The organism is Pseudomonas sp. NPDC078700, from assembly GCF_044542375.1.
Classification (GTDB): Bacteria; Pseudomonadota; Gammaproteobacteria; order Pseudomonadales; family Pseudomonadaceae; genus Aquipseudomonas.
In genome coordinates this window covers 1-57,671 of record NZ_JBITUI010000009.1, presented here as the reverse complement: position 1 = coordinate 57,671, position 57,671 = coordinate 1, and the positions used below count along the sequence as shown (strand labels likewise).

Below are 57,671 nucleotides of genomic sequence, written 5' to 3'. Positions count from 1 at the left end.
CCTCTACCAGCAATTGCAACAAGGTGCCGACTTCGCCCAGCTAGCAATCGCCCGCTCGTCTAGCGAAACCGCGCTGGAAGGCGGCGAAATGGGCTGGCGCAAAGCCGGCCAATTGCCCCCCCCATTCGACAGCATGCTTAGCACCATGAAAGCAGGTGAAGTGACTGAACCTGTGCGTACACCTGGCGGTTTTATCATCATCAAGCTGCAAGAAAAACGCGGCGGCGGTGCTCAGGTACGTGACGAAGTCAGTGTTCGCCATATCCTGATCAAGCCAAATGCAATCCGTAGCGATGCTGAGAGCCAACGCTTAGCCGAACGCCTTTATGAGCGAATCAAAGCCGGTGAAGACTTTGCCGAACTGGCAAAAAACTATTCCGAAGATCCGGGTTCAGCACTTAATGGCGGCAAACTTGACTGGATTGATCCAAGTGCCTTGGTGCCTGAGTTCCGTGAAGTCATGGATTCAACCCCAAGCGGGGAAGTCTCCAAGCCATTCAAGTCGCGTTACGGCTGGCACGTTCTTGAAGTCATGGGCCGCCGCGCCACAGACAGCAGCGAGCAGATGCGCAAACAGCAAGCTCAAACGATTCTTCGTAACCGTAAGTACGACGAAGAACTGCAAGCTTGGCTGCGGCAGATCCGCGACGAGGCTTACGTAGAAATCAAACAGTGACAGCGCAACGCTTCGCACTGACGCCTGGTGAGCCAGCAGGCATAGGTCCCGACCTATGCCTGCTGCTTGCCCAGCACGCCCATCCCCATCCGCTAATTGCGATTGCCAGCCACGCGCTGCTTACCGAGCGCGCTGCAATACTTGGCCTGAATATCCAGCTCATCTGCATTAGCCCTGATGCTTGGCCAGCCCAAGCCGCAGCCGCTGGCAGTCTGTATGTTTGGGATACCCCTTTAGCTGCGCCAGTAACTGCAGGCCAACTGAATCCAGCCAATGCTGGCTATGTACTCGAAACCCTGACCCGCGCAGGCCAAGGCTGTCTTGACGGCCACTTCGCCGGAATGATCACCGCCCCCGTGCATAAGGGCGTGATCAACGAATCCGGCATTGCCTTCTCTGGTCACACCGAGTTTCTGGCTGAACTCACGCAAACAGCGCAAGTGGTGATGATGCTCGCGACTCATGGGTTGCGTGTAGCCTTAGTCACTACTCACCTGCCGCTTAAAGATGTAGCCGCAGCCATTACCGACGAACGCCTGACCCGAGTCACGCGCATCCTGCACAGCGACCTGCGCACTAAGTTCGGCCTGGAAAATCCACGCATTCTGGTTTGCGGCCTGAATCCGCATGCAGGAGAAGATGGCCACTTGGGCCGTGAAGAGATCGAGATAATCGAGCCTGCTCTAGAGCGCCTGCGCACACAAGGCATGCAACTGATCGGCCCTCTGCCTGCCGATACACTATTCACCCCCAAACACCTCGACCATTGCGATGCGGTGTTGGCGATGTATCACGACCAAGGCCTGCCGGTACTTAAATTCAAGGGTTTTGGTGCCGCAGTGAATATCACCCTGGGCCTACCTATTATCCGCACCTCGGTGGATCACGGCACCGCCCTGGATCTTGCCGGTAGTGGCAAGATCGACAGTGGCAGCATGAATGTTGCACTGCAAACCGCCTATGCCATGGCTGCCAGTCAGTTACGCGCTTAATAGCTGACGCCCTGTTAAACTAGGCCACAATCAATATTCTTTATATCTGCTTTAAGCTTAGCTTGACGCTTGGAGCTGCTTTAATGCCTGAGAGCGACTAATGTCCGAGAGCTACCAACACCGCGCGCGCAAGCGCTTTGGCCAGAACTTTCTGCACGATGCAGGGGTTATCCACCGCATCCTGCGCGCCATTCACGCTAAAGAAGGCGAGCACCTGCTGGAAATTGGTCCGGGCCAAGGTGCACTAACCGAAGGCCTGCTAAACAGCGGTGCACAGCTGGACGTGATTGAGCTCGATAAAGACCTTATCCCGATACTGCAAGGCAAGTTTGGCAGCGAGCCGCGCTTTCGCCTGAATCAAGGCGATGCCCTGAAGTTTGACTTCAACCGGCTTGAGGCACAGCCCCATAGCCTTCGAGTCGTCGGCAACTTGCCGTACAACATCTCAACCCCACTGATATTCCACTTGCTGAACAATGCCGCGCTGATACGCGATATGCACTTCATGCTGCAAAAGGAAGTGGTTGAGCGTCTGGCCGCAGGCCCAGGCGGTGGCGATTGGGGCCGCCTATCAATCATGGTCCAATACCATTGCCGGGTTGAACACTTATTCAATGTGGGGCCTGGCGCGTTCAATCCCCCTCCTAAAGTTGACTCTGCAATTGTTCGCTTGGTCCCGCACGAAGTGCTGCCGCATCCGGCCAAAGACCATAAGCTGCTAGAGCGGGTTGTGCGCGAGGCCTTTAACCAGCGCCGCAAAACGCTGCGCAATACCCTTAAGGCTTTATTGCCTGCCAGTGCAATTGAAGCCGCTGGAGTTGACGGCAGTCTGCGACCTGAACAGCTCGATCTCGCGGCATTTGTACGCCTTGCCGACCAACTGGCCGAGCAGGTTACAGAGACTGCAACCGGTCAAAGCTGAACAATTCACCATTAGGCACACGGCTTGATGCTTTAACCCATCGTTGATCCAGCCCACAGGTTTGTAGCATGTCAGATTCGCCTTATCAGATAGACGTCAGCGTAGTGACTCACTACCTGCCGGAACAATCTCAGATCGAGCAGAGCCGTTTTGCATTCGCTTACACCGTGACCATCACCAATAACGGTCAATTGGCCGCGAAACTGATATCGCGACACTGGCTGATTACTGATGGCGAGGGGCGCGTGCAAGAAGTACGAGGCGCTGGAGTCGTCGGCGAACAACCGCTGATTGCCCCCGGGCAAAGTCACACCTATACCAGCGGTACAGTTATGACGACGCGCGTGGGCACCATGCAAGGCAGCTATCAGATGATTGCTGAAGACAGCACACCCTTTGATGCCAATATCTTGCCATTTCGGCTCGCAGTCCCGGGTTCTTTGCACTAATGACAACTTATGCCGTTGGCGACCTGCAAGGCTGCCTGAAACCGCTTAAATGCTTACTCGAACGAGTCGCCTTCGATCCTGCTAAAGATCAGCTATGGCTGGCGGGAGACTTGGTTAACCGTGGTCCGGAATCCTTAGCCACGTTGCGCTTTCTGTATAGCATGCGCGATTCAATCATCAGCGTCTTGGGCAACCATGATCTACACCTTCTGGCGGTGGCGCAGAACATCGAGCGCCTGAAGAAGTCCGACACCCTGCAAGAGATCCTTGATGCGCCGGACCGAGACACCCTGCTCGACTGGCTGCGCCAACAAAAACTCATGCACTACGACGCCTCGCGCAATATGGCAATGGTTCATGCCGGTATTGCACCGCAGTGGAGCATCGAAAAAGCCCTCAAGCTCGCCGCCGAAGTAGAAGAGGTATTACGCGACGACAGCCGCCTCAAAGAGTTTCTCGATGGCATGTATGGCAATGAGCCGAGCCTGTGGGATAACCAACTCGGTGGTGTTGCGCGCCTACGGGTGATCACCAATTACTTCACCCGCATGCGTTTTTGCAAAGCGGACGGCACCCTCGATCTTAAAAGCAAGGAAGGCCTGGACACGGCACCAGCAGACTATCAGCCGTGGTTCAGTCATAAACAACGCAAAAGCATCGGGACCAAAATTATCTTTGGCCACTGGGCCGCACTGGAAGGTAATTGTCCAGAGCCCGGCCTGTACGCACTGGATACCGGCTGCGTATGGGGTGGCGCTTTGACAATGATGAATATTGATAATGCTAAACTACACCGCTGTGAGTGCAGCGAGGAAAAGTAATGAGTGAATTCAAGCGAATCTCCCCAGAGCAAGCCCATGCACTGCGCCAGCAAGGTGCTGTGGTAGTCGATATTCGCGACCCAGACAGTTTTGCGGCTGGGCATATCAGCGGCTCGCAACATCTTGATAACCACTCGCTGGTCGACTTCATAGCCCAAGCAGACCTCGACCACCCACTGATCGTCTCCTGCTACCATGGCAACTCCAGCCAAGGCGCTGCGGCCTACCTGATTGGCCAAGGTTTCACGGATGTGCACAGCCTAGATGGTGGCTTTGAGTTGTGGCTTGCCCGCTTCCCGGATGAAACCAGCACGTCAGCTCAGGAATAATTTTTTACATCACCCTAAGCCCCATCAGATAAGGCTTAGCGCCCTGATTGGTCGTTTCCATCACAAGGATATGGCCACTTGGCACTTGATCTCCGTGATTACCAACTATCATTTATCTTAGGCCATCTAAATACCAAGTAGAGCCTGCCAACCGGCATCCGGGCCATCGGTATGATTAGGGACCTTATGAAAACTGTAGCAAGCGGAGGCGATGCCAAACATTAGGGTACGAGAACACGCACTTTACTGAGGTTTCTTAAGCCAACCCCGGTAAATACGTGTTGAGCACTTTGATAACGGCACACCTCTAGTGCAACAACTTTCTGAGGTTCAGTAGGTGTTCTGGGGGGATATCTGTGGCTGGTAACTCAGCCAACCGCCAGCGCCTGCACGACCGATCCCGAGCCGTCTCTGAACATCGAGCGAGGTGAAGTCATGAGCATTTTCAGTCACTTCCAACAACGTTTCGAATCGACACGCCAGGAAGAGCTGTCTCTGCAGGAGTATCTCGAGCTATGTAAGCAGGATCGCAGCGCTTACGCCTCGGCAGCAGAGCGCTTATTACTGGCGATTGGCGAACCAGAACTTCTCGATACATCCAGCAATTCGCGATTATCGAGAATATTCTCGAACAAGGTGATCCGGCGCTACCCGGCCTTCGCCGACTTCCACGGCATGGAAGAATGCATCGATCAGATCGTGTCCTATTTCCGCCACGCCGCTCAGGGCCTCGAGGAAAAGAAACAGATTCTCTACCTGCTCGGACCGGTAGGCGGTGGTAAGTCTTCGCTGGCCGAAAAACTCAAACACTTGATGGAAAAGGTGCCCTTCTATGCCATCAAAGACTCGCCAGTGTTTGAGTCACCGCTCGGCCTATTCAGCGATGCCGAAGACGGTGCGATCCTCGAAGAAGAATATGGGATTCCCCGACGCTACCTGAACAGCATCATGTCGCCCTGGGCCACCAAGCGCCTCGCTGAGTTCGGCGGCGATATCAGCCAGTTCCGCGTAGTCAAACTCTACCCATCGATTCTCAAGCAAATTGCCGTTGCCAAAACTGAGCCGGGCGATGAGAACAACCAAGATATTTCAGCACTGGTCGGCAAGGTCGATATCCGCAAGCTCGAAGAGTTTCCACAAAATGATGCCGACGCCTACAGCTACTCAGGCGCTCTGTGCCGGGCCAACCAGGGCATGATGGAGTTTGTCGAGATGTTCAAGGCACCGATCAAGGTGCTCCACCCATTGCTCACCGCCACCCAAGAAGGCAACTACAACAGCACCGAGGGTCTCGGAGCTATTCCGTATAACGGCATCCTGCTGGCCCACTCGAACGAGTCGGAATGGCATAGCTTCCGTAACAATAAGAATAACGAAGCGTTTATCGACCGGATTTACATCGTCAAGGTGCCCTATTGCTTACGTGTCAGCGATGAAATCAAGATCTACGACAAACTGCTGGTTAACAGTTCCTTGGCCAATGCCCACTGTGCGCCTGACACCCTGAAGATGCTGGCCCAGTTCTCGGTGTTATCGCGCCTCAAAGAGCCTGAGAACTCGAATATCTATTCGAAAATGCGTGTCTACGACGGTGAAAACCTCAAAGACACCGACCCCAAAGCCAAGTCGATCCAGGAATACCGCGACAGTGCAGGCGTCGATGAAGGCATGAACGGCCTCTCAACTCGTTTCGCCTTCAAGATTCTGTCAAAGGTATTCAACTTCGACGCTAATGAAGTCGCTGCGAACCCGGTGCACTTGCTCTACGTCCTCGAACAACAGATTGAACAAGAGCAATTCCCCGCAGAAGTACGCGAGCGCTACCTGCGCTTCATCAAGGAATACCTGGCACCGCGCTATATCGAGTTTATTGGTAAGGAAATCCAAACCGCCTACCTCGAGTCCTACAGCGAGTATGGTCAGAATATCTTCGACCGCTACGTGCTATACGCTGACTTCTGGATCCAGGACCAGGAATACCGCGACCCGGAAACCGGTGAGATCCTCAACCGGGTAGCCCTCAACGAAGAACTTGAAAAAATTGAGAAGCCAGCAGGCATCAGCAATCCAAAGGATTTCCGCAACGAGATCGTCAACTTTGTACTGCGTGCCCGGGCAAACAACAATGGCAAAAACCCGACGTGGCTCAGCTATGAAAAGCTGCGCGTGGTCATCGAGAAGAAAATGTTCTCCAACACCGAGGATTTGCTACCGGTAATCAGCTTCAACGCCAAGGCCAGCAAAGAGGATCAACAAAAGCACAACGACTTCGTTACGCGCATGGTTGAACGTGGCTACACCGATAAGCAAGTTCGCCTGCTGTCCGAGTGGTATCTACGGGTACGTAAATCGCAGTAACCGAGGCCCGCAAGCCAGACGGTTAGCGGGTTGCTGCAGGCACTTATACGCCTGCCAGCCATAGAGGTGCCTGAGGCTAATATCCCCCAGGCGCTCTCTAAGGAGAAGTCATGAGCTATGTGATCGACCGACGCCTAAATGGCAAGAACAAGAGCACGGTAAACCGTCAGCGGTTTTTGCGACGTTACCGCGAGCACATAAAAAAAGCGGTTGAAGAAGCCGTCAGCCATCGCTCTATTACCGATATGGAGCACGGTGAGCAAATCAGCATCCCTGGCCGCGATATCGATGAACCGGTGTTGCACCATGGTCGCGGCGGCAAACAAACCACCGTACACCCCGGCAATAAGGAGTTTTCAACCGGTGACCGCATACCCCGCCCCCAAGGGGGCGGTGGTGGTCAGGGCAGCGGCAAAGCCAGCAACTCTGGTGAGGGCATGGATGAGTTTGTCTTCCAGATCACTCAGGAAGAGTTTCTCGATTTTATGTTCGAAGACCTCGAACTGCCCAATCTGGTAAAACGCCATCTAACCGGCACCGATACCTTCAAAACGGTACGCGCAGGTATCAGCAGCGAAGGAAATCCATCACGCATCAACATCGTGCGCACCCTGCGCTCAGCCCATGCCCGACGCATTGCCTTATCGGGCAGCAGTCGGGCTAAACTCAAAGTTGCTCAAGCTGAACTTGAACGTCTAAAGCGCGAAGAACCTGACAATTTCGGCGATATTCAAGCCATTGAAGAAGAAATCAGCAAGCTGCATGCGCGCATCAATCGCGTGCCGTTTCTCGATACCTTTGACCTTAAGTACAACCTGCTGGTCAAGCACCCCAACCCCAGTTCAAAAGCCGTGATGTTTTGTTTGATGGATGTTTCCGGCTCAATGACTCAAGCCACCAAAGACATTGCCAAGCGCTTCTTCATCCTGCTTTACCTGTTTCTTAAACGTAATTACGACAAAATTGAGGTGGTGTTTATTCGCCATCACACCAGCGCACGGGAAGTGGATGAAGAAGAATTCTTCTACTCCCGTGAAACTGGCGGGACCATTGTGTCCAGCGCCTTAAAACTGATGCAAGAGGTCATGGCCGAGCGCTACCCGGTTAATGAATGGAACATCTACGCCGCACAGGCCTCGGACGGCGACAACTGGAATGACGACTCGCCCGTGTGCAGGGACATTCTCATAAACCAGATCATGCCGTTCGTGCAGTACTTCACTTACGTCGAGATCACCCCGCGCGAGCATCAGGCGCTGTGGTACGAATACCAGCAAGTGAGTGAAGCCTTTGCTGACACATTTGCTCAGCAGCAGTTGGTGACTGCCGGTGATATTTATCCGGTTTTCCGCGAACTTTTTCAGCGCAGGCTAACAGCATGACAACTCATGAGCAGGCCGCCCCCGAAAGAAAGCGTCAGCCCATCTCAACTGGCTCAGAGTGGACCTTTGAGCTGATTCGCACCTACGACCGTGAAATCAGCAGGTTGGCCGAACGCTATGCCCTGGATACCTACCCCAACCAGATCGAGGTCATCACCGCCGAACAAATGATGGATGCTTACGCGTCCGTCGGCATGCCGCTGGGCTATCACCACTGGTCCTACGGCAAACAGTTTCTTTCCACCGAGAAGAACTACAGCCGTGGGCAAATGGGGCTCGCCTACGAAATTGTTATTAACTCCGACCCCTGTATCGCCTACCTCATGGAAGAAAACACCATGTGCATGCAGGCTCTGGTCATCGCCCATGCCTGCTACGGCCACAACAGTTTTTTCAAGGGCAATTACCTGTTCCGCACCTGGACCGATGCCAGCTCGATTATCGATTACCTAGTATTCGCCAAGCAGTACATCACGCAATGCGAGGAACGCCACGGCATTGATGCGGTTGAAGACCTGATCGACTCCTGCCATGCCCTGATGAATTACGGGGTAGACCGTTACAAACGCCCGTACCCAATCTCCGCCGAAGAAGAGCGTCGCCGCCAGAAAGAACGCGAAGAGCACCTGCAAAAGCAGATCAACGACCTCTGGCGCACGATTCCCAAAGGCGCGAGCAAAGACAGCGACAAAGACGACAATCGCTTCCCCTCCGAGCCCCAGGAAAACATTCTCTACTTCTTAGAAAAACATGCGCCATTGCTTGAACCCTGGCAGCGCGAAGTGATTCGTATCGTGCGTAAAATCGCCCAATACTTTTATCCACAGCGCCAGACTCAGGTCATGAATGAAGGCTGGGCGACCTTCTGGCATTACACACTTATGAACGACCTCTATGACGAAGGCCTGGTCACTGAAGGTTTCATGATGGAGTTTCTGCAATCGCACACCAGCGTGGTCTACCAGCCCGCCTTCGACAGCCCTTATTACAGCGGTATTAACCCGTACACCTTAGGCTTCGCGATGTATTGCGATATCCGCCGGATCTGTGAAAAGCCAACAGAGGAAGACCAACGCTGGTTCCCGGAAATAGCCGGCAGTGACTGGCTTAGCACCCTCAAATTTGCCATGCACAGCTTCAAGGATGAAAGCTTTATCCTGCAGTACTTGTCGCCAAAAGTGATCCGCGACTTAAAGTTATTCAGCGTGCTTGATGACGACCAAAAGGATGAATTGCTGGTACCGGCCATTCACGATGACAACGGCTACCAAATCATTCGAGAAACACTTGCCGCGCAATACAATCTGGGCAACCGAGAACCCAACGTGCAGATATGGAGCATTGATCGCCGCGGTGATCGCTCGCTGACTTTGCGTCATCAACAACACGACCGCAAACCACTGGGCGACTCGACCGAAGAAGTCCTCAAGCACCTGCATCGCCTATGGGGATTCGACATCCACCTTGAAGTGATGCAAGCCGACAAACTGGTCAATAGCCAGCACGTGCCGCCTAAGAAAGACACTGAGCGCGAAGGCGATTACCCACGGCTCGACCTGGTAATCCCACCCATTTGACCGGTTGTGCCTTATTCACACGCTAAAGATCATCAGGGCCTACCTTCAAAGGTGACCCTGATGCGTTTATTTCTGATTCTCTTGGCTTGCATGGCGCTCACCGACTGTGCAACCCCTCCTACTCCTCAAACCGAGGTCACCTGCACCAACCCGCAGGCACTGTCTTCACTTAAGCGCTTCAAACTTATTGCCCCTGAACCGGCACTAAAGACCCAGCCGGCACTTCCCGCGCTCTACCCAAAACTGGCCTCACTATTAGGCGAGCAGCTGCATCAACAAGGTTATCAACAGGTTGAGCCTGCGCAAATCAACGTCTATTACTGGCTGGCGGTGCAAGACAACCCAATTGAGTTCAAAGTTGATCTACCGCCCCCCAGCCAGTTGGGGGCCTATCAAGCCATCCATAGGTTGCAAGATGAAACGGGCACTCTGCGGGTGCGCTTAACCGACCCAGCCAACAACTTACTGTGGCAAGGCACCAGCAAAACCGGCCTCAGCCCTGCGACCTACAGCATCGAGTTGGTCGAACGAGCCGTCAGCGCACTCACCGCACAGATACCAGCCTGCGTTGCGCCTTAATCTCCCCGACAACGCTTACAACCGCTATCCTCTGCAACATATGGAGGCATGCATGCAAATTTATAAGGTTGGCGGCGCGGTACGCGACCGCTTGTTGGGCCGCGAGGTCACAGAAAATGACTGGGTGGTGGTTGGCGCAACGGCAGAACAAATGCTCGAGTTGGGTTTCCGCCCGGTCGGTGCTGACTTCCCCGTTTTTCTGCACCCACAGACAAAAGACGAATACGCGCTTGCACGCACGGAGCGCAAAAGTGGCCAAGGCTATGGCGGCTTCACCTTCTTTGCCAGCCCCGAGGTCACGCTTGAGCAAGACCTGATCCGCCGCGACCTGACCATTAATGCGATTGCCGAGGACGAAAATGGCAAGCTGTATGACCCTTACGGCGGCCAACGTGACCTGGACGACAAAATACTGCGTCATGTCTCCCCCGCTTTTAGCGAAGATCCGCTGCGGGTGCTACGTGTCGCCAGATTTGCAGCGCGCTATGCACCGTTAGGGTTTAGCGTTGCAGCAGAAACCCTACAGCTAATGCGGCAACTAAGTGAGTCAGGTGAACTGCGCGCCTTGACGCCAGAACGCAGTTGGAAAGAGATCTCACGCGCACTGATGGAGCCAAGACCCGACGTATTCGTGGCGGTGCTGCGTGACTGCGGCGCACTGAGTGTCTTATTGCCAGAAGTCGATGCATTATTTGGCGTACCGCAACCTGCGGCTCATCATCCGGAGATAGACACCGGTGCTCACGTCCTCAGCGTGCTGCGCCAATGTGCGAAATATAACCAGCCACTAAGCGTTCGCTGGGCCAGTTTGCTGCACGATGTGGGCAAGGGTTTGACGCCGCAGGATCAGTGGCCAAGGCATATTGCCCATGAACAGCGTGGCCTTAAGCTGATCAAGACTATCAACACGCGCTGCAAAGCACCTAAAGACTGCCAGGAATTGGCCCTACTGGTCGGCGAGTATCACACCCACGGCCATCGCGCCCTTGAGCTCAAGCCTTCAACATTGCTGGAGCTGCTGCAGCGTTTTGACGTGTACCGCCGACCGCAGCGCTTCGAAGAGTTTATTGCCGCCTGCGAGATGGATGCACGGGGTCGCGCTGGCCTTGAAGCGCGTGACTATCCCCAAGCCAGCTACTTGCGCCGCGTGATGCAAGCAGCTTGCGGGGTTGCAGTGCAACCGTTACTGGCTCAGGGTTTCAAAGGCCCTGAATTGGGCGAGGCGTTGCAGCGTGAACGCCTACTAGCCATCACTCAATTCAAAAAAACCTATCAGGTTCAATCTGGCTGATTGCCCCAGCCAACTCAGTTGGAGGTGGCACTCAGCAACTCAACTGGCGTCAGTTGCTGCTGCCCCCAACTAAAGCTCGCAGGCTGCAGCACCTGATCAATCTGCGCACTCGACCAGAGCGCTGCAAAACTGCGGCGCTCGCCAGGGTGCAACACCTCTGGAGCGAGCAACGACAGCGGCCAAAGCACAAAGGCATTTTTGAGGATTTCTGCACGGGGCAATATCAAACCATCAAAGTTGCCGACCAGATCGCCATAAAGCAAAACATCAATATCCAAGGGCAAACCGACACGATCTGGGGCGTATCGACCATTATCGGCTTCGATAAATTTCAATTTGCGGTCAAAATCGTGCAGTGGCATATCGGTCAAGCCGACCACTACCAAATTAAAAAACGGCCCGCTTTTAATGCCGACCGCTGCGCTCTCAAACACTGCGGAGCAACGCATGTTCTTGAGCAAACCTGCAAGCGCATCAAGCCCAGCACAAAGATGCTTCTCGCGGTCAATGTTACTGCCAAGACCAAGATAAACCGGGGTTAGCGACATCCGCGCTCAATCTCCACACCGACACCGCCCAGTGCTGCTGGTACGGCGCCCGGCTTAGTCAACTTAAGGCGTAGCCATGGAATTTGAAACTCACGCATAAGCATCTCAGCCAAACGCTCAGCAAAAGTTTCAACCAAAATAAAGGTCGCATCACTGGCAAACGCCTGCACTCGCGCAGAGAGCTTGGCGTAATCAAGCGCCTTTTCCAGGTCATCATTCACGGCTGCGGGCTTATTATCCCAGCCCAACTGCAAGTCCAAACGCAGGCACTGGCGAATCGTACGCTCCCAATCGTATGCGCCGATCACTGTGTCGACCTCAAGACCTTCAATAAAGACCGTGTCCAAACCCTTCTCCACTTATCAAACCAGCCAGCGACTGGCTGGCATTGCCCTAATCAAAACATGCCCCGGCACTATAAAGATTCCCGGGCAGATATAAATGCTCAATTGCGACCTAGGCAGTAGATGCCACACCATTGCCGTTAGCTTAGGAACTATGAACATTTTTACAATGCAACAATGTCGAGCCAAGTCGTTTTTCAGAGTATTCCTAGGGCTTCCTCAGCCCTGCTAGAATCATCTCACTCCTTGGGGCGGATTAACTCCATGTTTGCGTTACTGGTTACGCTTGCTTATTTGCTCGGTTCAGTATCCTTTGCCATCTTGCTCAGTCAGCTAGCCGGCAGGCCAGATCCGCGCGCATACGGTTCAGGCAATCCCGGCGCAACTAACATGGTACGCACTGCGGGTAAGCGCCTGGCAGTTCTCACCCTACTTGGCGACTTACTCAAAGGCCTCCTGCCTATATTTGTTGCCAAAATGCTTGGCTTCAGCCTTCAACAGCAAGGGTGGGTTGGGCTGGCAGCAGTCATCGGCCATATGTACCCGCTGTACTTCCGCTTTCGCGGTGGTAAGGGTGTGGCAACCGCTGCGGGTGTATTTCTCGGCCTATACCTGCCCGCTGCGTTATTGGCTACAGCGCTCTGGCTCCTGACATTCGCAACCACGCGCACCAGCTCACTTGCTGCACTCATTGCGACCCCGCTGACGCTACCGCTACTGGCGTGGCTGCAACCAAGCCTGCTTTTGCCCGTCAGTGTGTTGAGCGCGCTTATCGTGTGGCGTCACCGCGGCAATTTACGCGATCTTTTTGCTGGCCGTGAGCGACAATTCTGAATTCGCAGCATGAATCACGCTCACCCAGCGCTGCCCAGACTTAAAGTGGCGCAAGCTGTTCCATCGGCCAACGAGCCCGCACAGCAATGCTCAAGTCCTCATGCTGCCCGGCCAGCAAGCGCTGGCAGCCTGCGTAGGCGATCATCGCACCATTGTCGGTACAGAACTCAGGACGCGCATAAAAAACCTGCCCATTGAATTCGCCGAGCATCTTTTCCAGCGATTGACGCAAAGCTGTATTAGCACTGACGCCACCAGCAATTACTAAGCTGTTCAGACCTGTCAATTTCAAAGCGCGACGGCACTTGATCGTCAGCGTCTCAACCACGGCCTGCTGAAATGCCAAGGCAATATCACTGCGTGTCTGCTCGCCATCATCCCCGTCAGCCACACATTGCTGCCACGTATTCAAGGTGAAGGTCTTCAGGCCGCTAAAGCTCATATCCAAGCCCGGACGGTCCGTCATCGGTCGCGGAAACACAAATCGCCCGGCAACGCCTTGATTGGCTAACCGCGCAATCTCTGGCCCACCGGGATAACGTAAGCCCATTAACTTGGCAGTTTTATCAAATGCCTCGCCCGCTGCGTCGTCCAGCGACTCACCAAGCAGCTGGTATTGGCCGATGCCATCAACCCGAACCAACTGGGTATGACCGCCCGAGACCAACAAAGCGACGAACGGAAATTTCGGCGGGTTTTGCTCAAGCATGGGTGCGAGCAAGTGGCCTTCCATGTGGTGCACACCGAGCGCAGGAATGTCCCAAGCAAAGGCCAAAGACTGTGCACAAGAAGCTCCAACCAAGAGCGCACCGACCAAGCCTGGGCCGGCGGTGTAGGCAATAGCATCAATGTCTTCAGTGCTGCACTGCGCCTGCTCCAGCACTTGTCGGATAAGCGGTAGCATGCGCTTTACGTGATCACGCGAGGCCAGTTCAGGCACCACGCCTCCATAGATGCGGTGCAAATCGATCTGACTGAATAGCGCATCGGCCAATAGCCCGCGCTCACTGTCGTAGAGCGCGACACCGGTTTCATCACATGAAGTTTCTAAACCCAATACCAGCATTGGCTAAAGCCTTGATTTAAAGAGAGACTTGAACAAGAAGTCAGGCATAATAATGGCCGTACGGGTATGCCGACCAGCGCTTTTCGATCAGAGGCTTTGCATTCTTCGCGATGAGGCGTTAACATCCGCAACCCTTAAAAACCTACGTACTCCAGCGCCATCTGCCAGGAGCACGTTAACCACCGAATTAAAGTGAAGGTACGCCCTGGATGCCAGCCGTCAAAGTTAAAGAGAACGAACCCTTCGACGTAGCTCTGCGTCGCTTCAAGCGCTCTTGCGAAAAAGCCGGTGTACTGGCTGAAGTTCGTAGCCGCGAATTCTACGAGAAGCCTACGTCTGAGCGTAAGCGCAAAGCAGCAGCTGCTGTTAAGCGTCACGCAAAGAAAGTACAGCGCGAACAGCGCCGTAGCGTGCGCCTGTACTAATACGTACAGACCGCTAGCTGCAGTCTGCATTGCCCGGCTCCGGCCGGGCTTTGCCGTTTCTGTCAGATAACATCTGACTCAGCTCAGCTTATCGACTGGGCACAGACTCCGTTTCGCCCCCGCGAATAGTCGGAGTTTTTTCGTTGAGGGCTTAAATACGCCTTCACGGATACAAACTAAATGACAGTCAAATGCATCTGATCACTGCCTTAGGCCCTTTGGACCTACCTGCAACCCACGATGTAATGAACTGCGCAGCACAATAGACTATATATTTACCTTTCCTGATGTCCGCCTGCGTAATTTCAGGCAAAGCTACTGAGCGCCTATGGCCGGTTTGATTCCACAGTCTTTTATTGATGACATGCTCAACCGCACCGACATTGTCGACGTGGTGAGCTCGCGCATCCAATTAAAGAAGGCCGGCAAAAATTACACCGCCTGCTGCCCCTTCCATAAAGAGAAGACCCCTTCTTTTAGTGTCAGCCCTGACAAACAGTTTTATTACTGTTTCGGCTGCGGTGCTGGCGGCAACGCACTTGGCTTCGTGATGGATCACGACCAGCTTGACTTCCCCCAGGCAGTCGAGGACCTAGCCAAACGTGCTGGCATGGAAGTGCCACGCGAAGAAGGCGGGCGTAATAACAAGCCGCGCCAGCCGACCGACTCACCGCTGTACCCGCTACTGAGCGCAGCTGCAGAGTTTTACCGCCAGGCACTCAAGAGCCACCCACAACGCAAAGCTGCCGTCGAATACCTTAAAGGTCGCGGCCTGACTGGCGAAATCGCCCGCGATTTTGGCCTGGGCTTTGCTCCACCCGGCTGGGACAACCTGCACAAATACCTTGCCAGCGACAGCCTCCAGCAAAAAGCCATGATTGATGCCGGCTTACTGGTTGAAAACGCAGAGAGCGGGAAGCGCTACGACCGCTTTCGCGACCGGGTCATTTTCCCGATTCGCGACAGCCGCGGCCGAGTCATTGCTTTTGGCGGACGCGTCCTTGGTGACGACAAACCGAAATACCTGAACTCACCAGAAACGCCAGTCTTCCATAAAGGCCAGGAGCTTTACGGCCTATTTGAAGCACGCAAAAGCAACCGTGACCTTGACGAAATCATGGTCGTCGAAGGCTACATGGACGTTATTGCTCTCGCCCAACAAGGCCTGCGCAATGCCGTTGCCACACTCGGCACAGCAACCAGTGAAGAACACCTAAAACGCCTGTTTCGCATTGTACCGAGCGTCCTATTTTGTTTTGACGGCGACCAAGCGGGTCGTAACGCAGCATGGAGAGCCCTAGAGGCCACCCTGCCCAATCTGCAGGACGGCAAACGGGCGCGTTTTTTATTTTTACCGGACGGCGAAGACCCAGACACCCTGGTTCGCAGCGAAGGCACAGAGGCATTTCGCGCACGCATCAATCAGCAAGCACAGCCGCTTGCCGACTATTTTTTCGAACATTTGAGCGAAGAAGCCGACCCACGCTCGCTAGAGGGCAAGGCCCATTTGGTCACCCTAGCAGCACCGATGATCGAAAAAGTACCAGGCAATAACCTGCGCATATTAATGCGTCAGCGCCTGAGTCAGATCACCGGCCTTAGCGGCGAAACGGTCAACCAGATGGCCCCGGCACCCAGCCAGCAAAATACAGCAGCGCCCAGCGATTTCGCAGACATCCCGGACAGCGCTTATTTTGATGGCCAACCGAGTTACGACGACTACCCACATGCTGAACCAGAGCTAAACTTTGAGTTCAGCAGCAAGGAAAAGAGCAAAGGCAACTGGAAGAAACAGGACGGCAAGTGGAGCAAGAAAGGTCGAGACGATTTCCAACCTCGAAAACCACGCACGGTTATCAGCGTTGAATCGCCCAACATCAGTGCATTACGCACACTCCTCCACCACCCCGAACTTGCGCAGCAGGTCGAAAATGTCAGCCATTTCGCGGCAGAAGACGACACTTACGCGCAACTTCTTGTGGCCTTAGTTGGCGCGCTACAGAAGAACCCGAGCTTACGCTCACTGCAATTGATTGCGCGCTGGCACGGCACCGAACAAGGACGTTTATTACAGGCACTTGCAGAAAAGGAATGGTTAATTGATCACGACAACCTTGAACAACAGTTTATCGACACCATAACTAGGCTTGCACAGAACCAATCGCAAAGACGGCGTGAACAGGCGTTGCGCAGTGTCATGCAAAAAAGTCCGAGCGAACTGACCGAAGAGGAAAAAGCACTGCTGAGAGAACACTACAGCAGCCCTTCCTCTCAGAGCGAGAAGAGCTCAACTGGCGCTTGAGCCCAATTCCGAGGTATAATCCTCGGCTTGTTTTTAGCCCGCCAAGACCTTCAATGGATAGGGTGTTATGTCCGTAAAAGCTCAACAGCAATCTCGTTTGAAAGAATTGATCAGCCGCGGTCGTGAGCAGGGTTACCTGACTTACGCGGAGGTCAATGACCACCTGCCTGAAGATATTTCCGATCCGGAACAGGTGGAAGACATCATCCGCATGATTAACGACATGGGGATCAACGTATTCGAGAGTGCTCCCGATGCGGACGCTCTGTTGTTGGCTGAAGCCGACACCGACGAAGCTGCCGCTGAAGAAGCCGCAGCAGCACTCGCAGCCGTTGAAACCGATATCGGCCGCACCACTGATCCGGTGCGGATGTACATGCGTGAAATGGGCACCGTGGAATTGCTTACCCGCGAAGGCGAGATCGAAATCGCTAAACGCATTGAGGAAGGTATCCGCGAAGTTATGGGCGCTATTGCCCATTTCCCAGGAACAGTCGACAGCATTCTTGCCGAATACAACCGCGTAACCACCGAAGGTGGTCGTTTGGTTGAAGTCCTCAGTGGTTATATTGACCCGGACGACGGCACTGTGCCTGCCGAAGCTGCAGCGCCTACTCCTGCAAAGGACGGTAGCGCAGATGACAAAGATGACGACGACGATGACAGCGATGACAGCGACGACGAGGAAGAAGAAGGCGACGGCGGTCCGGATCCGGAAGAAGCCCTGCGCCGCTTCACCGCAGTAGCTGAACAGCTCGAAATCGCCAACAAGGCACTTAAAAAGCATGGTCGTGGCAGCAAACAGGCTAACGCTGAGCTGAAAGCTCTGGCTGAACTGTTTATGCCGATCAAGCTGGTGCCTAAGCAGTATGAAGCACTGGTTGTTCGTCTGCGTGAAGCGCTTGCGCGTCTTCGCGGCCAAGAACGCGCCATTATGCAAATCTGTGTTCGCGATGCACGCATGCCGCGTGCCGATTTCCTACGCCAGTTCCCGGGTAACGAAATCGACGAAAGCTGGGCTGAAAATCTGGCCAAGGGCAAGGCGAAGTATGCCGAAGCCATTGGCACCCGCGTTGCCGATATTCAGCGTTGCCAGCAGAAGCTGGTGGCTTTGCAGACAGAGTGCGACCTGACTCTGGCTGAAATCAAAGACATCAACCGTCGCATGTCGATCGGTGAAGCCAAAGCACGTCGCGCCAAGAAAGAAATGGTTGAGGCTAACCTGCGTCTGGTTATCTCCATCGCCAAGAAGTACACCAACCGTGGCTTGCAATTCCTCGACCTGATCCAGGAAGGCAACATCGGCTTGATGAAGGCAGTGGACAAGTTCGAATACCGTCGTGGTTACAAGTTCTCGACCTATGCAACCTGGTGGATTCGCCAGGCGATCACTCGTTCTATTGCTGACCAGGCGCGGACCATCCGTATTCCTGTGCACATGATCGAGACGATCAACAAGCTCAACCGCATCTCTCGCCAAATGCTGCAAGAGATGGGACGCGAGCCGACGCCGGAAGAACTGGGCGAACGCATGGAAATGCCTGAGGACAAAATCCGCAAGGTATTGAAGATCGCTAAAGAGCCGATCTCCATGGAAACCCCGATCGGCGACGACGAAGATTCGCATCTGGGTGACTTCATTGAAGACTCCACCATGCAATCGCCAATTGATGTGGCGACCGTGGAAAGTCTCAAAGAAGCCACCCGCGAAGTACTCTCTGGCCTCACTGCACGTGAAGCCAAAGTACTGCGCATGCGTTTCGGCATCGACATGAATACCGACCACACCCTTGAAGAGGTGGGTAAGCAGTTCGATGTAACGCGTGAACGTATTCGTCAGATCGAGGCCAAGGCGCTACGCAAGTTGCGCCACCCGACGCGAAGCGAGCATCTACGCTCCTTCCTCGACGAGTAACACCATTAACCCCGGCAGAAATGCCGGGGTTTTTACTTTATAGTTCCCAGCCAACTAAGACCCAGACTACACTCGCAATAACGACCTACTCGGCATGGACTGCACATGTGATGCGGCAATTGTCAGCCATTATTTTGTTCAGCTTGGTGCTGTGGACTTCAACCGCAGCCGCACTGACATTAACGCCAACCGAAAAACGTTGGCTGCAGCAGCACCCAACACTGCGCCTCGGCATCGATGCATCTTGGCCGCCATTTGAGTTTCGTGATGAGCAAGGCCAGTACCGTGGCCTAGCCGCCGACTACGTTACTCACATTGAGCAAGCCCTCAAGGTAAAGGTCAAACCCATTGAACCGCGCAACTGGAGCGCTGTTCTCACGCTCGCCAAAGCCGGTGATCTAGACTTACTACCGGGCATTATGTCGACACCCGAGCGACAGACCTACCTGGCCTTCACCCGCCCCTATCTTGATTTCCCCATTGTTATTTTGGCGCGCAATAACGGGCCGCAACCCCGCGATCTCAAAGGGCTGTACGGTTTAAAGGTAGCAGTCGTCAAAGACTATGCTCCGCACGAACTGCTGCGCATAAACAACCCTGACCTAAACCTACTGCCCCTGCCTACAGTTGATGCAGCCCTCCAAGCCCTGAGTACAGGCCGAGCAGATGCACTTATTGGCGACCTGGCTTCAAGTGTGTGGCGTTTACGTCAACTCAAACTGGACGGCGTATCCATTAGCGGTGAAACCCCCTATCGCTACCAGTTAGCGATGGCAACACCGGCGAACAACCAGGTACTGATCGGCATACTCGACAAAGTTTTTGACGAGATGAGCGCAAAGCAAATCGATGAACTGCAGGAACCGTGGGTTGGCGGCGTCGTCGATAGCCGCAATCACTGGCGCGAACTGCTGATTTACGGCCTGCCATGCTTATTAGCTCTGATCGCCATTCTATCCATCCTCGTCGTCAGCAACCGCCGTCTCAGCGCCGAGGCCAGCCGGCGACGCCTGGTCGAGCAAGAGTTACGCACCAGCGAACATCACTATCGCGGGCTGGTTGAAAACCTCTCGGCAATCACCTGGGAATCAACGGCGGACTCGTTCTGCTACACCTATGTGTCCTCCCATGCAGAAAAGCTCTTGGGCTACCCGCTCGAAAGCTGGAAGCAGCCGGGCTTTTGGCAAAGTATTCTGCACCCAGAGGATGCCGCTAGCACCTTAAGGTTCACCACTGCCGAGACAGCTGCAGGCAGAGACCACAACCTCGACTACCGTATGTTGGCGCAAGATGGTCATATCGTTTGGGTGCGCGACATCGTCACCCTGAGCCAGCAAAACGAAACGCTCACCTTGCGCGGCCTGATGATCGATATCAGCGAGGCCAAGCAAACCGAGCAAGCACTGCGGCTATCAAAGCAGATGTTTATTTCGGTGTTCCAACAGTGCCCAGACATCATGGTCATTGCTGATCGCAAGTCTGGGAAACTGCTGGAAGTAAACCAAGCATTCGAACAGCAATCTGGAATCCGCATTGAACAGGCCATTGGTAAAACACCAGATGAACTCAATATATGGGGCACGCCAGATGCCGATCATCAGTTTCAGGAAAAAATGGCAAATGGCTCACTGCGTGATCTTGAACTGCCATTTCGCCGCAGCAATGGCGAACTATTTACCGGCCTGATCTCGGCTGAAGCACTCAGTCATGCAGATAAGAGCACGCTGGTCATCGTTATTCGCGACATCAGCAAGATACGCAGCACCCAGCAGTTACTTGAACTGTCCGAAGAAAAGTTCGCTAAAGCCTTCCACGCCTCCCCTGACGGCATGCTGATTACCCGCCTGGAAGATGGCGTGCTGCTTGATGCCAACGAAGGTTTCGCTCGTATAACCGGGCTCAGCGCGAAACAAGCGCTAAACCACTCAACAATGGAGCTTGGGCTGTGGAGCGAACCGGAACAGCGTAGCTACGTACTTCGACAGATCCAGAAGCACGGCAGCGTTCGCGACTTCACAGCTGCGATTGCAACCGTCGATGGCAGCGTGCGCATGTGTGAGCTTTCAGCCCAACCCATGACCATTGGTGATCAAGCCTGCCTGCTGACCATTGCCCGTGACGTCACAGACAGGCATCTCATGCAGGAAAAACTCTTGCAAGCCGCCACCGTATTCGAGAACACCGCTGAAGGCGTGATGATCACAGACATCGATCAGCGCATCACGGCGATTAACCGCGCCTTTACCGAGATCACCGGATTCACCGAATCTGAAATATTGGGTAATCGCGCCAGCATGCTGTCGTCCGGCCGACACGATCGCAACTTCTACGCACAAATGTGGCAGCAACTCACCCGCAATGGCCACTGGCAGGGCGAAATCTGGAACAAGCGTAAAAACGGCGAACTGTTCCCAGAGTGGCTGACCATCAGCGCAGTGCGCAACAGTCTTGACCAGATAACCCATTACGTCGGGGTATTTGCTGACATCACACCGCTGAAACAGGCCCAAGCAAAACTAGACTACCAAGCCCATCATGACTCCCTAACAGGCCTACCCAATAGGCTGCTGTTCGAAACCCGACTGCAAAACGAGCTTGATCGCGACCAAGACAGCGAACGGCACGGTGCCGTGTTGTTTATGGACCTGGATCGCTTTAAGCACATCAACGACAGTCTCGGCCATCCGGTTGGCGACCAACTGCTTAAAAGCATTGCCGAGCGACTAAAATATCAACTAACCGAACAAGACACTGTGGCTCGCCTTGGAGGCGATGAATTCATCATCCTTTTACCTGGGCTGAAAACCCGCGACCAAGCTTCGCAAACGGCCGAAAAGCTTCTGGCCTGTTTCAGCGAAGCATTCAGCGTCGAACAACATCAATTTTTCATAAGTGCCAGCATCGGCCTAAGCCTCTACCCTGAAGATGCTCAAGACGTCGCCTCGCTAATCAAAAACGCCGACACGGCCATGTATCAATCCAAAGCCAAAGGCCGCAACCGCTTAGAGCTCTATACACCTGAGCTCACCTCCATCGCCACCGAACGCATGAACCTCGAAACAGGCCTGCGCCACGCGCTTGAGCACAATCAGCTGCATGTGGCTTACCAGCCAAAGTTCAGCCTCGGCACCAATCAATTGATTGGGGCCGAAGCGCTAATTCGCTGGACCCACCCCGAACTAGGCGAGATCCAACCCGACCGTTTTATTCCGATAGCAGAAGAGTGCGGCCTGATTCTCCCCTTGGGCAGTTGGGTGTTGGAGCAAACCTGCAAGCAGATGGCCGACTGGCAAACTACCCACGCCCCTTTCGGCGCTGTCGCGGTCAACCTCGCAGGCGTACAACTGCGCCAACCCGACTTGATAGAAATGATCGCAGCATTGCTCAATCGCCATAAACTGGCACCTGACTTACTGCAGCTGGAGATCACCGAAAGTTTCATCATGAATCAGACTGAAGATGCCCTCGACACACTGCACCGACTCAAAGACCTCGGCCTGCAACTGGCGATTGATGACTTCGGCACCGGTTATTCATCGCTTAGCTACTTAAAACGCTTGCCCTTGGACACCCTGAAAATCGACCAATCATTTGTACGCGGCCTACCAGGCAACCCCCACGACGCTGCAATCGCCCGCGCCATCATCGCCCTGGGCCGCAGCCTACAACTGAGCGTCATTGCCGAAGGCGTCGAAACCAAAGCCCAAGCACAATTCCTGGCCGACGCCGGCTGCGAACAAATACAGGGGTTCTTCATAAATAGGCCACTACCGGCCAAACTTTTTGCAGATAAATTCCTACAACCAAAGCGAGCGGTTGGCATGACACAGAAGGCACCGGTATAATCCGCCAGCTTCTGAGGGCCCATAGCTCAGTTGGTTAGAGCAGAGGACTCATAATCCTTTGGTCCACGGTTCGAGTCCGTGTGGGCCCACCAACTTCAAAGCCGCGCACTGCGCGGCTTTTTCATGTCTGCAATAAAAAAGCTGGACCCGTCCTTTACTGGTATAGCCCGGGTCTCGGCTAGACCTGGAATCCCAAGGCAATCATCTCGCGCAAGGCCGTAGCACTTGACCTGTTTTTTTCCGAGGACAGGGGCGTTGATTGGAAGGTAAAATTGCCGGCTTTGTTAAAAAGCTGGAGATGTAACCTTGGCAATTCACTACTCGCCCTCCCCTGATGCTGTTGCTTGTGGCCGTACTGGCGCGAACCTGAGCAGCTCTGCAGATCAAGCACAGGTTTCGTGCAAGCTTTGCCTGCGTTCAATTGAGAAGGAAGCGGCGCCTACCGTCAGCAATCGCTCGCCAAGCCTTGCCGAGTTGCGCGCTGCGGCTAAAGCAGCGAAGGCCGCACCGGTCGCAGCGACAACCACAGCTAAAGCGACCCACAGCGTTCGCAATGCATGGCGTCAGAAGTTAGAGCAGATGCCAGGCCGCAATCGCCTACCGCGCAGCGCTGCCAAACAGGCATTCGTCTAAACAGCAGGCTCAGGGCAGGTTTATCAAGATGCTGCAAACTGCACTCAGCTGATAAATCTGCCTGCTTTCTTCACGCAGGCTTACGCCTCAAGCGTTTCCCCATTCCCCCGCGCATAGCCACAGCACAGCCGCATCATGCACCTCGAAACTTTCGACTACACGCCCTTGGCACCAAGGGGATTAGACCCTGATGCAAATAGCAGCCACAATCAGTTCACTAAATGAGCCGAATAGGCTTGTTAATCGGCTCACGGATAAACAGTCGCTATGGGTGAATCCTTCCGAGACTGACAGCAACTCGACAGGCCGTGCTTCAACTGACAAGCCGAACAAACAACCGCTTACTCGATGGCGGCGAACGGAGCATAGGCAGGACGATACCTGGATCAGGTTGACCGACCAGAGGGCAGTAGATGAGTAACAACATCACGATCCGGCCTGCAAAGCCTGCGGATGCGCAAGCCATCCAGGCAATCTACGCACCGATGGTTGAGCGTACTGCCATTTCATTCGAACTCACGCCACCATCGGTTGTTGAAATAGCCCGGCGCATCGAATCTACACTGCCAACTTATCCCTACCTTGTAGCGGAGCAGGATGGACGCGTTATCGGATATGCCTACGCAGGTCAATATCGTGCCCGAGAGGCGTATCAATGGTCCGTCGAGGTGACCGTGTATGTCGCCCCAGAGGCGTACCGCAAAGGTGTTGGCCGTGCACTTTATGAGGCTTTGCTAACCACTTTGAAGAGGCAAGGCTTTCACGCTGCCTATGCAGGTATCGCATTGCCGAATGAGGGTAGCGTGGGGCTCCATGAAGCCTTGGGATTCACTCATATAGGCACCTTTCCAGAGGTAGGATTCAAGCATGGGAGCTGGCACGATGTGGGCTACTGGCGCATTGAGCTTGATGTGTCTTGCCCACCGCTCCCGATTAGAGTGTTCAGCAGGCTTAATCCAATAGCCAAATAAATTGAGAGCTAGCACGCCAAACAATCTACAACCTGATGCACTTCAGGATGCTCAACGCCTTGGCGCCGACACGTTCAGCACTACCTGTGCGCACCATATCGACGCACAAAATAACCTGCTGCACGATTTTGCACGGTAAATTTCAACAAAAACAATCATGCTTTCAGCGAATTATCTCGCCTACAGCCTAGTAGTTAGCATGCTTACGAATTGGCTCAGTATTTGCTTTTCCCTTGTCAGTTGAATGCCAAGGTTGGAGCGGTGAATGCCTTTATCAAGTAGTTCTATGCAATTGTCCCCGAGCGAGAAGCGCTGGTTACCTTGGTTTGGAAAAACTGGAAAGATTGCGATGAGTTGGTCCTGTCGGCTCAATCAGTCGGCCTACCCGGTGATCGAGCAAACCTTTGAAGCCATCGCACAAACGCGGGTGCAGCTGCTGCACAACTGGACGCGTGAGCAATGGGAGCACTTGGCGGAATTAAGCGAAAGCCTGGGTCGTGGACTCCCGCAAGTCGACCCCGCGTCGCTCACAGACAAGCTCACTCAGGCGGAAGATTTCTCTGAGTTGTTTGTCGTTGACAGCAAGGGCAGCATCATCGCTTCGACCTGGAGTGGACGTGAAGTCGGCTCGATCCATAATCAACGTGCACTGACAGAGGGCTTGAAGGCACCGTTTCTTCATGGCCCCTACAGCGACCCGCTAACCCTTCAAATTGGGCCTTCAACTTCAAGTTTCCATGATGAAGTGACCCTAATGTTCTATCAGCCACTCGAGCTTGACGGAGCCGTTTGGGGTTGCCTTTGCGCACGCGTACCAAACGATGTACTCGGCGACCTTATTCAGCGTGAGGCCGGCCACATTTATGCCGAGTCGGGCGATAACTACCTGTTTATGGCCCAATCAAATTTTGACCGTGCAATTGCGCCAGGTACTGCACTGTCGCGTTCACGTTTTGAAGACAACACCTTTTCTCATGGTGACAATCTTAAAAGTGGCGTGCGCACTCCATGGAAAACGGTACAAATCCAAAAGCACACCGAACTGGAGTTACGCTTCACTGATCCCGCCACCCAGCAACTGCACCCTGGCGTGCGCGAAACGATCCGCAATGGTGCCAATCTGTTCGTGACCTACCCCGGCTACTCAGACTACCGGCACATTCCAGTGGTCGGCAAAGGGGTCACGTTCCAGCTGCCCGGCTCGCCAGACCGCTGGGGCATGATGTGCGAAGCCGACTTGGAAGAAGTGTACCGTCGTCGCTCTCTGAGTTATGGCTTGATGAAGCCCTACCTCGCGACAATGACTGCACTTTTTGCCAGCAATTTTCTGGTCCAGCATTACAGTGGGCTGAGCCAAGGCCTGATTGATGCCGTCGAAGTGCTGAGCATGCTGTTTGCGACTATGTTGTTCAGCCTGCTCGGGCCAAAACGTCTCGCCGCAAGATTAAGTGAAATGACCAGCGTGATCAGAGCGATTGCAGAGGGTGAAGGCAATCTTCGTCAGCGTTTGGACACCACACGCATGGCCAATGATGAAACGGGCGACATGAGCCGCTGGATCAATAGCTTCATCGATAATCTGGACTCGGTTGTCGGCCAGGTTGTGAAGGCAAGTCGCAATGTCGGCACCACTAACCAGATGATGCTGGGCAGAAGCCAGGAAGCGAACCTGACTTCGGCAGAGGTTGCTGAAGCGGTAACCAGCATGATGATTATTGTCGAAGATCAGTTAGGCGAGATCCAGCAAGCTTCCGTCAGCGCCGAACAAATGAAGCAAGCGATGGATGAGGTTGTCACCCGCGCCCGAGAGCAATTTCTGGTTGTACAAACAGGCACACAATCTATCCGCGACGTAGTTGAGCGATCATCTTCAAGCGTGCAGTTGCTTGATAGCAAGATGACTCAGATCGGAAACATCACCGGTCTTATCAGTGACATTACCAACCAGACCAACTTACTGGCGTTGAACGCCGCCATTGAGGCCGCACGTGCGGGCGAACATGGCCGAGGCTTTGCGGTAGTGGCTGACGAAGTTCGTAGCTTGGCCTCACGGACCTCGCGGGCTGCCGAGGATATTCGCAACATGGTCGATGGCCTGCAAAGTGAAACGCAAAAGGCTGTGAGCTTCATGGAGGAAGGCGTCAAAGACGTCGATAACAGCCTGCGCCTCGCTGAAGATGCATCGTCGGAAAACGTACAGCTGCATCAAGCGGTGGACAGCATGTTTACGATTATTCAGCAGCTCAACAGGCGCAGCCTCGACTACGGCCAAACGATTAAGCAGGTCGATCAATCCTCAACAGAAATGCGCCAGACTGCAGTCGTACTGCAAAGCAGTGCGGAAACGGTAAGGCTCAATGCCAACAAACTGCAAAAACTGGTCGGCCAGTTTGAAGTGAGTGGTAATCATGGTCATGGCGTGGCGGCGCAAACCTCTAGAAATCGGCAGGCTGCGCTGTGTTAGGCCGCTTTAACCTCGTTCAGAAAATACTGCCGTGCCACAGGCTCTAGGCCACTGCACAGCAGCGCCTCTTGAGGTGTGCGGCTAAAGCCTGCGCATGCTGCGCAAGCAGACAGTTTGCGCAGCAAATGGACAGATCGCGCAACCATTTTGAGTAGAACTATCTCTGTAACATGAGTGAACAACTGAGTGCTGATAGTAGCCGGACACGCCAATGCCCGAGGAGGCAACGCAGTGTTTCACCGTATTCTGTTTTCCCTGTCCGCTCTTAGTTTGTCCATTTGCACAGCACAAGCTGCCAGCGCAGAGACACTCAACACCCCACGGCTGGCAAGCGCGGATAATTTCCGCGATGTCGCGGGCAATACCACTGCGTACACCACGGCCAACAATGGGGTCATGCGTGGTTGAACATGATCTTGCCCGCAATGGGCATCACAAAGGTGATCTCATCATTGACCGGCGGCAGTTCAATGGTGAAGTTTCCCGCGGTAGATCATGTGCCGAAAGCTACCCCCTTCGTAGCGACCATACACCCCTGCGATGTTAATGCGTTTATCCAAACGAGGCAGGTTGGCATAGACATTACCAACCATCTTTGCGGACAGCTGCATGAAATCATCCGCACTCATGTCATCAGACCTGATTATCACTTTGCTGCGGGTGCTAGCGGCCATCATCGTAATTTCCAACCTGTTCATTGGCGGCGACAAAGAAAACAAAACGTGACGCGCCCACCATCGCATAAGCGGTCCACTCACCAGTTTATGGCGGCTAAATGACATGCAGATGACGAGGTCAGAAATTTAAAACCCTGCCCAAGCGCCCTGAGCGTAACGGGAAAAACTGCCCATCAGGAGGGGCAGGAAATAGCAGCTCATCGCAGCGTCGCACTTGCCCCCTCAATCTTTTGGCTAGTCGACCGATAAAGAGACACAAGCGCTACTTACCTGCCTTTGCGCTGTACGAGGACCTGCCCAATGCTGTTAAAACTGAAAACAAAAGTAGTGCTGCTCGCACTCATACCCGTGCTGCTGTTTGCCTTGGTTATTAGCGGCGCTGCTGCGTGGGTGCTGCAGAGCCTGGCGACTCAGGAGCTCAAGGAAACGCGTGAGCGTCTGCTTCAGGAAAGCCGTAACGAATTGCAGCATTACGCACAAATCGCACTGGGGTCCGTGCAATCGCTGTATGACAATGCCGCACAAGGTGATATGGCCAGCCGTGAGCAAGCCATCGCCATTCTGTCGAAGATCAAGTATGGCAAAGACGGCTACTTCTTCGGCCATGACTCCAACGTGGTTCGCCTGTTTAGGGGAGACAGCTCGGTGGATGTCGGCAAGGATTTAAGCGACCGTCGTGATGCCAATGGCGTGTACATCAACCGTGAGTTGGTGAGGGTCGCCAAAGACAATACCTACTACATCAATTACAGCTCGCCACTGCCAACCGATGACTCGGTGATGGTGCCAAAAATGGCTTACAGTTATTACTTGCCAAAGTGGGACATGGCGCTGGGCACTGCTATCAATCTGGATGGTGTCGAGGCGCAGATCGCCAAGGTGCAAGTCGCCATTGACCAGCGCATCAGCACCATTATCAGCAGCATTGTGGTGGTTGCGATCGTGCTACTGGTGGTGTTCGGTATTGCCGGTGTGGTGCTGAGCAATACCTTCCTGCGGCCCCTGCAACAGATCAAAGACAACCTCGATGATATTGCCGCCGGTGAAGGCGACTTAACCCGTCGCCTGCCCATCAATGGCAACGATGAGCTTGGCCAATTAGCGGGCTCGTTCAACCGCTTTATTGAAAAAATTCACGGCATGGTTCGCCAGATGGTCGATGTGACAGGCCAACTCACCGAGTTGGTCGGCCAAGTATCGGCGCAGGCCCAGCGTTCCGAAGATGCCATGGAACGTCAGCGTCATGAGACCGATCAGGTCGCGACCGCAATCAATGAAATGTCTGCAGCGGCACAAGAAGTGGCCCAAAGCGCACAAGGTGCGGCGGAAGCTGCGCAAAAGACCGATACAGAAGGTCAAGCCGCGAAGAAGGTCGTCGATGGCAGTATCGAGCGCATCCACACCTTGGTGCAGGATATTCGTGACAGCGGTGTATCCCTTGATACCCTGCAAAAAGACGTCACCTCAATTGTCAGCGTACTGGATGTGATTCGCTCAATCGCTGAACAGACCAACCTGCTCGCCCTGAACGCCGCTATCGAAGCTGCGCGGGCCGGTGAAGCCGGTCGTGGTTTTGCGGTAGTCGCTGATGAAGTTCGCGCATTGGCCAGCCGCACCCAGCAGAGCACTCAAGAAATTCAAGGCATGATTGATCGCTTGCAGAAAGGCACTCAGGCTGCTGTTTCTTCGATGCAGCGCTCAAGCGATGCCGGTGATGTGACCAGCGAGCAAGCCAACCATGCCGGTACTTCACTGGATGCAATTGCGCAGTTAATCGCCACCATCAATGCAATGAATGCGCAAATAGCCAGCGCCGCCGAAGAGCAAACAGCGGTGGCCGAGGAGATTAATCGCAGCGTGCACAAGATTGCTGTGGCGGTAGACAGTGTGGCGGATGAAACCCAACAAGGCGCACACACCGCACGGAACCTGGCAGGGTTGGGCGATCGCTTAGGCTCACTGGTGAGCCAGTTCCGTATCTGACACGTCTGTCTCTGAACGCAAAATGGGGACAAATTTGTCCCCATTTTTACGCTCCACAATTGAGTCACTCGTAGAGTGGATGACGCTTGTTCATCCACTGTTACTGATTGAACTGAACACCTTGAACCATGGCGGACAAGTTTCGCGTTATCAGCGCCTACGCACCATCACCCGCCATTGACTCAGCCGCTGAATACCGCAGTCCCGCGTCAAGCCGTTACGCAGGCTTCCCACTGCCGTCATCGCGCGTTTTTATCAATGCCGCACCAGGGTCTTGAGCAGGAGCTGCATACCAGTTTTCCCGCGGCACCAGCTTGGCGTCTTGCGGGTCGCCAAGGTAATGCGGCGACATAATGGCGACCCCATACTCGTTAAATACGTCCTGAATATGGGCATGCAGCACACTGAGCAATTGCGCCCGTGGCCGTGGCTCACTGGGTATGGCTTTGGCGACGAGACGGTACTCAGGATAGAAGTCTGAAAGTGCAGTCTGGAACACCACAGGTGAGGGATCATGGACTATCCCGTCTGTGCGCTTAGCGGCCTCAAGCAGCATGGCTTCGACTTGTCGCCACGGCGTGTCATAACCGATGGTGACCACGGTATCGACAATGTAACCACTGCCATCAACCGTACGCGAGTAGTTCTTGGTCACGCCACTGGTGATCATCGCATTGGGGATCGTCAGCACCTCACCCAATCCCGTACGGATGGTGGTGGTAAACATGCCAAGCTCGGTGACCGTGCCTTCGTGCCCCCCTACACTGACGAACTCCCCGGGACGCAATGTACGCGAATAAGTGAGAATCAGCCCTGCTGCCGCTTGCCCAACGACGCTAGATGCGCCGAGAGAAATCATCAAACCGACCAAGACGGATAAGCCTTTAAATGCATCCGTCCCTGCGCCTGGCAAGTATGGATAGGCCATAGCCAATGCAAATAACCAAATGGCTATAGACGTCAGGCGCATGGTTGGCTGCAACGTTTCTCCGCTCAGCCAACTGATGGTGCCGGGACGCGCCATGCGCATCAGCAAGCTACGGGTAAAACTGATGATGCCGCGCGCCATAAAGAAAATAGCAACCGCGATAGCCAGCCCAGGAAGTGCATTAATCACGCCCTCAAGCAGGTACCTGGCTAAGTTGAACAAATAAACATTTAGGCTCTCGCCCCAGGGCCGCGTGTAGGGGAAGCGCGAGAGCACAAAGCTCAGCCACTGATAGCTAAACAACAGCACCAGCGCCCAATACAACAACCACACTAAACGGTCGACCAAATAATAGATGTTCTTGATATCGATTAGCGGCGTGTGCCCGACCTTAAGCGCGCTGGTATGACGCTGCATCAGGCGTGGCAGTTGGCTGGCAAGTTTGCGCCGGACCCAGCTCACGCCACGCAACAAGCCAACATAAATCAAGGTCGCAACCAAGCTGAAGCCTGCTGCGACGAGCATGAAATGCACATTGCGTGTTTGCTGTGTTTCAGCAATCACAATGCGCAGTTTCTCAGCAGCAATCTCAGCTGTTTCATTGGCTGAGCTATCAGCGGTGTCGATATCCCCGGGAGAAACAATAAAAGCCCGCCGATGACCAATCAGCACCACAAAGCTCTTCAGAATCGGATCAATCCTGACCTCTAGCGCTTCATTGCTATCGAGCGCTTCATTTATCACCGAGCGCGCTCGGGCAACCCGCTGCTCAGGGGTTTCGCTGAGCAGCGTTGCACGAAGCACAATAATGTTTCGATTAGCGATGCTCAGTTCGGCGGGATTGTCCTCTACAACAATTAACGGCCCGTCAGCCGCAGACGCGACATTTAACCAACTCGCCCCCAGTACACAGCAAAACACAGCGACCCAAAAGTTGACTGCAACGCGCATTACTTAAACTCCATCATGCCGACTACCACAGTTCTGTGGCCCACTGTAATTGAAGCGTTAACGACCCTGTGAACAAGCACGCGAGTTAGGCACTGGCGCTAAAAATAGCGAGCGAAACAAGCAAATTCAGAACTAACCCGATTGGACTCGCAGGACAAACGCCTGCGAGGCGCATCTGCTAAACAGTTGAGATAAAACCTCTGAGCATGTATCAATCGCGACTAAAGCGGCCCCACTCAGTGCTTAGCTCTGTGACAAAGCGTAGACCACCTAAAAGTTAGGTGCAGACTCATAATGCACTTAATTACGGCGCATCTTATATCGCCGAGTGCCCTATCCAACACGCCTTTACACCGAAAGTTGATGATTCATAGCATCACCCTAGACCGACTCTTCGGGCGTGGCGCAATTTGTCAAGCTGATGACAGCATATGCCAATAATTAAAACCCATTAAGTTCCAGAATCATGGCTGATCAAATGATGATGCAGGAAGCTGTGAGCATTTCAGCGCAACTGGCTCAATACCGCGGCCCTACGTTCTCACTACAAGATAGACACAGCTCAAGCTGTTGATCAGTCACTATAATAACGAGGAACCTGATATGGCACTGCCTGAAAGCTACACCCATCAAGATGAACTGCTGACCATCTCCAGCGACGCACAACCTTTTCTGGACGGTCTATTGCACCCCGGAATTAGCGTAGCGCCATTGTTTCTCGATACGCACAACGGTGTGTGGTGCCTGCGTGTAAAATTCAAGCCGGGCGTGACCCTGCCAATCCACTATCACACTGGCGTTGTGCACCTCTACACCATGTCCGGTTGCTGGTACTACACCGAATACCCAGATCAAAAACAAACAGCAGGCAGCTATTTGTTCGAGCCCGGTGGATCGATCCATCAGTTCAATGTTCCAGCCGACAACACCGAAGACACTGACACCTTCATGATTGTGTTCGGTGCCAACGTAAACTTCACCGAAACTGGTGAATACATGAACATGATGGATGCCAGCCTGATCAAAACTTGGGTCGATCAAGCGATCAAAGATCAGCCAGGCGCCGAGAAGGTTCGTTACGTTAACAGCCCAGTGCCGAGCTTCACCAAGTCCTAATCTGGCTGCGCGCCGCCGCACTTAGTGCGCTATCAACGTCTGCCCAATGCTCGAGTTTGCACTCGGTATCAGGCAGGCGTTTTTTATTGCTTCAGCAAAAAATTAACGCCTGCACGGTTTGCCGTTTAATCGTTCAGGCCACAAAAAATATTCACCTTATCTATTTCCCGCCTCATACCCGGCAAGCGGGCTATGCTTGAATCCGTACGATTAAAAACAACACGAACGGGCCTGATGGCATACAGGGAAGGAAGTGAATGAGTAAACATCGCGCACCCGCACGCCTGCTGGCAGTGACATCTTTAATGACGCTTACCGGCAATGCGATTGCAGCAGAAAAAAGCAGTGCAGAACTGGCCAAGCAATTGGCCAACCCTGTGGCGGCGTTAATCAGCGTGCCCTTCCAATATAACTACGATGAAAATATTGGCCCGGACGACAAAGGCACCCGCCACACGCTAAATATTCAACCGGTTATACCTGTGGATATCAGCGAAGACTGGAACATGATTTCGCGCACTATCCTGCCCGTCATCGACCAGACCGACATCGCCCCCGGTTCAGGTAACCAGACCGGCACCGGTGACGTATTGCAGAGCCTGTTTTTTTCCCCTAAGGCACCGACGCAGAACGGTTGGATTCTAGGCGCTGGCCCTGCATTTCTTTTACCCACAGGCTCTGATGATTTGCTCACCGCAGATAAATGGGGCATTGGCCCAACGGCTGTTGCACTCAAGCAGTCCGGGCCCTGGACCTACGGCGCATTGGTCAATCACATCGCCAGCGTTGCCGGCAAAGATGACCGCGACGATATCAGCTCCACCTTTGTGCAACCCTTTCTCACCTATGGAACCCCGAACGGGGTTACTTTTGGCATCAACTCCGAATCCACATATGACTGGAAAGGCGATGAAGGCGCTGTGCCAGTGAACTTCCAGATCAACAAAGTCAGCAAATTCGGCAAGCAGATGGTGCAATACGGAGCAGGCCTGCGCTATTGGGCGCAAAGCACCGAAGCGGGTCCCGAAGGTTGGGCCTTTCGGCTCAACTTCGTGCTGCTTTACCCCAAATAACTCAGCGTGATGACGGCTGAGGGCAACGCCAGCTAACCATCAGGCAAAAAAAAGGCGGTAACCAGTTAGGTTACCGCCTTGCTCAATAAACAGGTCAGTGTTTTTTGTGAGCAGTCGGCTTGAGTAACCAAGCCGCCAGAGCAGGCAGAAGCAAAATCGCTCCGAACATATTTACCAAGAACATAAACGCCAGCAGGATGCCCATGTCGGCCTGGAACTTCAGGGTTGAGAAGGTCCAGGTTGCAATCGACAAGGTCATGGTCACAGCGGTGAATACCGACGCCGTACCGCGCTGCTTAAGCGACTCAACAAATGCATCACGCAGATCCATGTTGCGTTCATGCATTTCGTGTTTGATTCGCTCAAACAAGTAGATGCCATAGTCCACACCCACGCCCACGCCCAAGGCAACAACCGGCAAGGTATTAACCTTGACGCCAATACCGAGGAACGCCATCAGCGCGTTACACAACACCGTTACCAGTGCCAGCGGGATGATCACGCACAGGGTGATGCGCAGGGAGCGGAACATGATCAGACAAAGAATGCTCACCGAAGCGAACAGCGCAATGTTCACCAGTTTGTCACCGGCATGCACAACTTCATTGGTCGCAGCCATTACACCGACGTTGCCGGATGCCAGCTGAAACTCAATATCGTCGCTGTCATAAGCCGCTTTGAAGGCTTTGATCTTGTCCATCAGCTTGTTGATGGTGTCAGCCTGGTGATCCTTGGTGTAGATGGACACCGGAATCGCATTACAAGCCGAGTTCATGTACTCAGTACCAACGCGCGTAGCAAAGCCAACACCCTGAGCGATTTGCGGAGTTGACTCAGGTAGCACACGCCACTTCAAGTCAGTCTCGGCGTAAGCTTGAGTCACGTTGTTAACAAAGCCAGACAAGCTACGCACCGACGACACGCCATCATCTTGGCGCAGATAGAGCTCAAACTCATTGATCGGGTCGAGCACCTCACGCTTAACGCAAGGGGTTTCATCCCCCTGGGCCTTGACGATGATCTGTAGCAAATCCACACCAATAGCAAATTCGCTGGTGATCATGGCCACATCTTGGTTGTAGCGCGAATCAGCCCGCAACTCAGGCACACCCGCGCCCAGATCACCGACATGCAACTTGCGCGCTTCAATCAAGCCAAAGGCCAGCATGCAGGCGGCAATTAACAGCGCAACAGTGGCCCCGCGACGCGTTGCCAAAACCCCAAGTTTTTCCCACAGGCCAGCACCCATGGTCTCCTTGCCGCGCAGACGCTGAGCATCCCCAGCCGACAAACGCATGAACGAGAGCAGGATTGGCAGCAGCATCTTGTTGGTGATGATCATCACTGAAACGCCGAGGGTGGCAGTGATTGCCAACTCGCGAACCATTTCAATATCAACTACCGCGATCACCACGAAACCCAAGGCGTTCGCCAGCAAGGCAACCGCGCCCGGAATAAACAACTTCTGGAAGCAATTACGTGACGCCGTTACACCATCCGCGCCATGCAGTGTTTCAAGCTTCCAAGCGTTAGTCATCTGTACCGCATGGGAAACCCCGATCGAGAAAATCAGGAACGGCACCAGAATCGACATCGGGTCCAGCGTCAGCCCTACCAACGGCAACAGACCGAGCAGCCAAACGACCGGCACCACCGCACAGATAAGCGCCCAACTGGTCAGCATCAACGAGCCGGAATACCAGAACAGCAACACGGCCGTGATCAGGAATGCCACGACGAAGAACACCATAACGCCGGAGGCACCTTCAGCGATGTCACCGATCGACTTGGCAAAGCCAATGATATGGATGCTGACATCGTCGGTTTGATTTTCCTGACGTACCGCTTCCAGCTTCTTGGCCACGGTTTGCAGGTCAAGCCGCTCGCCCGTTTCCGGGTCTTTCTCTTGCAGGTTGGCAACCACCATCGCCGAGCTCAGGTCATTGGAAACAATGCGCCCTACCCAGTCAGACTTCAGCGTGCGTTCACGTACCTGAGCGATTTGTTCCGGACGACCCGCGTAATCAGACTCAACCAGATTACCGCCGGTAAAACCATCCTCAACCACTTCGGTGTAGCGCACATTAGAGGTGAACAGCGAGGTTACCGAACTGCGTTCAACGCCGTTGATGAAAAACACTTCATCAGAGACTTTGCGCAGAATGCTCATGGCCTCAGGGGTGAAAACCTCACCTTTTTTATTCTTCACCGCAACCAGGACTTTGTTCGCACCACCGAAGTCTTTTTGATACTCCAAAAAGGTCTTCATGTAATCGTGATGCAGCGGGATCATTTTGAAAAAACCCGCTTCAACCTTGAGGTTGCTTGCGCTGAAACCTAAGCCAATGGTGATTAAAATGAACAGCGCCAGCAGTGGCTTGCGCTGATGGAAAATCCAGTACGAAAGCTTACCAACGATGCCGCGAGAGAAATCCTTGCGGTCGAGGTGGTCGGCGTTTGTTGGGTTGTCTTGATTACTTTTCACGTGCTTACTCCTGACGCCCGGCATCAATAGTCATGACACCACGGTCGCCAACGGCTATAACCTCACCGGTTTTAAGCTGTATGGCCTTGGCCAGGCTTGCCTGGGTCGTTGGAAGGCGCTGGAAGTGCTGGCCTTGGTCATCACTGGCCATAATCAAGCCACTGTTACCGAAAACCAGAATGCGACCAGACTTCAGCTTAAGCGCGCCATTGAAGGCAATGGTGGTTCCGGTCTCACCTTTACTCCAAGTGTTACCTGCATCACTGGAACGCCAAATATTGCCGCGCATCCCGAACGCAATAAGATCACCAGAGGCGATTTGCACTGCGCCAAAAAAGCTTCCTTCATAGGGGCTTTCAAGACGCTGCCAGGTGACGCCTCGGTCAGCAGAAACTGCCAGGGTTCCGCTTTCGCCAACGAGTAACCAGCGGCCATCTTTGAGGCCAATGATCTGTGAAATATGGCGATCGAAATCCTCATCGATGACGCTCATACGCTCCCAGCTTGCGCCGGCATCATTGGATACAAGGTAAAGGCCGAACGCCCCCCAGGTCACCATTCGCCCCTGGCCCATCGACACAACGCCCAAGAGCGCATCGCCATTGGTATCGGCTTCAACAGAGGTCCAGGATTGGCCGCCATCTTCAGTGCGTAAAACTGCGCCGCCGTGGCCCACAGCAACACCGACTTCAGGGCTATCGAAGGCGACGCCTGTCAGGGTTCGGTTGCTTGAGGTACGGATGCTTTTCCAGGTGCTGGCCTGATCAGCAGAGAGCATGACAACACCACGCTCACCCACTGCAACCAGTTGCTTACCGCTATCCATAATGTTCAGCAGCAATACACGGCTAGGATTTATGGGGTACTCAAGTGAGGGCTTCTCTGCCCAGCACAGGCCGCTGGCCAAGGCCAGACAGAGCCCCGCCAGACATGACAAGTGGCGTAATAACAACATAAGCATAAACCTGTATAGCTAACGCACAGGCTTCCTCGAGGGAAGCCTGTGCTGTGCCGGAAAACGTCGGAAGAGTTACTTGCCCAAGCGGCGCAGTGCGTCCGGCTGGAAGTCAACGTAGCGACCCTTGGTTCCGAATTTCCACGGAGTGGATTCTTCGTTAGCCAGACCCGCCATGTAGTAACCACCGTTGCTCAGGTCATGCCAGATGTTGGCGCGATACCAAGGCACTTGGGCATCGTAGAACTGGATCATTGGGTGTACACCGATGCGCCACAGAGTACCGCGAGTATCGTATGCATCCGAGGCAACAACGGTCCAGGAATCCTCGTCGAGGTACATGGTCCGCTTGCCATAGACGTGCTTGGCATCTTTACGCAACGTGCCTTCAACGATCCAAACGCGGTGCAGTTCATAACGCATGTAGTCTGGGTTCGGTGTATTTGGAGTCAGGATGTCTTTGTACTTCACATCCTTGGAACCCAGCTTGTAATCGTTGTACGGAATGTACATTTCTTTCTTGCCGATCAGCTTCCAGTCAAAGCGATCTGGCGCACCGTTGTAACCGTCGAAGTCGTCAGTTACACGCAAGCCTTCAGTGCCGTCGTTGACGTTATCGTATGCAAGGTCCGGGGCGCGGCGAACGCGACGCTGCCCCGTGTTGTAGATCCATGCGTTACGAACTTCTTTAACCTGATCGATTGGCTCATGCACCAACTGCACGGTACCGGCCAAGGTGGCTGGCGACAGGAAACGCGCGGTGTAGTTGAGCAAGCGGTTATCAGACTGCTTGTCCATGTTGGCGTCGAATACACGCTTTTCGTTGATGCGCAGGTTGTAGTAGTCACCGCTACCGCGCACCGGGAACGAACTATAGGTGCGATCAAGACCGCCACCCAGGTAACGTACCGTGTGGTTCCAGATGGCTTCGAGGCCGCTCTTCGGAATCGGGAACGGCGTTGTCGAACCATTGAGGTTCACCAAACCGAAGCCATTGAGCTCAACATTGACCGCTTCTTGCTTGACCTTGGCTGCCACATCCGCAGGCACCATAGCTGTACGGTGAGTGGTGTACACCGGCATTTTGTAAGCGGGGTACTTAGCCAAAAGTGCCTGCATACCCGGCGTTACTTTGTCCTTGTACTGCGCCAGATTGGCTGCAGTGATCGTGAACAGCGGCTTCTCATCAGCGAAAGGGTCAACGTAACCTTGGCTCGCGCTCCAGCCAGCAGGTGGTTGCGCCAAACCGCCGGTGTAGGCCGGAATGGTGCCGTCAGCATTGCCTGCCATTTCACCGCCCAGTGGAGTCAGGTCAGCACCTAAACGAGCCGCTTCATCAGCAGTGATTTTGGCATGTGCCGTACCGCTCAGAGCGAGCAGTACAGCGGCAGTCAGTCCACCCATACGGGCAGAATTTAGTTTATTTGTCATTCACAGAACCTCTGGTTGTTCTATTTATTAGAAGCTATAGCTGTAGCTAGCCGCGTAGAAATCACGGTCATGCAGCGGGTCGTATTGAGCGCTGTTATCGAAGCTGACATAGCTCAAGTCGATTTTTTGCTGCTTGTTGTAATCCAAGCTCAAGCCGATCGATGTGGTGATTCGGCCCTCGTTGAATTGGCCATCCATCGACACGCCGTCCACATCCTGACCGAGGAAGACAAACGGTGAAGCCGTAATACTGGTGCCAAATACGTTGTTGTAATCCAGCTGACCACGCAGGCGATAACCCCATGCGAAGTCGGTTACATAACCATCGTTTTTACAGCCTTGCGGGCTGCTGTTTACCAATCCGGCAACCGGGTTGGAGCAGGTGCTGCCGCCAGCAGGAATCGATGGGTCAGAACCCAGACCGTAGATAAATCCACGGCCATAACGACGATCGCCCTCACCTTGCGGCACGTTGTTCCACTGGAAGCCAACCTCACCTACAACAGTCAGGTTTTGTGCACCCAGTACGTTCGGGTAAAGGTTCACGCCATTAATCTGGAACTGGGTTTTCTCGTAGCGATCCCAGCCTTCGGTCATGGGTGCGCCTTGGCCCAAGACGATCTGCTGCAATTCACCCAATGGGCCTACGCCGCCTAAGGCACCGTTAAGCAAATCGGCACCGTTTAGTTGTACCGGTTGGTTTGGCGAGTAGCTCAACTCACTGCCGACCGACCAGCCACCAATTGCAGTGGTAAAGCTTGCACCGAACAAACGAATGTCTTCTGGGTATTCCCAAGCAGGACCTGGTGTCTGGCCGTTGGCACCGACAACAATTGAGTTGGCACCGTCAAACTGTTTGGGCGAACCTGGATTACCGTTACGCACGCTTAAGTACGGAGTACGTGAGTGATAATTCATGTAATAAAGGCCGACTTCGCCGTCCAGCGCGTCTACCGGGACGCGGAATGACACACCCCACTGGCCGCTGTCGCTTGGCTTGTCACCTTTATATTGAGGTACATAACGGCCGCTGTTGATACGATCATCGGAAGTACCGGGCCCGCCCGCCAATAACACGCCCACATCGCAGTCGCCGAACGATTGACCGATGTTGCTCTCAGTCACCGACCAGTAATGGCCGCAACCTTCGACTGCAGTGCTTTCATATTTGAGTTGGTAGAAGGCTTCCATCGAAATGCCCGCAGGCAGGCCAATGTTGACGTAACCCATCCACAATGGAATCAAGGCTTCTTTAAGCTCAGTCCCAGGACGGCGAAGGGCTGGCACATCGAGCGGGTTGATCTGGTTGATGCCTTGGATGTAAAGGCTCTCACCCCAGTTCACAACCTGACGGCCAAGACGCGCTTGTACCGGGGTGTCATCAAAATAAAAGGTGTTGTAGACGTAGGAGTCGAGCAGGTACAGGCCTTTGAATTTTTGCAGGTCGCTGTAGCCATCGTCATCCAGTGGCTTCTTTTGATAGCCATTGGAGATGTTGCCGTAATTCACATCTTCGTGGTCGAGGGTGTAGTCGTACCAACCCTTAACGCGGATAAAACCACCCATGTCGCCATTGCGCATCGACAAATCAGTGACGAACTTGCCGATGGTGGAGAAACGATCACCCTTGTCATAGTTCAGGTTGCCGGCGTCCACAGGACCGCCAGTACCACCTGATTTACCGACAGTGGCACCGTTGAATGAGTTGTAGAGAGCACTGTCTTGGTCTTCGGCGCGCCATTGCGTACCAACAGAAAGCGTGGTGTTCCACTGGCCTTCCCAGCCGTTTTCGGTCTGAAAGGAAATAGCATTAGCAGAACCAGCACTGGCACAGGCGACCGCGATTGAAAGCGGCTTTAACAAGGTACAGAGTTTGATCTTATTGTTGGGCATTGGCGACCTCCGGGTGCGCTCTTACCCTCGACACGTCATGCGAATCGGGGATGAGCATTTTTGTTGTTGCCAACATTATGCGGAACAGCCCTACGAATTATTTGTCATGTCATGACAGCTTTTTGTCATTAGGCGCCAGGCATAAGGCGCAATACCCAATACCCGATGAGAGGCGAGATTGCTTTCCAAATAGAACTTATTGGTCGCGTTTTGACTCGTGATTTCGCCCAACCTTGTCCCGCTCAACACATAAAGGGCGAACCAAAAATCAGCGAATAAAGACGCATACACTGCAGACCTGCCAAGTCCGCAACTCGACAGTAAATACCGCGAGAAGCACTCAACAATCTTTTGATTAGTTGGGCAAAGCATCGCGCTAAATCGCAGCAAATAGTGGCGTTAAGCTGCCACAGGGCCCATAGTCTTGAACATCGACTGACAGCTATTTTCCCCATGACTGCACTAATACGAATTACCTCGCTCACAGGCTTCCCTGAACTCGTTCGCGACCTCGGAGGTGAACCAAATGAAATGCTCAAGCGCTTCAACATTGATCCTCATCTGCTAGAGAACATTTCTGCGGTTATTTCCTATCGCTCGATGATTAATCTGCTGGAATATTCAGCTGAACATCTAAAGTGTGCGGATTTCGGCCTGCAACTCGCTGAACGGCAAAGCATGATGATTCTTGGGCCACTTGCGGTAATCGCTCAGAACTCATCAACTGTTGGCGGGGCACTGCATGAGATCGCAAAATTCCTCCACGTTTACACCCCGGGAATCTTGCTTGAACTCGATACCAAGACCGACCCTGCACGCCCGCAGTTGCTCTTGGAAGTTCATCTGGCCGGCCTAACCCGGCTGAAGCAAATCACCGAACTGTCTCTGGGCGTTGCTCACAAGACCCTGCAAATGCTTTATGGCAGCACCTTTAAAGCTGAATCATTGATGATGCGCACCACTACAACCTTGCCACAAGCTCGTTATCAGCGCTTCTTTGGCGCGCACGTCTACTTTGGCCAGGCCTGTAATGCACTGGTTTTACGACCGGAACATTTAGCTAAGGTTATTGATCAGCACAACCAAGAGCTGTGCGACACACTGCTTGAGTACGTCAGCACGATCAGCGAAGCCAACCCGCTGGATATCTGCAACCAAGTTGAACAACTGATACTGCGCCTACTGCCAACACAACGCTGCAGCCTGCCCTTGATTGCCGAACGGCTGGGCATGCGCGAACGCTCACTGCAGCGACGGTTGTCAGATCGCGACATCTTATTTGAAGACCTAGTCGACAAAACCCGAATGGAGCTGGCGGACCGCTACTTGATGGAAGCACAAATGCCCATGGCACAGGTAGCAGGCTTACTGGGTTATGCCGAGCAGAGTTCGTTTAATCGCGCCTGCAAACGCTGGCATGCCACGTCGCCCAAAAAGCGACGTAAGCAGTTGCGCGAAACCGAGCTATAGCGACGCTTCAGTTTTGTTTAGTGGCAAGCATAGCCACCATCTACAACCATCTCGGTGCCGGTGACATAGACAGAATCATCGCTGGCAAGAAACACCACCGCACCAGCCACTTCATCTGGCTTACCGAGGCGTTTGACCGGGATTTCCTGCATTAGACGCGCTTGGAATTCCTGTCCGGCTTCTTCGCCAATAACCTGCGTGGCACCGGCCACCAACGGCGTTTCAATGTAACCAGGGTGCAAGCTATTTACCCGGATTGGGTAACCTTTGGCTGCGCAATGCAGTGCAACTGACTTGGACAGAAAGCGCACACCCGCTTTAGAGGTGCTGTACGAAAGTGCCGCAGGCTCACCGCACATGGCCGTAATCGATGACATATTGATGATCGAGCCACCCTTAGCCTTCATCAACGGCAATGACTGTTGGCAACCAATGAACACGCTGCGCAGATTCACATCCATGGTGCGATCAAAGTCGCTCAATGTGCAGTCTTCAATACTGCCCGGAATAACCATACCGGCGTTATTGATCAACACATCGAGATGCTGTTCGTTGTCACGAATCACATTCAAAACGCGGGTCCAGTCTTCTTCGCTGGTGACATTGTGGGTATTGAAAATCACATTCAAACCTTGCTCACGCAACTGCGCTTCGGCACGTTGCCCGGCCTCAGTGTTGATATCGGTGAAATACACTTTGGCACCTTCACCTGCAAGACGGCGAGTAAAAGCCAGGCCCATGCCAGAAGCACCACCGGTCACTAGAACGATCTTATTTTCTAAACGCATTTTTGACTCCTAACGTGGATCGCCACAGAGAGATTTAACAGGCGCATCCGTGATTAACCTGCATCTTTGCGCCTCTGACAATGTTTAAGCTGGGCATTTCGCGCCGCCAACTTGACATTTAGCGTCACCCCAAAACACCCTATAAAACTGGCGTTAAATGACAAAAAATAAGCCTCTAATGACAATTATGACCCGATGCTTAAGACCAATATCCGGGAGTAATCGCACCTGCCCCACCGGCGATAATCCAAATTCGCCGCAGCAAAATAGCGCCTGAGTCAGGGAATTGAGCGGATCAACAGGTGCAATAAAACAACATTCATTAATGCATCCGGTGGTGCCTTTAGGCCCTTGGATCGAACAGGAGCTGCCATGAAAGCCGCCTTAGTCATCGACAAAAAACTCAGCATTGAAGACATCGCAGAACCCATACCAGCCGCCCATGAAATGCTTGTCAGTTCGTTGGTTTGCGGCATTTGTGGCACTGACCTGCATTGCGTTCACGCTGCCAAAGAAATGGGCGACGCCAGCGTACGCGCACTGGGTAAAGCCATTGTCGATGCAAGCAGGCCCATTTCTCTTGGCCACGAGTTCTGCGCTGAAGTGCTGGAACCGGTCAAGGGCGATCCTCGTTTCAAAACTGGCGACAGAGTTGTCGCACTGCCGTTTCTGGCACGCGAGGACGGCATGATCTTTATTGGTTCAGCACCCACTCATATTCCCGGTGGCTTTTCCCAACGAATGGCCATCGACAGCCGCATGACCTTCGCCGTACCGAATGGTTTAAGCAGTGAAATGGCCGCTCTGACCGAACCCATGGCCGTGGCGCTGCATGCGGTTAATCAGGCCAAGGTGACTCAGCGCGATGTGCCCCTTGTAGTGGGTTGCGGGCCTATCGGCTTGGCGATTATCGCGGTGCTGAAAATGCGCGGCATTCAGCCAATCGTTGCTGCCGATTTCTCTGCTGGCCGCTTGGCGCAAGCGAAAAAGCTCGGCGCTGATGTGGTGGTTGATCCGCGTCAGCAGTCCCCTTACGAGGCTTGGGAACAAGCCGCCAAGACCGAAGATGCAGAACTCTTTGGTGCCATCTCGCCAATGCTTGGCGGGGCTGGCCGTCGACCCTCGGTGATTTTTGAATGTGTAGGCGTGCCCGGCATGATCCAGCAAGTGATGGCTGGCGCAGTCTATGGCGCACGCATCATGGTTGTGGGCCTGTGCATGCAGGCTGACCAGATTGAACCGGTATTCCCAGTGATGAAAGAGCTGAATGTGGGCTTTGCCAGCTTCTACTCAGGCGAAGAGTTTGTTCAAACCCTGCACCACTTGGCTGAAGGCGAGCTCGACGCCAATGCAATGATCACTGACGACCTGCCGCTCTCACAAATCACTCATGCCTTTGAGCAACTTGCGACGCCGCAGGACCAAATCAAAATCATGATTCGTCCAAACCTTTAATTATTCAAGGCTGTGACGTGCGGGTGACACCTACATCACCCGCCTCAGGATGTGCGACAACGCGGCGCGAATGACCAGCGTTATCCAGAGCGTTCATGGTGTATGAAAAAGCGTCATACACCCTGGCTCGGACAAAGAACACTCAGCCCAATAAATGCCGGACGCGACACATTTACCTAGAACAGGCGTAATGCTGAAACGGGTTTATTGGCAATACAGATCCTGCGCGATAGCGCTTTGGCGACAAGCGAAAGACACAACGAATGTTGTATCGCTTGCACCCTTTACAGCAGAGGCGGGTTTCAGCGGCTACTTAGCACTTGGGCGATACTGACGTTGTAAGCGGGGGGCTGCTTTGCTTGGACATCGGCTTTGATAAGCCAAGCGCTGCTCAAAAATACGGCGACAAGCGACAGTGCAATTAGGCGATTGCTCATAGTATGGATCTCCCCTCATAGGGATTTACTTGTTATTGAACTCAATAATCGCACCCCTCACAGCGCACTAATTGTCATTAGCTGTCAGGAAATTGTCATCTTGCGACAGCTACGGCGCCATCCATCAGCCATCAAACCCTTGGATTTCAGACACAGGCTGTGAAATTTTGAAATTTCCCAACCCATGCAAGCGCTTAGCCTTAAAATGGCAGGCAAATTTTAAACCGTCGTGACTTATGATCCCTGCTGCGCTCAACACGCTCAACGCCCAACTGACTGAAGCTCTAACCGCTGCGCCAACGCAAACGCAGCGCCTATTCCATGGCCGTGGCCGTCTTTGGCCAGGCCTTGAGCACGTCACGGCTGATTGGCTCCAAGGGGTGTTATTGGTTTCATTGTTCCGTGAACCCGAAGCAGTACAACTCGAAGCACTCAAGCACATGTTGGTAGCCTTAACCCAGTCATCCGCCTGGCAGGCCAGCCAAGCGCAAACGCTGATGTTGCAGCACCGCTACTTGCCAGACAGCAGCATGGAAGTACTCCATGGCGAACGGGTCGATGAGTGCGTAATCAGTGAGGACGGCCTGCGCTATCTTCTCGACCTTGGTAAAAAACAAAACAACGGTTTGTTTCTCGACATGCGTTACGGCCGTCAATGGGTGCGCGAGCATGCTCAAGGGAAACGGGTGTTGAACCTGTTTGCCTACACCTGCGGTTTCTCCCTGGCGGCAATTGCCGGTGGTGCTGAGCACGTAGTGAATCTGGATATGGCCCGTGCGGCTTTGAGCCGAGGACGCGACAACCACCGCTTGAACCAGCACGACATGAGCCGGGTGAGTTTCCTGGGCCACGAACTGTTCAAGTCATGGGGCAAGGTAAGCAAACTCGGCCCTTATGACTTGATCATTATTGACCCGCCATCATTTCAAAAAGGCAGCTTTGCTTTGAGCAAAGATTACCAACGGATCATCCGTCGTTTGCCTGCATTACTGACCGAGCAAGGCGTGGTCTTGGCCTGCGTCAATGACCCTGATGTGGGCCCGCAGTTTCTGATTGAGGGCATGGCCAATGATGCGCCAAGCTTGCAGTTCGAGCAGCGTTTAGAAAACCCACCGGAATTTGCCGACATCGACCCTGACAGCGGCTTGAAGGCATTGGTTTTCACCCGTAAGTCGTATGGTGGATGACGTTTTCCCCTCCACCATCAGCGACACTAAAACCTGTGTTTTGTGCGTGAACTTTTCCGCCTGAAATATCCTCGACACGCTTCAGCTTAATCACCCTGCAGTTATTTATTAGAGCTGCCAGCAAATCCCGCCTGAAGCTCGGTCGCACCTGCTTCATCTGCCGTCACAAGTTGATTACGACCTTGTTGCTTGCCGTAATACAAGCGCCGATCAGCACAACGATAAAGTCGATCAAGGCTATGTCCATCGCTTGGCCACTCAGCCACCCCGAAGGTGGCCGAGAGTGGAATTTCGTGATCGCCGTAGTGTAATGGCGAGTTGACGAGTTGCTGGCGTAAGTCCTCAATTAAGGGTTTGGCGCCATTGAGGTCGGTATTGCGCAGCAACAGGCCAAACTCCTCACCGCCTAATCGGCCCATGCTGTCAGTGACCCGCAAACGCTGCAAAATCGATGTACACAGGTGTTTAAGCGCTAGGTCACCGGCTACATGGCCCCACTGATCATTGACCTGTTTAAAGTGATCGACATCTAAAATCACCAAGACGAAAGATAACTTACTGCGCTCAGATTCTTGAGTACTGCGCTCCAGCGCCTGCTGAAAACAGCCACGACTTTCGACACCTGTTAAAGCATCGGTCTGGGCCAGCCGCTCCAGTTGCCGATAGGCTTGAGCACGCAAGGTTTCATAAATGTGCACAAAGATAATAATCAGCAGCCCGCAGAGCATTGCGTTGCCTAGATCGATCAGGCCGCCAGCATTCAAGCTGTAGCGGTGCTGTTGAAAGTACAGCAGTGTCGACACCAGCATAAAAGGTACCGAGACAAAAAAGCCCCGCACCCGGCCCAGCAACAGGTAGCTAAGCAATGGAATCATATAGACCCAGACAAAGGCGGACGCCGATGCATCAGGCATGACAATGATGTAAACCAAGAAAGACGAAGTCGGCAATACGTATACGTACACCCAAGGGGTCAAGTGGCGCACATAAATAATATGCCAGCCACCAACCACAAGCAGCACCGAAGCACAGACTTCGAATAGGGCAAACAGATGGTTACCCGCAAGGAATTGCAACAGTGCAAAACCCATTAAGGTGATGCCCGTCGCGACCAGAATGACGCGCATCATTCTGCGCTTGCTAGCGTCTTCGATACCCGAAGCCAATAGCTCGTTTTTTAGAGGGTTCTGGGAGGGCACCAGTGACATCCGTTTATCCTGACCGTTTGGCTAAGTTAATCAACTAATAGCACTGTGTGTACTGGGTAACATGCGCCCTGAGCACTTAGCTTCCTGCACGTCACGCCCCCTTATTAAAGAGCAAAGCGCGCATCTGTCCAACTCGCACACAAACGCCGGGCCTCGGCATGACGCTGAGGCCCGGTGCAGGATCACTACAAATTAAACGGCGTAGCCCAGTACTCGCGGTAGCCAGAGGGCAATTTCCGGGAATACCGCCACCAACACCAGCGCACAGCCCATCACCAACACGAATAACAGCGCCCAACCGACCGTTTGCTCAAGCCGTATCTTGGCGACCTCGGCAGTTACCATCAGGTTGATCGCAACGGGAGGCGTGAACTGACCGATCGCAATATTCATCGCCAGCAAAATACCGAACCAAACCGGATTCCAACCAAAGTGCTGCATCACAGGAATCAGGATTGGCATCAAGATCAGGTAGATCGATATTGCATCAAGCAACATCCCCGCAAGCAATACTGCAACCATCACCAGTATTAGCAACACCGTGCTGTTGTCTGAAAGTGAGATCAACCATTCAGCCAAGTGGCGAAAGGTGCCGAGCATCGTGCCCGCCCAGGCAAAAATCCCCGCCAACGCGATAATCAGCATCACCACGCCAGAGATCATCGCCGCTTCGCCACAGAGTTTCCACAGGCTGCGCAGGTCAAGATCACGGGTGATAAACAAACCGATTGCAACGCCATAAGCCACACCGACAACCGCCGCTTCAGTCGGGGTAAACAGGCCGCTCCGCAGGCCGCCGAGAATAATCACTGGCGCAAATAGCGCTGGCAATGCTTGCTTGAAGCTTGCCCATTTTTCCGGGCGCTCAGTACTCTCAGGTGATTCCCAACCGTAATGGCGTGACAGCAACCAAGCGGGCAACAACAGCACAAGACCGGAAATGATCCCCGGGAACAAGCCCGCCGCAAACAATGCACGCAGGTCCACCCCAGGCACCACGATGGAATACAGGATCAAGGCAATCGAGGGCGGGATTAGAATCGCAGTCGAAGCCGAGGCCGCAATCAGGGTCGCCGAGAAGGGTTTCGGATAACCCGCCTTAGTCATACTCGGCAGCATTACCATTGCCACCGCAGCGGCGTCCGCCGGGCCAGAACCGCTCATGCCGCCCATGATCAAGCAAACCAAAATCGCCACCAGCGCCAGACCACCATGGCGAGGGCCGATAAGTGCTTGGGCAAAACGGACCAACCGCAGTGCAACACCGGCTTTTTCGAAGACCAGGCCGGTTAAGATAAACAGCGGGATCGCAATCAACGGGTATTTGGCGACCCCGTTATAGGTGTTGGTGCCAAGGGTCGCCAGCATATCGGGCGACAGGCCGACAATAATCCCAATTGCGCCAGAAAGGCCTAAGGCAAATGCAACCGGAACCCCCAGTACCAGCAGGCCGATAAAACTAACAATCAACCACAGATCAGGGCTCATCGCTGAGTCTCCCACGCAGTCGATCAAGGGTCATCTGAGTCAACCGCACTGCCATCAACAGCGCTAAGACTGGCAGCCAAACAACATACCACCAGTTGGGCAAGCCCAAACCTGGCGATTCAGAATCCCACTGGTATTCCTCCAGGGCAAATTGACCGCCGTACCAGACAATCAAGCCCAGCACTGCGACTGCAGCCAGCCACTGCAAAAGTATCAGCGGCGTGCGCAGGCGCGGAAACATCCGCTCGAGCATACCAATACGGATATGCCTGTTACGCCGTAGTGCGGCCGAAGCACCGGCGAATGTCAGGATTACCAGCAAGAACACCGAAAACTCTTCAGTGAAGGCAAAGGATGCGTTGGTGAAATAGCGCACCACCACGTTCGCCAGGCTGATCACACTGATGATCACCAGCGCCAGCGTCGCCAGCGCACGCTCCAGGCGTGCGTCCGGTTGTTTATTCATATACACCTCAGAAACACCCGCAAACCGGAAGGCCTGCGGGTCACACGGGATCAGGGTTTAGCGATAGCGTCTTCAGCAGCTTTCATTAATGCTGGGCCGATTTTCGGTGCCCAGTTTTGCTTGACGCTTTTGGTCGCCTCAACAAATGCGCTGCGTTCGGCATCCGTCAGTTCAACAACTTCAACGCCGCGCGAGCGAATGTCAGCCAAGCGTTGCTCCTGCTGACCACGGGACAACTCGGTTTCCCACTTGCCAGCATCCAAGGCAGCTTGGCGCAGCAGTTCGCGATCAGCTTCAGGAATGCCTTTCCAGACGCGTTGATTAACGGCAAAGATCAGTGGGTCAGCCATGTAGTGCCATAGCGTCAGGTACTTTTGGCCAACCTGATCAACCCGCGCTACGTCGAACACCGAGACCGGGTTTTCCTGGCCATCAACCGCGCCTGTGGTTAACGCCGGTTTGGCATCGGACCAACTCATTTGCGTCGGGTTAGCACCCAATGCGCTGAAGGTGTCCTGGAATAACGGTGAACCCACCACACGGATTTTCAGACCGGCCAGATCAGCCGGTGTGTGTAACGGTTTGACCGAGTTGGACAGTTCACGAAAGCCGTTCTCCCCCCAAGCCAACGGCATGATGCCGCGCTTTTCAATGGCAGTGAACGCTAACTTGCCGGCCTCACCTTGAGTAATTGCATCGAGGTCAGCGTTGTCCTTCATCAGGAACGGCACGGAAAACAGATTGAGTTCTGGCACCTGTGGCGACCAGTTGATGGTCGAGCCAACCGCCATATCAATCAGCCCGGATCGCATTGCCGAAAACTCTTTGGTCTGGTCGCCTGCAACCAGTTGAGCATTCGGATAAACCCTCAGGGTGATGCGTCCTTCAGAGCGTTCTTTGACCAAGTCCGCCCATTTCTGTGCAGCTTGCCCCCATGGAAAGGCATCCGAGAGGACGGTTGAAACTGAGTATTCACGAGCCTGTGCAGTCATCGCAACAGACAAAGCAGCGGCAGTCGCCAATAGCGTAAAGCAACGAGGAAATTTCATCGGGCATCCTTGATGTGGATCGATATCGTTTTATTATTTAGGGCGCGAGGCTCGATCACAGTACTCAAAACCGTGTTCGGCAGATCCAGCGGCGAACGGATGGGTCGCCTGAGGGTGCCGGGTTGGCACCAAGTGTACGTATAGACCGCCCAATTAACCTTGTGAGTCGTGGGGTGATCCGCTAGCGGCTAGCGCATAGGGGGCTAACTATCTCAAATGCCTGCACAAAGCGCCATTATCAAAAGGCATGATGCGCAGGCTTTGGACAATCGGACGCGGGGCTGGCCATAATCGCTGGATTGTTTGATCAGGATGCTGCCGGCAATGACTATTTCCCGCGAAGACCTCGACCACGATGGCCTAATCGTCGGCGTTTCACCCGAGCGCTTTCGGGCAGTGGCCATGCCGCTGTTGTTTGATCACCTTAATGCGCAATGCGAAGGCACCATCGCAGTGAACCGCCAGGCGCGGATTGTGTGGATAAACGACAAGTACGCGCAAAAGGTCGGCATCAGCGATGCACGCAGTGTTCTAGGCAAGGAAATCGAGGCCGTCTTGCCCGCCAGCAGGCTGCGCGAAGTGGTAGAAAGTGGCCAGCCAAGCATGCTCGATCTAATGGCATTCGGCGATGAGCACTTTGTGGTCACGCGAATTCCACTGTGCGATGAAGACGGCACTCTGGTCGGCGCACTGGGCTTTGTATTGTTTGATCGCGCCCGGCATTTAAAACCGCTGATGGCCAAATACAACATTCTGCAAAACCAGTTGCTCGCCACTCAACACGAACTGGCAAAAGCCCGACGAGCACGCTACACCATTGCCGGTTTTATTGGCACGAGCCACGCAGCTAGTGAAGTTAAACGCCAAGCCAGACGCGCGGCTCAACTCGATGCAACGGTGTTGTTGCGCGGCGAAACCGGCACCGGCAAAGAACTCCTCGCACAAGGTATCCACAATCTCTCGCCACGGGCCAATGGTGCCTTTGTCGCGGTCAATGTCGCAGCGATTCCGGAAACCCTGGTCGAAGCGGAGTTATTTGGCACAGCGCCGGGCGCGTACACCGGTGCAGACCGCAAAGCCCGGATAGGCAAGTTCGAGCTGGCCGATGGCGGTACCCTGTTTCTCGATGAGATCGGTGATTTACCCCTGCCCTTGCAAGCTAAATTACTGCGTGTACTGCAAGAGCAGGAAGTCGAGCCGCTGGGCTCAAATCAGGTTAGACCCTTGAATGTGCGGGTTATCGCCGCTACCCATATCGACCTTGAAGCCAAGGTCGCCAGCGGCCATTTTCGGGATGACCTGTACTATCGCCTCAATGTGCTGAGCTTGAATGTAGCGCCGCTGCGTGAACGCAGAGAAGACATCCCGGCATTAATCGAGCATCTGCTAGATGACATTGCCAACCGCTCTGGCCAACCACCTATGGAACTTACAGATGAAGCCCTGCAGCTACTCACAGGGCAACAGTGGTCAGGCAACGTACGTGAGTTGCGCAACTTGCTTGAACGCGTACAGCTTACGGCAGACGGTACACTGCTCGATGCACAACTGATTCAGCCGCTGCTCAGTTCACACCCAATAACCGCACCCATAGCCTCCAAGGTTGCGCCACTTGAGGACAAGCCGATACCTCTGGCTCAGAGCCTTGCCCATGCGGAACGCCAAGCATTGCAGACGGCCTTGAATATCTGCGCCGGCAACCGCAGGCAAACAGCAATCCACTTGGGCATTTCCCGCGCGAGCCTATACAACAAGCTGCAACAGCATGGTTTGGCTCAACGGTAAAGGTTGTTCAGTACCGGGCGCCATACCCGTCTAAAAATATGGACACTTCACTGGATAATCTTTCCTTGACTCGAGACATGTCCATTTTTATGGACATGCAAACACACATTATCCTCAGGCTACTGCCCGGTCGAATAGCGTTGCGCACCCACCAAAGGCCCGGAATAGATAGCTTCAGCCCAAATACAACTAAAGTCTGAAACAACTTGGCACATGTTTCGCTCTAACCTCACTTCAGCAAGGCAAATGTAGGCTGTGCGTCTGCCTGACTCTGATGCACAGACTTGAACGGCCCGCCACTTAGAGCGGTGCCTAAAACAACAACAAAAAGGAAGGACCTATGGGTACCCTTGGTATTCTGATTTCTCTCGCACTGTTGATGTACCTCGCGTATCGCGGCATCAACGTACTGATTCTCGCCCCATTGCTCGCCCTGTTGGCCCTATTGTTTTCCGGCGAAGCGAGCATGCTGCTGCCGACCTACACACAGATCTTCATGAAGGCCATGGGCGGCTATGTCATTCAGTTCTTCCCGCTATTTTTGCTTGGGGCGCTATTTGGCAAGTTAATGGACGACTCCGGCTCCGCCCGGGCGATTGCCCACGGCATTGTCACCAAAGTCGGCAGTGAGCGTGCAATCCTGGCCATTGTGCTGGCCTGCGGCATCCTCACCTACGGGGGTGTTTCCTTGTTCGTGGTGGCATTTGCGGTGTACCCGATTGGCGCAGCGCTGTTTCGCCAAGCCGGTATTCCCAAGCGCTTGATCCCGGGCGCAATTGCCCTTGGCGCATTCACCTTTACCATGACTGCACTGCCGGGCACTCCGGCGATTCAGAACGCCATTCCCAATCCGTTTTTCGGCACTGATGCATTTGCGGCACCGGGACTGGGGATTATTGCTGGCCTGATCATGTTTGGTTTAGGCACCTGGTGGCTGACATCTCAAGCACGCAAACTCAAAGCAGCAGGCGAAGGCTATGGCGAACATCAGGACGATCCAGTCCTCGAAGAGCATGCTTACACGCCCGGCTTCTGGTTGGCACTGCTACCTATTTTGCTGGTCATTGGCCTGAACTTCTTAATGGCCAAGCAAGTTCTGCCGAACATCGATGCCAGCTACTTGGCCAAACCTGAGTTTGGCGGCCTGTCCGATGCTAAATCCCTGATTGGTATCTGGGCGATTATTGTCGCCTTGGCGGTCGCTGTTCTGCTGCTGATCCTGATTCACTGGAAGCGTTGGATGGACCTCAAGAAAACCGTCAATGAAGGCTCATTCGGTTCCATGCTGCCAATTTTAAACACCGCAGCGGAGGTAGGTTACGGTACGGTTATCGCCTCACTTGCAGGCTTTGTGGTCATCCGCGATCTGGTCCTGGGCGTCTCGGACAACCCGCTTATTTCTGAGGCCGTGGCGGTGAATATTCTCGCCGGTATCACCGGCTCCGCTTCAGGCGGTATGTCGATCGCCCTGAAGACTTTGGGTGATCAATATATGACCCTGGCCACCAGCGCCGGCATCAGCCCAGAGCTTTTGCACCGTGTCGCCGCCATGGCCTCAGGCTGCATGGATACCCTGCCGCATAACGGCGCAGTTATCTCCTTGCTGGCAATCTGTAAGCTCACACATCGCGAGTCTTACAAGTATATCTTCGTCAACACAGTAGCCTTCCCAATGCTAGCGCTAGCGGTGGTAATCACCCTTGGCACCCTGTTCGGCAGCTTCTAAGCCACAGCCATGCCGGGTCGTTTGGCCCAGCATGGCGGTTTCATTACTGCCCTGAGTCTTAATTAGTTTTTTGAGTACTGGCCATGAGTAAAGTCATGAGCGCAGCCGCTGCTGTGGCGCGCATAACCGATAACAGCAATATCGCCACTGGCGGTTTCGTCGGTATCGGCTTCGCTGAAGAAATTGCCATCGCCCTTGAGCAGCGTTTCGAGCGTGAACAAAGTCCTCGCGATATAACGTTGGTGTATGCCGCCGGCCAAGGTGACGGCAAGCAACGCGGGCTTAATCACCTAGCCCATGAAGGTCTGGTGCGCCGTGTTATCGGGGGGCACTGGGGCTTAGTGCCAGGCTTGCAGAAGCTCGCGGTGGAAAACCGCATCGAAGCTTACAACTTACCCCAAGGCGTGATCTCACAGCTGTTTCGCGACATCGCGGCGGGCAAGCCTGGGCAACTGTCGAAGGTTGGCTTGGGCACATTTGTCGACCCCGACTTTGGCGGCGGCAAACTTAATCAGCGCACGCAGACTGATCTGGTGCGCAAGATGCCAATCGATGGCCAGGACTACTTGTTTTACCCGACCTTTCCCATTGATGTCGGTATCGTCCGTGCAACCAGCGCCGACACCGACGGCAACCTAAGTTTTGAGCGCGAAGCCCTGACCATCGAAAGCCTGGCCATTGCCATGGCAGCACACAACAGTGGCGGCATGGTAATAGCTCAGGTCGAGCGTATTGTGGAACGAGGCACCCTGAATCCGCGCGAGGTGAAGATCCCCGGGATTCTGGTGGATTGCATCGTCGTTGCGCAGCCGGAAAACCATCAACAAACCTTTGCCACCGCCTATAACCCGGCCTTTGCCGCCGAAACCCGCGTGCCCTTCGACAGCCTCAGGCCTATGCCGCTGGAAGTCCGCAAGCTAATCGCCCGACGCGCCGCCATGGAGCTCAAATCCGGTGCGGTGGTGAACCTGGGCATCGGTATGCCTGAAGGTGTCGCAGCGGTCGCAGCTGAAGAAGGCATGACTGACATGCTCACCCTCACCGCTGAACCTGGAGTGATTGGTGGCGTACCTGCATCCGGGCTTGATTTCGGCGCGGCAAGTAACCACAGCGCACTCATCGACCAACCCTACCAGTTCGACTTCTACGACGGCGGCGGCCTTGATCTGGCCGTGCTCGGGCTGGCCCAGGCCGATGTCGAAGGCAACCTCAATGTTTCCAAGTTCGGCAGTCGTTTGGCGGGCGCCGGTGGTTTCATCAATATCAGCCAAAATGCTAAACGCGTGGTGTTTATCGGCACCTTCAGTGCAGGCAAGCAGGACATCCAGATTGTCGATGGCCAGTTGAAGATCAATCAGGACGGCGATATGTGCAAATTCGTCGAACAGGTTGAGCATCGCACCTTCGCCGGGAAACTTGCCGCCCAGCGCCAGCAACCTGTGCTCTACGTCACCGAGCGATGTGTATTCGAACTGACAACAGAAGGCTTGGAGCTCATCGAGATTGCACCGGGAGTCGACCTACAGCGCGACATATTGCAGCGTATGGCGTTTGCCCCCATTGTGCGGGAACCGCGGCTGATGGATGCCAGGCTGTTTAGCGAGAGCGCCATGGGCCTTAAAGCCACATTGAGCTAGCGGATATACGCGCACAAAAAACCGCACATAAGGTGCGGTTCTTGGAGGTGTTATCGCAGCAATTAACGCTTGGCGATAATCCACACGGCGTGGACGATGCCCGGGATATAACCGCATAAGGTTAAAAGTATATTCAACCAAAAAGCGCCACCCAATCCCACTTGTAGAAACACACCCAGCGGCGGCAACAAGATAGCGATCAAAATTCGGATCAAGTCCATTGAAAAACTCCTTTGCGAAAACCCAGCATTGGGTACGCAAATTTTGACTCGCTATGCCCCTGACAGTTCAGCCTATTTACTCACAGGGCTTGCGCCGAGCCCTGTGAGTAACCGGTAAAACAAGGGTTTGGATTCACTCACCTCTTCAAGCGACTTTCATCATCGCGTTGTTTTTGAGGTTCAATCAGCTGATTTTTGAGTCGATCAATAACAGCAACGACACCCATAATTTTGTCATGAATAGTCGGCGTCCTGGGTGGAGGGTTTTGGCTTTTCACCGGCAGGCCCAACGGCACTGAAACCGCCAATGCAAATAACAACTCCGATTGCGCCTCGTAGAGCGCTTCGGATTCAAGCTGCAGTGATGGGTCGTATAGATCAAATTGAGCGAGGCTGTAGGTCTTCATAGTGTTCTCCTTAGGCGCGAGATACGCCGTCACTGGAGGCAGCAAACGAAAAAACAGCAAGGGCCCTAGCGTAAACAGGACCCGCGGATTAAGTATCCGCACCATTGATGACGCTTTTACTGCACAGTCTACCGATTTGAGTCTGGAATCAACCTTTGCGGCATACGACTGTCAACCTTAAGCGACTATAGTTTTACCTCAGCGTTAAAACTGTGTTTCCCCTTATCAGCAGAGAGAGTATCTATGAGCAAGCAATACACCGTTGCCGTCTTGGTCGGCAGCCTGCGCAAAGCCTCAATCAACCGCAAGCTCGCATTGGCCCTGGCTGATTTGGCTCCTGAGTCACTCAAACTCAATATCGTTGAAATCGGCAATTTACCGCTGTACAACGAAGATATTGACGTTGACCCGGCTCCCGATGCTTACACAGAGTTTCGCAATGAGGTGAAAGCCGCTGATGCCCTGCTATTTGTGACCCCTGAGTACAATCGCTCAGTGCCCGCCCCCATGAAAAACGCCATCGATGTAGGCTCGCGTCCCTATGGCCAGAGTGCTTTTGGCGACAAACCAGGGGCCGTATTGAGCGCATCACCGGGCGCTGTGGGTGGCTTCGGCGCTAACCATCACCTGCGCCAGTCACTGGTGTTTCTTAACGTGCCGGTCATGCAGCAACCTGAGGCCTACTTAGGCGGCGCCGGTAACTTCTTCGATGAAAACGGCACTGTCAGCGAAAGCGTCAAACCTTTCCTGCAGAAGTTTATCGATACTTACGCAAAATGGGTTGAGCAGCACTACAAAGCCTGAGGCAGGGTCAACAAAGATAGGCCGCAGTAACACTGCTGTGGCGCTATCTATGATGCGCAGGGATGGGTTGTACAAAAATACAGACCCCAGAAAAAAGAAAACCCCGCTTTAAAAGCGAGGTTCATGCAGACTGTTTCCGATCTTCCATAATCTGCTTGCCATCCTGGCAGGCAATCCATCGTATCCATGATAGTAATTCGCGCTTCCTGCGCTACGTCCACACCACATAAGTTACGCGATAGCGGTTGCAGTAAATAGTGGCAAAAGATGACGCGCAACGTAAGCATTTACTTACACGCACTCAACCAAGCGTTCGCTTGGCTTGCTTTTTGGCGGGATTTTGCTCACATTCATCTTGTCCTACAAAAACAATAAAGCTGCCAAAACATGCCGACTTCGAGTTTGAAGATTATTTTCCTAACCGCGCTATCTAGCTTGGCTTGCACCACCAGCCTGGCAAACCCGACCGGGGGACAAAAGCAAACAGCTGACCTCAAGGACGCCGAACAATTGGTCTGGGAAAGCCTGTACGCAGGTGGCGGCTCGACACTCTATTGCGGCCAGCCATTCAGCCAGCAAAGCGGCTTGTATACGGTGAGCCAGATCTATAACGGCAAACAACTCAAGCGCGCGCTGCGCTGTAGCACCGACAACCAATGTGCCGTGGTAAACCCGCGCTACCCCTACATGAAAGCCGATCTCCACAACCTGTACCCGGCATTAACCCGCGCAGAGTTAGTACGACGCAATGCCCAGTTCGGTGACTTGGATGACAGCGCAGCCAATAAACTCGCTGACATAGGCTGTCAGATGCAAGCCACCTTTCAACTGGTGGAACCCCGTGATGATGCCAAAGGCAACATTGCCCGGGCGATTTTCTATATGGCCAGCGAATACGATTTGCCAATCATTGGCTCAGTGCAGATGTACAAACAATGGAACCAGATAGACCCGCCCGATACCGCCGAAAAAGCCCGCAATGACAAAATTGCCGAACTGCAGGGCATACGCAATCAATTCATCGACAATCCATCGCTGGCTGAACGCATCAGCAATAACTAATCCAGCACCAAATAAAATCTATGGTCACCCCATTTTTTGCAATACTGATTAACGGGTGAAATAGTTGGCTTGCTTAAATCTATCCGGCGTCCAATTGGGGCTAGCCCCGCGCCACGATGAGAGTCGCGCCTGACGATCCTTAAAAACCCGTCGGCTTCTGAAGCCGATTTATATGTCAGGATCCTCGTCAGGCCGGTAGGCCGTTCATTTCATCTGTTGTTCAGCTATCGCAAAACCTGAAAGGTGAATCGTGGTACAGCAACAAC

At 53.8% G+C, this 57,671-nt stretch carries 48 protein-coding genes and 1 tRNA gene (1 of these 49 running past the window's edge); 32 read left to right on the top strand and 17 right to left on the bottom strand.

All coding sequences use genetic code 11. The features are described 5' to 3' along the window. The 11 genes from ACIGCM_RS22595 to ACIGCM_RS22545 all read left to right on the top strand — a co-directional run. Positions 1–676, top strand: partial view of a peptidylprolyl isomerase gene (locus ACIGCM_RS22595; protein WP_397504314.1) — the 3' portion only. 623 nt of this gene lie to the left of the window's left edge; 676 of the gene's 1,299 nt are visible here — the last part of the coding sequence; its start codon lies beyond the left edge, outside the window; it ends in the stop codon at positions 674–676. Further along, on the top strand, positions 673–1,668 hold the full coding sequence (gene pdxA / locus ACIGCM_RS22590) for a 4-hydroxythreonine-4-phosphate dehydrogenase PdxA (protein ID WP_397504313.1): 996 nt from the start codon (positions 673–675) through the stop codon (positions 1,666–1,668). The genes ACIGCM_RS22595 and pdxA overlap by 4 nt, the downstream gene beginning before the upstream one ends. Before the next feature lie 100 nt (positions 1,669–1,768). After that, positions 1,769–2,590, top strand: coding sequence for a 16S rRNA (adenine(1518)-N(6)/adenine(1519)-N(6))-dimethyltransferase RsmA (gene rsmA, locus ACIGCM_RS22585; RefSeq protein WP_397504312.1), 822 nt, complete (start codon positions 1,769–1,771; stop codon positions 2,588–2,590). Between the two features lie 68 nt (positions 2,591–2,658). Next, complete coding sequence (gene apaG / locus ACIGCM_RS22580; RefSeq protein WP_397504311.1) at positions 2,659–3,039, top strand: Co2+/Mg2+ efflux protein ApaG; 381 nt, start codon at positions 2,659–2,661, stop codon at positions 3,037–3,039. After that, positions 3,039–3,860, top strand: a complete 822-nt coding sequence (locus ACIGCM_RS22575; protein WP_397504310.1) for a symmetrical bis(5'-nucleosyl)-tetraphosphatase — start codon at positions 3,039–3,041, stop codon at positions 3,858–3,860. The genes apaG and ACIGCM_RS22575 overlap by 1 nt, the downstream gene beginning before the upstream one ends. Then, complete coding sequence (gene glpE / locus ACIGCM_RS22570; RefSeq protein WP_397504309.1) at positions 3,860–4,189, top strand: thiosulfate sulfurtransferase GlpE; 330 nt, start codon at positions 3,860–3,862, stop codon at positions 4,187–4,189. The genes ACIGCM_RS22575 and glpE overlap by 1 nt, the downstream gene beginning before the upstream one ends. Before the next feature lie 435 nt (positions 4,190–4,624). Further along, positions 4,625–6,547, top strand: a complete 1,923-nt coding sequence (locus ACIGCM_RS22565; RefSeq protein ID WP_397504308.1) for a PrkA family serine protein kinase — start codon at positions 4,625–4,627, stop codon at positions 6,545–6,547. A 110-nt stretch (positions 6,548–6,657) separates the two neighbouring features. Then, positions 6,658–7,929, top strand: coding sequence for a YeaH/YhbH family protein (locus ACIGCM_RS22560; RefSeq protein WP_397504307.1), 1,272 nt, complete (start codon positions 6,658–6,660; stop codon positions 7,927–7,929). Then, positions 7,926–9,506, top strand: coding sequence for a SpoVR family protein (locus tag ACIGCM_RS22555; RefSeq protein ID WP_397504306.1), 1,581 nt, complete (start codon positions 7,926–7,928; stop codon positions 9,504–9,506). The genes ACIGCM_RS22560 and ACIGCM_RS22555 overlap by 4 nt, the downstream gene beginning before the upstream one ends. A gap of 60 nt (positions 9,507–9,566) precedes the next feature. Then, positions 9,567–10,085, top strand: coding sequence for a DUF4136 domain-containing protein (locus tag ACIGCM_RS22550; protein WP_397504305.1), 519 nt, complete (start codon positions 9,567–9,569; stop codon positions 10,083–10,085). Positions 10,086–10,137: 52 nt separating this feature from the next. Further along, complete coding sequence (locus ACIGCM_RS22545) at positions 10,138–11,376, top strand: multifunctional CCA addition/repair protein (protein WP_397504304.1); 1,239 nt, start codon at positions 10,138–10,140, stop codon at positions 11,374–11,376. 14 nt (positions 11,377–11,390) lie between these two features. Here the strand turns inward: ACIGCM_RS22545 and folK are convergent, their stop codons facing one another. Continuing rightward, entirely contained in the window at positions 11,391–11,924 is a 534-nt protein-coding gene (folK, locus tag ACIGCM_RS22540; RefSeq protein ID WP_397504303.1) for a 2-amino-4-hydroxy-6-hydroxymethyldihydropteridine diphosphokinase, read from the bottom strand. Then, on the bottom strand, positions 11,915–12,271 hold the full coding sequence (folB, locus tag ACIGCM_RS22535) for a dihydroneopterin aldolase (RefSeq protein ID WP_397504302.1): 357 nt from the start codon (positions 12,269–12,271) through the stop codon (positions 11,915–11,917). Before folB ends, folK begins: the two co-directional genes overlap by 10 nt. Before the next feature lie 261 nt (positions 12,272–12,532). On the opposite strand from folB, the gene plsY reads away from it, so the two are divergent. Further along, complete coding sequence (gene plsY / locus ACIGCM_RS22530; RefSeq protein WP_397504301.1) at positions 12,533–13,102, top strand: glycerol-3-phosphate 1-O-acyltransferase PlsY; 570 nt, start codon at positions 12,533–12,535, stop codon at positions 13,100–13,102. 40 nt (positions 13,103–13,142) lie between these two features. On the opposite strand, the gene tsaD is transcribed toward plsY, so the two are convergent. Next, a complete protein-coding gene (gene tsaD, locus ACIGCM_RS22525) occupies positions 13,143–14,168 on the bottom strand; it encodes a tRNA (adenosine(37)-N6)-threonylcarbamoyltransferase complex transferase subunit TsaD (protein ID WP_397504300.1) in 1,026 nt (341 codons plus the stop codon). Positions 14,169–14,377: 209 nt separating this feature from the next. Here tsaD and rpsU point away from each other — a divergent pair, with 209 nt between their 5' ends. The 9 genes from rpsU (at position 14,378) to ACIGCM_RS22480 (ending at position 27,131) form a co-directional block, all read left to right on the top strand. Continuing rightward, entirely contained in the window at positions 14,378–14,593 is a 216-nt protein-coding gene (rpsU, locus tag ACIGCM_RS22520) for a 30S ribosomal protein S21 (protein WP_003296736.1), read from the top strand. A gap of 328 nt (positions 14,594–14,921) precedes the next feature. Further along, positions 14,922–16,895 carry a DNA primase gene (dnaG, locus tag ACIGCM_RS22515; protein WP_397504299.1) on the top strand — a complete coding sequence of 658 codons (1,974 nt, stop codon included), beginning with the start codon at positions 14,922–14,924 and terminating at the stop codon, positions 16,893–16,895. Positions 16,896–16,962: 67 nt separating this feature from the next. After that, positions 16,963–18,810 (top strand): RNA polymerase sigma factor RpoD, encoded by a 1,848-nt coding sequence (rpoD, locus tag ACIGCM_RS22510; RefSeq protein WP_397504298.1) that lies wholly within the window; start codon positions 16,963–16,965, stop codon positions 18,808–18,810. A gap of 110 nt (positions 18,811–18,920) precedes the next feature. Then, positions 18,921–22,655: a bifunctional diguanylate cyclase/phosphodiesterase gene (locus tag ACIGCM_RS22505; protein ID WP_397504297.1), complete on the top strand. Its 3,735-nt coding sequence runs from the start codon at positions 18,921–18,923 to the stop codon at positions 22,653–22,655. A 15-nt stretch (positions 22,656–22,670) separates the two neighbouring features. Then, positions 22,671–22,747, top strand: a tRNA-Ile gene (locus ACIGCM_RS22500). 214 nt (positions 22,748–22,961) lie between these two features. Further along, positions 22,962–23,288, top strand: coding sequence for a hypothetical protein (locus ACIGCM_RS22495; RefSeq protein WP_397504296.1), 327 nt, complete (start codon positions 22,962–22,964; stop codon positions 23,286–23,288). A gap of 413 nt (positions 23,289–23,701) precedes the next feature. Further along, on the top strand, positions 23,702–24,259 hold the full coding sequence (locus tag ACIGCM_RS22490; RefSeq protein WP_397504295.1) for an arsinothricin resistance N-acetyltransferase ArsN1 family B: 558 nt from the start codon (positions 23,702–23,704) through the stop codon (positions 24,257–24,259). A gap of 265 nt (positions 24,260–24,524) precedes the next feature. Continuing rightward, on the top strand, positions 24,525–26,723 hold the full coding sequence (locus ACIGCM_RS22485) for a methyl-accepting chemotaxis protein (RefSeq protein ID WP_397504294.1): 2,199 nt from the start codon (positions 24,525–24,527) through the stop codon (positions 26,721–26,723). Between the two features lie 231 nt (positions 26,724–26,954). Then, positions 26,955–27,131 (top strand): hypothetical protein, encoded by a 177-nt coding sequence (locus ACIGCM_RS22480; RefSeq protein WP_397504339.1) that lies wholly within the window; start codon positions 26,955–26,957, stop codon positions 27,129–27,131. A 59-nt stretch (positions 27,132–27,190) separates the two neighbouring features. Here ACIGCM_RS22480 and ACIGCM_RS22475 read toward each other — a convergent pair whose 3' ends face one another. Further along, a complete protein-coding gene (locus ACIGCM_RS22475; protein WP_397504293.1) occupies positions 27,191–27,334 on the bottom strand; it encodes a hypothetical protein in 144 nt (47 codons plus the stop codon). A 366-nt stretch (positions 27,335–27,700) separates the two neighbouring features. Here ACIGCM_RS22475 and ACIGCM_RS22470 point away from each other — a divergent pair, with 366 nt between their 5' ends. Further along, on the top strand, positions 27,701–29,383 hold the full coding sequence (locus ACIGCM_RS22470; RefSeq protein ID WP_397504292.1) for a methyl-accepting chemotaxis protein: 1,683 nt from the start codon (positions 27,701–27,703) through the stop codon (positions 29,381–29,383). Between the two features lie 217 nt (positions 29,384–29,600). Here the strand turns inward: ACIGCM_RS22470 and ACIGCM_RS22465 are convergent, their stop codons facing one another. Continuing rightward, positions 29,601–31,262 (bottom strand): mechanosensitive ion channel family protein, encoded by a 1,662-nt coding sequence (locus ACIGCM_RS22465; RefSeq protein WP_397504291.1) that lies wholly within the window; start codon positions 31,260–31,262, stop codon positions 29,601–29,603. Positions 31,263–31,865: 603 nt separating this feature from the next. Between ACIGCM_RS22465 and ACIGCM_RS22460 the strand changes: the two genes are divergently transcribed. Together ACIGCM_RS22460 and ACIGCM_RS22455 are read left to right on the top strand one after the other, a co-directional pair. Then, on the top strand, positions 31,866–32,378 hold the full coding sequence (locus ACIGCM_RS22460; RefSeq protein WP_397504290.1) for a 2,4'-dihydroxyacetophenone dioxygenase family protein: 513 nt from the start codon (positions 31,866–31,868) through the stop codon (positions 32,376–32,378). Between the two features lie 257 nt (positions 32,379–32,635). Then, the gene (locus tag ACIGCM_RS22455) at positions 32,636–33,451 is read left to right on the top strand and encodes a transporter (protein ID WP_397504289.1); all 816 of its coding nucleotides are present in this window, start codon (positions 32,636–32,638) and stop codon (positions 33,449–33,451) included. A 94-nt stretch (positions 33,452–33,545) separates the two neighbouring features. Here the strand turns inward: ACIGCM_RS22455 and ACIGCM_RS22450 are convergent, their stop codons facing one another. From ACIGCM_RS22450 to ACIGCM_RS22435, 4 genes are all read right to left on the bottom strand, one after another. Continuing rightward, positions 33,546–35,936 carry an RND family transporter gene (locus ACIGCM_RS22450; protein ID WP_397504288.1) on the bottom strand — a complete coding sequence of 797 codons (2,391 nt, stop codon included), beginning with the start codon at positions 35,934–35,936 and terminating at the stop codon, positions 33,546–33,548. 4 nt (positions 35,937–35,940) lie between these two features. Next, positions 35,941–36,891, bottom strand: coding sequence for a WD40/YVTN/BNR-like repeat-containing protein (locus ACIGCM_RS22445; protein ID WP_397504287.1), 951 nt, complete (start codon positions 36,889–36,891; stop codon positions 35,941–35,943). 75 nt (positions 36,892–36,966) lie between these two features. Further along, positions 36,967–38,322 (bottom strand): DUF1329 domain-containing protein, encoded by a 1,356-nt coding sequence (locus ACIGCM_RS22440; protein ID WP_397504286.1) that lies wholly within the window; start codon positions 38,320–38,322, stop codon positions 36,967–36,969. 27 nt (positions 38,323–38,349) lie between these two features. Then, entirely contained in the window at positions 38,350–40,215 is a 1,866-nt protein-coding gene (locus tag ACIGCM_RS22435; protein WP_397504285.1) for a DUF1302 domain-containing protein, read from the bottom strand. Positions 40,216–40,668: 453 nt separating this feature from the next. On the opposite strand from ACIGCM_RS22435, the gene ACIGCM_RS22430 reads away from it, so the two are divergent. Beyond that, entirely contained in the window at positions 40,669–41,685 is a 1,017-nt protein-coding gene (locus ACIGCM_RS22430) for an AraC family transcriptional regulator ligand-binding domain-containing protein (RefSeq protein ID WP_397504284.1), read from the top strand. Between the two features lie 17 nt (positions 41,686–41,702). Here ACIGCM_RS22430 and ACIGCM_RS22425 read toward each other — a convergent pair whose 3' ends face one another. Beyond that, positions 41,703–42,473: a glucose 1-dehydrogenase gene (locus ACIGCM_RS22425; RefSeq protein WP_397504283.1), complete on the bottom strand. Its 771-nt coding sequence runs from the start codon at positions 42,471–42,473 to the stop codon at positions 41,703–41,705. 372 nt (positions 42,474–42,845) lie between these two features. On the opposite strand from ACIGCM_RS22425, the gene ACIGCM_RS22420 reads away from it, so the two are divergent. Beyond that, a complete protein-coding gene (locus ACIGCM_RS22420) occupies positions 42,846–43,928 on the top strand; it encodes a zinc-binding dehydrogenase (protein ID WP_397504282.1) in 1,083 nt (360 codons plus the stop codon). A 302-nt stretch (positions 43,929–44,230) separates the two neighbouring features. On the opposite strand, the gene ACIGCM_RS22415 is transcribed toward ACIGCM_RS22420, so the two are convergent. Further along, on the bottom strand, positions 44,231–44,365 hold the full coding sequence (locus ACIGCM_RS22415) for a hypothetical protein (RefSeq protein WP_397504281.1): 135 nt from the start codon (positions 44,363–44,365) through the stop codon (positions 44,231–44,233). Between the two features lie 236 nt (positions 44,366–44,601). Between ACIGCM_RS22415 and ACIGCM_RS22410 the strand changes: the two genes are divergently transcribed. Beyond that, positions 44,602–45,552, top strand: a complete 951-nt coding sequence (locus ACIGCM_RS22410) for a class I SAM-dependent methyltransferase (protein WP_397504280.1) — start codon at positions 44,602–44,604, stop codon at positions 45,550–45,552. 101 nt (positions 45,553–45,653) lie between these two features. Here the strand turns inward: ACIGCM_RS22410 and ACIGCM_RS22405 are convergent, their stop codons facing one another. The 4 genes from ACIGCM_RS22405 to ACIGCM_RS22390 all read right to left on the bottom strand — a co-directional run bounded on the left by ACIGCM_RS22405 (position 45,654) and on the right by ACIGCM_RS22390 (position 49,763). After that, entirely contained in the window at positions 45,654–46,760 is a 1,107-nt protein-coding gene (locus ACIGCM_RS22405) for a GGDEF domain-containing protein (RefSeq protein ID WP_397504279.1), read from the bottom strand. 192 nt (positions 46,761–46,952) lie between these two features. Beyond that, on the bottom strand, positions 46,953–48,248 hold the full coding sequence (locus tag ACIGCM_RS22400; protein WP_397504278.1) for a TRAP transporter large permease: 1,296 nt from the start codon (positions 48,246–48,248) through the stop codon (positions 46,953–46,955). Continuing rightward, the gene (locus tag ACIGCM_RS22395) at positions 48,238–48,714 is read right to left on the bottom strand and encodes a TRAP transporter small permease (protein ID WP_397504277.1); all 477 of its coding nucleotides are present in this window, start codon (positions 48,712–48,714) and stop codon (positions 48,238–48,240) included. Before ACIGCM_RS22395 ends, ACIGCM_RS22400 begins: the two co-directional genes overlap by 11 nt. A gap of 50 nt (positions 48,715–48,764) precedes the next feature. After that, the gene (locus tag ACIGCM_RS22390) at positions 48,765–49,763 is read right to left on the bottom strand and encodes a DctP family TRAP transporter solute-binding subunit (RefSeq protein WP_397504276.1); all 999 of its coding nucleotides are present in this window, start codon (positions 49,761–49,763) and stop codon (positions 48,765–48,767) included. Positions 49,764–50,087: 324 nt separating this feature from the next. Between ACIGCM_RS22390 and ACIGCM_RS22385 the strand changes: the two genes are divergently transcribed. The 3 genes from ACIGCM_RS22385 to ACIGCM_RS22375 all read left to right on the top strand — a co-directional run bounded on the left by ACIGCM_RS22385 (position 50,088) and on the right by ACIGCM_RS22375 (position 54,911). Next, positions 50,088–51,548 carry a sigma-54 interaction domain-containing protein gene (locus ACIGCM_RS22385; protein WP_397504275.1) on the top strand — a complete coding sequence of 487 codons (1,461 nt, stop codon included), beginning with the start codon at positions 50,088–50,090 and terminating at the stop codon, positions 51,546–51,548. A 340-nt stretch (positions 51,549–51,888) separates the two neighbouring features. Continuing rightward, positions 51,889–53,274 carry a GntP family permease gene (locus tag ACIGCM_RS22380; RefSeq protein WP_397504274.1) on the top strand — a complete coding sequence of 462 codons (1,386 nt, stop codon included), beginning with the start codon at positions 51,889–51,891 and terminating at the stop codon, positions 53,272–53,274. 83 nt (positions 53,275–53,357) lie between these two features. After that, complete coding sequence (locus tag ACIGCM_RS22375; protein WP_397504273.1) at positions 53,358–54,911, top strand: acyl CoA:acetate/3-ketoacid CoA transferase; 1,554 nt, start codon at positions 53,358–53,360, stop codon at positions 54,909–54,911. A gap of 62 nt (positions 54,912–54,973) precedes the next feature. Here ACIGCM_RS22375 and ACIGCM_RS22370 read toward each other — a convergent pair whose 3' ends face one another. Together ACIGCM_RS22370 and ACIGCM_RS22365 are read right to left on the bottom strand one after the other, a co-directional pair. Further along, a complete protein-coding gene (locus tag ACIGCM_RS22370; protein WP_010485985.1) occupies positions 54,974–55,132 on the bottom strand; it encodes a YqaE/Pmp3 family membrane protein in 159 nt (52 codons plus the stop codon). A gap of 137 nt (positions 55,133–55,269) precedes the next feature. Next, complete coding sequence (locus ACIGCM_RS22365) at positions 55,270–55,539, bottom strand: hypothetical protein (RefSeq protein ID WP_397504272.1); 270 nt, start codon at positions 55,537–55,539, stop codon at positions 55,270–55,272. Between the two features lie 243 nt (positions 55,540–55,782). Between ACIGCM_RS22365 and ACIGCM_RS22360 the strand changes: the two genes are divergently transcribed. Both ACIGCM_RS22360 and ACIGCM_RS22355 read left to right on the top strand, forming a co-directional pair. Beyond that, entirely contained in the window at positions 55,783–56,343 is a 561-nt protein-coding gene (locus ACIGCM_RS22360) for an NADPH-dependent FMN reductase (RefSeq protein ID WP_397504271.1), read from the top strand. A 387-nt stretch (positions 56,344–56,730) separates the two neighbouring features. Then, a complete protein-coding gene (locus ACIGCM_RS22355; RefSeq protein ID WP_397504270.1) occupies positions 56,731–57,405 on the top strand; it encodes an endonuclease in 675 nt (224 codons plus the stop codon). The last annotated feature ends 266 nt before the right edge of the window (positions 57,406–57,671 follow it).

Coding starts and splice junctions, on each gene's coding strand:
- rsmA (WP_397504312.1), top strand. CDS start 1,769: ATGTCCGAGAGCTACCAACACCGCGCGCGCAAGCGCTTTGGCCAGAAC.
- apaG (WP_397504311.1), top strand. CDS start 2,659: ATGTCAGATTCGCCTTATCAGATAGACGTCAGCGTAGTGACTCACTAC.
- ACIGCM_RS22575 (WP_397504310.1), top strand. CDS start 3,039: ATGACAACTTATGCCGTTGGCGACCTGCAAGGCTGCCTGAAACCGCTT.
- glpE (WP_397504309.1), top strand. CDS start 3,860: ATGAGTGAATTCAAGCGAATCTCCCCAGAGCAAGCCCATGCACTGCGC.
- ACIGCM_RS22565 (WP_397504308.1), top strand. CDS start 4,625: ATGAGCATTTTCAGTCACTTCCAACAACGTTTCGAATCGACACGCCAG.
- ACIGCM_RS22560 (WP_397504307.1), top strand. CDS start 6,658: ATGAGCTATGTGATCGACCGACGCCTAAATGGCAAGAACAAGAGCACG.
- ACIGCM_RS22555 (WP_397504306.1), top strand. CDS start 7,926: ATGACAACTCATGAGCAGGCCGCCCCCGAAAGAAAGCGTCAGCCCATC.
- ACIGCM_RS22550 (WP_397504305.1), top strand. CDS start 9,567: ATGCGTTTATTTCTGATTCTCTTGGCTTGCATGGCGCTCACCGACTGT.
- ACIGCM_RS22545 (WP_397504304.1), top strand. CDS start 10,138: ATGCAAATTTATAAGGTTGGCGGCGCGGTACGCGACCGCTTGTTGGGC.
- folK (WP_397504303.1), bottom strand. CDS start 11,924: ATGTCGCTAACCCCGGTTTATCTTGGTCTTGGCAGTAACATTGACCGC.
- plsY (WP_397504301.1), top strand. CDS start 12,533: ATGTTTGCGTTACTGGTTACGCTTGCTTATTTGCTCGGTTCAGTATCC.
- tsaD (WP_397504300.1), bottom strand. CDS start 14,168: ATGCTGGTATTGGGTTTAGAAACTTCATGTGATGAAACCGGTGTCGCG.
- rpsU (WP_003296736.1), top strand. CDS start 14,378: ATGCCAGCCGTCAAAGTTAAAGAGAACGAACCCTTCGACGTAGCTCTG.
- dnaG (WP_397504299.1), top strand. CDS start 14,922: ATGGCCGGTTTGATTCCACAGTCTTTTATTGATGACATGCTCAACCGC.
- rpoD (WP_397504298.1), top strand. CDS start 16,963: ATGTCCGTAAAAGCTCAACAGCAATCTCGTTTGAAAGAATTGATCAGC.
- ACIGCM_RS22505 (WP_397504297.1), top strand. CDS start 18,921: ATGCGGCAATTGTCAGCCATTATTTTGTTCAGCTTGGTGCTGTGGACT.
- ACIGCM_RS22490 (WP_397504295.1), top strand. CDS start 23,702: ATGAGTAACAACATCACGATCCGGCCTGCAAAGCCTGCGGATGCGCAA.
- ACIGCM_RS22485 (WP_397504294.1), top strand. CDS start 24,525: ATGCCTTTATCAAGTAGTTCTATGCAATTGTCCCCGAGCGAGAAGCGC.
- ACIGCM_RS22475 (WP_397504293.1), bottom strand. CDS start 27,334: ATGCAGCTGTCCGCAAAGATGGTTGGTAATGTCTATGCCAACCTGCCT.
- ACIGCM_RS22470 (WP_397504292.1), top strand. CDS start 27,701: ATGCTGTTAAAACTGAAAACAAAAGTAGTGCTGCTCGCACTCATACCC.
- ACIGCM_RS22465 (WP_397504291.1), bottom strand. CDS start 31,262: ATGCGCGTTGCAGTCAACTTTTGGGTCGCTGTGTTTTGCTGTGTACTG.
- ACIGCM_RS22460 (WP_397504290.1), top strand. CDS start 31,866: ATGGCACTGCCTGAAAGCTACACCCATCAAGATGAACTGCTGACCATC.
- ACIGCM_RS22455 (WP_397504289.1), top strand. CDS start 32,636: ATGAGTAAACATCGCGCACCCGCACGCCTGCTGGCAGTGACATCTTTA.
- ACIGCM_RS22445 (WP_397504287.1), bottom strand. CDS start 36,891: ATGTTGTTATTACGCCACTTGTCATGTCTGGCGGGGCTCTGTCTGGCC.
- ACIGCM_RS22440 (WP_397504286.1), bottom strand. CDS start 38,322: ATGACAAATAAACTAAATTCTGCCCGTATGGGTGGACTGACTGCCGCT.
- ACIGCM_RS22435 (WP_397504285.1), bottom strand. CDS start 40,215: ATGCCCAACAATAAGATCAAACTCTGTACCTTGTTAAAGCCGCTTTCA.
- ACIGCM_RS22430 (WP_397504284.1), top strand. CDS start 40,669: ATGACTGCACTAATACGAATTACCTCGCTCACAGGCTTCCCTGAACTC.
- ACIGCM_RS22425 (WP_397504283.1), bottom strand. CDS start 42,473: ATGCGTTTAGAAAATAAGATCGTTCTAGTGACCGGTGGTGCTTCTGGC.
- ACIGCM_RS22420 (WP_397504282.1), top strand. CDS start 42,846: ATGAAAGCCGCCTTAGTCATCGACAAAAAACTCAGCATTGAAGACATC.
- ACIGCM_RS22415 (WP_397504281.1), bottom strand. CDS start 44,365: ATGAGCAATCGCCTAATTGCACTGTCGCTTGTCGCCGTATTTTTGAGC.
- ACIGCM_RS22410 (WP_397504280.1), top strand. CDS start 44,602: ATGATCCCTGCTGCGCTCAACACGCTCAACGCCCAACTGACTGAAGCT.
- ACIGCM_RS22405 (WP_397504279.1), bottom strand. CDS start 46,760: ATGTCACTGGTGCCCTCCCAGAACCCTCTAAAAAACGAGCTATTGGCT.
- ACIGCM_RS22400 (WP_397504278.1), bottom strand. CDS start 48,248: ATGAGCCCTGATCTGTGGTTGATTGTTAGTTTTATCGGCCTGCTGGTA.
- ACIGCM_RS22395 (WP_397504277.1), bottom strand. CDS start 48,714: ATGAATAAACAACCGGACGCACGCCTGGAGCGTGCGCTGGCGACGCTG.
- ACIGCM_RS22390 (WP_397504276.1), bottom strand. CDS start 49,763: ATGAAATTTCCTCGTTGCTTTACGCTATTGGCGACTGCCGCTGCTTTG.
- ACIGCM_RS22385 (WP_397504275.1), top strand. CDS start 50,088: ATGACTATTTCCCGCGAAGACCTCGACCACGATGGCCTAATCGTCGGC.
- ACIGCM_RS22380 (WP_397504274.1), top strand. CDS start 51,889: ATGGGTACCCTTGGTATTCTGATTTCTCTCGCACTGTTGATGTACCTC.
- ACIGCM_RS22375 (WP_397504273.1), top strand. CDS start 53,358: ATGAGTAAAGTCATGAGCGCAGCCGCTGCTGTGGCGCGCATAACCGAT.
- ACIGCM_RS22370 (WP_010485985.1), bottom strand. CDS start 55,132: ATGGACTTGATCCGAATTTTGATCGCTATCTTGTTGCCGCCGCTGGGT.
- ACIGCM_RS22365 (WP_397504272.1), bottom strand. CDS start 55,539: ATGAAGACCTACAGCCTCGCTCAATTTGATCTATACGACCCATCACTG.
- ACIGCM_RS22360 (WP_397504271.1), top strand. CDS start 55,783: ATGAGCAAGCAATACACCGTTGCCGTCTTGGTCGGCAGCCTGCGCAAA.
- ACIGCM_RS22355 (WP_397504270.1), top strand. CDS start 56,731: ATGCCGACTTCGAGTTTGAAGATTATTTTCCTAACCGCGCTATCTAGC.